Below are 57356 nucleotides of genomic sequence, written 5' to 3'. Positions count from 1 at the left end.
AGAGGGCTTCGACATTGCCTTCGGCGATGATGGTGTTGTCGGCGGAGTTTTCGTAGACCGTATCGGCTTCCAGAACCACGCGTTCATCGGTGGCCTCAGCCGTTGCGCCGGCGTCCGCGGTACCCTGTGCATGGGCCGCCACCGGCAGGACCGCCGAAAAACCGGCGAGCAGGGCATAGTGAGACCATTTCACGACAGACGGCATCCTGAACAACCCGTACACAACGCCCCACCCGGTATCTGGCACCGCGTTTATCCCGAAACCGAGGCTTAGAGAGGAACCGCGGGGGCGTCCAGCCATCCAATTGCCGGGATGTGCATTCGGGCCATTACAGTGTTGTCAGGCCACAGCCAACCCTGACGATTTCCTGACAAATCAATGCCTAGCAGGGGCAAAGGCGGCCGCAACGGGCATATTTCCGGGCTTATCCGGCCGCTTCCGGACATTTCCGGATAGGAATTACACAGCCCGCGCCGCCAAGCCGCCCGGAAAGGTGATCGCCTCACCGGCGAGTTCCAGCTCCATCAGGATGGCACCGACGCGGGCCGCGTGGATGCCCGTGGCGCGGGCGATCTCGTCCAGCGGCATGGCGTGGGGGCTGAGCGCTTCACGCACGCGGGCGGTTTCCGAGGGGGGGATCGGATCGCCGCCGCCATGGACGGGATCATAGAAATCGGCCGGGGGCGCGGAGACCTGCAGCAGGGGGAGGCTGCTCAGCACTTCGAGCACATCACCGGCATGACGCACGAGGGCGGCGCCATTGCGGATAAGGTTGTTCGTGCCCGCCGCACGCGGATCCAGCGGGGAGCCGGGCACGGCCATCACCTCCCGGCCCTGTTCATTCGCCACGCGGGCGGAGATGAGCGAGCCGGAGCGTTCGGCCGCTTCCACCACCACCGTGCCGCGCGCAAGGCCCGTGATGATGCGGTTGCGGCGGGGAAAATCCTGCGCCTTGGCGCGGTGGCCGAAGGGCATTTCGGAGAGGATGAGGCCCTGCTGCGCGATTTCGGCATAGAGCCGGTCATGCTGGGGCGGGTAGACGTGATCGATGCCGCCGCCGAGGACGGCGATGGTGCCGGTGGAGAGGCTGGCGGCGTGGGCCTCCCCGTCAATGCCGAGGGCGAGGCCGGAGACAATGGTGTAGCCTGCCTTGCCGAGCATGGCGGCCATATCCCGCGCGATCTTGCGGCCAGCGGCAGAGGCATTGCGCGCGCCGACGATGGCGCAGGTGGGCTGGGCGGCGAGGGCGGCATTGCCCAGGAGGGTGAGCGCGGGGGGCGGGGGATCAAGCGCGCGCAGGAGCGCGGGAAAGTCCGGCTCGCAACTGGCCACAATGCGGGCGCCGTATTTTGTGGCGGCGTCGATCTCGCGGCGGATAAGGTCCGCAGGCGGAATGGCGACGGATTTGCCGCGCACGGCGCGGGCGGCGATTTCCGGCAGGGCGGCGAGGGCGCGCCCGGCATCGCCGTACCGCCCGATCAGCTGGGCGAAGGTGACCGGGCCGACATTCTGGGTTCGCGCGAGGCGCAGCCAGTCAAGCCGCTCTGCATCCGTGAGGGAACGCGGCAGCGTCATCCCTCGGCAGCGTCTTTCTTCTTGGCGCCGAAGCGGGGCTCTGTGCCATTCAGCAGGCGACCGATATTGGCCCGGTGCGTCCAGAAGACGAGGACGGAGAGGGCGGCGAGGCCGCCGAGGATGACCGGGCTGCGCTCGCCCAGAAGGTACGCCCCCGGAGGAACCGCGACCGCGGCGGTGAGGGCGGAAAGCGAGGAAATGCGCGTCAGCGCGAACATACCGAGCCAGACCGGCGCGCCGACGACGAGCCCGTGCAGCGGCGTGATGAAGAGGAGGAGGCCGGCATAGGTCGCCACGCCCTTGCCGCCCTTGAACTTCAGCCAGATGGGATAGCAATGGCCCAGGAAGGCGGCCGCGCCCGCCACCATGCCTGCCTCCCGGCCCGCAATCAGCGTGAAGGCAAGGGCAACGAGGCCGGCCTTCAGGCTGTCGAGCAGGACGGTGGCGAGGGCCAGATCCTTGCGGCCGGTGCGTAGCACATTGGTGGCGCCGATGCTTTTGGAGCCGATCTCCCGGATGTCTCCGAGGCCGGCAGCCTTCACCAGGACAAGGCCAAACGGGATCGACCCGGCCAGATACCCCGCCATCGCCGCGACTGCGTAGATTGCCCATTCCGGCATGTGTGCTGGTTCCTCGCCCGTCCCTGTTGACGGCAAGGTTTAGGGGGGCGGGGGGAATGGGGCAAGGGGGGTGAGTTGGGCGGTGGTATCCTCCGCTGCGTCGTGGGGAAGGAGAAGGGGGGAGGCGGGCGCGCGCCGACCGCCGCCCACTTGGCCCGATTGAGGGGAGATTGGGCCGGTTTCAGGATTTGCAGGGACGGGGGCGCTGGGTAGGCTGGCGCTTTGCAGGCAGCGGAGGAGGCAGTGTTCATGGCCAGCAGGGCAGGGTTTTCACGCCGTACACTTTTGCAGACGATTGCGCTGAGCGCGCTGGCCGGATGCGCGGGCGGCGCTGGCGCGGGCAGCGGATTGAGCCTGACCAGTAGCGGCATTGTTCCGCCTGTGGCGCCGCGTATCCCGTTTCCTATCGAGCAGCTGGGCCGCACACGGAATGATTATTACCGCTGGATGAAATATATTCCCGAGACGGGCACCCGGGAGATGGCCACGCTGCCCGAGATGATCCGCGCGCATCTGGAGGCGGAGGCGGCCTATGCCGAGGCTGTGCTGGCGCCGGCGCGCAGGCTGCAGCCGGAAATCACGGCGCAGATGCTGGCGCGCGTGCCCGGGAATGATGCGCCGCCGGTGATCCCGTCCGGCCCCTGGGCCTATGCCAGCCATTATCCCGAGGGTAGCGCCCATGCCGTTTATACGCGCGCGCTGCTGGCAGACCCCGGCGCCGCCGAGGTGTTGCTGGATGAGGCGGGGCGGGCAGCGGGCGCCGCCTATTACCGCACGACCGGGCACCAGCCGAGCCCTGACCACAGATATTATGCGTGGGCGGAAGATGTAATCGGGAATGACCGGCACCGGATCTGCGTGAAGGATACGCAGACCGGGGCGACAAGCGTGCTGGTGGGGGAAGATGCGTATGGCTATGGCGGCCTCGTATTCAGCCCATCTTCGCGCTTCCTGTTCTGGATATGGCGCGATGGCCGCAACCGTCCGACGCGGGTTTACCGCACGCCGGTGGGCGGGGGCGCGGCGGAGCTGGTGTATGAGGAGGCCGACCCAGCCATCTTTATGCAGATCAAACGCACCGCGGCAGGCGGATATGTGGCGATCACGATGTCCGGGCCGGATACGTCCGAGGTGTGGCTGGTTTCGGCGGAGGATGAGACCGGGGCGCCGCAGCTAGTATTCCCGCGCCGCGACAAGGTGCGCTATGAGGTGGACGAGTGGGCCGGGCGGCTGGTCATCCTGACGGATGAGGAGGCGCTGGACAACAAGCTGCTGGTGCTGGCGCCGGGCGTGGCGCCAGAAACGCTGGTGGCGCACCGGGCGGGCAGCCAGATCCTGGAGGTGTTTCCTTTCGAGAACGGATTGCTGCGCCTTGAGCGGCAGGATGGCCTGCATCAGCTGATCCTTCTGAGGGCGGATGGAAGCGAGCGCGTTATCGGCTTTGACGAGGCGGCGTATGCGGTGTCTGTGCCCGCCGGGCAGGATTATGCGGCGGCCCGCTGCCGGATCACGTTTCAGTCGCCGCGCCTGCCGGTGCGATGGATGGACGTGGACCTTGAAACGGGCGCGCTCAGCCTTGTGCAGAAGGCCGGGCGGGCGGGGTATGATCCCGGCGATTATGTCGTTGAGCGGATCTTTGCCGCCGCGCCGGACGGGGCGCAGGTGCCGGTGACACTGCTGAGCCGCAGGGGCACGCCGCGCGATGGCGCCCGGCCCTGCCTGCTTTACGGGTATGGCGCTTATGGCATTTCCAGCGAGCCGGAATTTTCCGTGCCCGCGCTCACGCTGGTTGACCGGGGGTGGACCTATGCCATCGTGCATGTGCGCGGCGGATCGGAGCGGGGGCGGCAATGGTTTCTCGACGGGCGCCGCCTCAGCAAGCGCAACAGCTTTACCGATTTTGTGGCGTGCGCGGAGCATCTCTGCGATCTGGGCGTGACGCGCAGGGGCGCGGTGGTGGCCTATGGCCTGTCAGCGGGCGGACTTCTGGTGGCTGGGGCCATGAATGAGGCGCCGGATATGTGGGCGGGCGTGATCGCACAGGTGCCGTTTGTGGACATGCTGAACACGATGAGCGACGCTGACCATCCGCTGGTGCCGCTGTTCCGGCCGGACTGGGGCGATCCGCTGGCCGATCCGGCGGCGTATGATTACATGTTCTCGATCTCGCCTTACGAAAATGTTCAGGCCACGGCTTATCCGCCCCTGCTGTGTACATCCGGGCTCAAGGATGACCGGGTGGGCTATTGGGAGGCGGCGAAGCTGGTGGCGGAGGTGCGTCATACCTCCACCGGCAACGCGCCCGCCATACTGGTTCTGGATGCCGAGGCGGGGCATCAATCCAGCGGCGGGCGCGAGGCGGAGTTCCGCGAGATGTCGCTTTACTGGGCGTTCGCGGAAGTGGCGGTCAGCGGCGGGTTAGGTGGCTGAGCCGATCTCTTCGATCAGCTGACTCACATCGCCGCCATTGTTATCCAGCATGGCCTGGAACTGGGCGCGCTGTTCGATGGCGAACCAGAGGCCCATGGCTTCGATATCGGTGACTTTCCAGCCGTTGTTATCGTTCACGCGCCAGCTGACCATATGTTCCTTGTTGTCGACGCCGCTGACCTTTGTGGTGACGATGGCGTCACCGGGCTTGCGCTCGACGGTCCGCAGGATTTCAACTTCGGCTTCGGAGAAATCCGCGAGGTGTTCCCGCAACTGAACCCGGGCGAAGGAGCGGAAGGCAGTCATGAAGTCTGCCTGCGTGGCCTCATCCATTCCGCGCCAGTGGCGGCCCATGGTGAACTGCGCAACGCGTTCGACATCGATCACTTTGAGAATTTCATCCGCCTCCTGATCGGAGATATGCGAATCCTGCAGCGCCGACAGGGTGCGGTCCACAGCGGTTTCCACGACAGATTCGGGGGTGGCGCCGGAGGCAGCGGCGGGCTGGGCCAGGAGGGCAAGGGAAAGCGCAAGGCCGGTGAGGGCGTGGCGCGTCTTGAGAGCTGGGAGAGACTTCAGGACTTGCATGTGGGGCTCCATCGGTTTGTCGCATCCGGAGGGATTTTGACTTCGCTGATGAACGCCCGGCTGTGGGTATCGGTTCCCGCCCCCGCTGAAGGAGGGGCTAGAGTGTGTGTCTTTCAGGCATCAATGCAGAGCTGTTTCTGGTCGCCAAGGCCTTGTATTCCAAGGGTAACCACGTCTCCGGAGCGGAGATAGCGCGGCGGGGTACGCGAGAGGCCGACGCCGGGCGGTGTGCCCGTGGAGATCACGTCGCCAGGCTGCAGGCTCATGAATTGCGAGAGATAGCTGACGATATGAGGCACGCTGAAAATCATCGTGGAGGTGGAGCCGCGCTGCATGGCTTCCCCGTTTACGTCGAGCCACATGGAGAGGGCGTGGGGATCGGCCACCTCATCGCGCGTGACGAGCCAGGGGCCGATGGGGCCGAACGTGTCGGCGCTTTTGCCTTTGACCCATTGGCCAGTCCCTTCCAGCTGAAAGGCGCGTTCGGAGACATCATGGATGATGCAATAGCCGGCGATATGATCGAGCGCATCTTCCTCGCGGACATATTTCGTCTGTTTACCGATGACGATGCCGAGTTCGACTTCCCAGTCCGTCTTTTCGGAGCGGCGGGGGATTTCCAGATTGTCATTCGGGCCGCAGATGGCGCTGGTGGCCTTGAAGAAGACGACGGGCTCTGCCGGGACGGCCGCGCCGGTTTCGGCGGCGTGATCGGCATAATTCAGCCCGATACAGATGAATTTTCCGACGCCAGCCACGCAGGGGCCCACGCGGCTGGCGGCCGGGAGAATGGGCAGGGAGGCAAGATCAATTTTCCTCAGCTGATCCAGAACCGCATCGGCCAGAGCGGGGCCATCCCAGTCATCTATCAGGGAACTGACATCGCGGATGTGGCCATCGGCATCCAGGATTGCCGGTTTTTCGCGCCCTGCGGGGCCGACTCTCAAGAGTTTCATCTCATCAGCTCCTAATTGGTCCAGCCGCCATCCACGACATGGATGGCGCCTGTGGTGAAGGAAGCCTCATCGGAGGCGAGATAGACGGCCAGATGGGCGATTTCTTCCGCTGTGCCGAGGCGGCCCATGGGCTGGCGGGCGATGAACATCTGGCGGGCTGTGTCATAATCGCCCTGCGCCGACATGCGGCCCTGCAGGGAGGGCGTATCGACCGTGCCCGGACAGATAGCGTTGCAGCGGATGTTGCGCCCGGCATAGTCAGCGGCGATGGCCTTGGTGAGGCCGATCACGCCGGCTTTGGTGGCGCCATAGGCGAAGCGATTGGGGGCCCCTGTAACGCTGGAGGCGACAGAGGACATGTTCAGGATGACGCCGCCGCCACGGGCCAGCATGTTCGGCAGGGCGGCGCGGCAGGTTTCATACATGGAGGTGAGGTTGATCTGGAGGGATCGGTCCCAGTCGGCCCGCTCGCACTGCTCGATGGTACCGTGATGGACCCAGCCGGCAACGTTGAAGAGAATTCCCAGATCGCGATGCGCCGCAAGGAGGCGGGCGATGGCGGCGGGGTCGGTTACATCGAGGATCTGCGTGTCGATGTTGGCAGAATCCTTCAGCTCAGAGAGGGCATCGGCATTAATGTCGGTCGCGATGACGTGAGCGCCTTCGCGCGCGAATGCCTCTGCGCAGGCGCGGCCAATGCCAGCGCCCGCAGCGGTAATCAGCGCTTTTTTGCCTGCCAGACGGCCCATATTATGCTCCTGATCGATTGAGATAGATGCGCCGGGCATTGCCCGCCCAGACGGCGCGTTGATGTTCCGGGAAGAAACGATTTATCAGCCGCGCGCTCTGGGTGGCCCAGCCGGCATAGTCGCCGGCGAGATTGAGGACTGGCCAGTCGCTGCCCCACATTACGCGGGACGGCCCGAAACAGTCTCGGATGTGGGCGGCGATCTCTCCGAGAGCGTCATCACTTGTGCGGACGCCCGCTTCGGTGAGCAGGCCGGAGAGTTTGCAGGCGACGTTGGGGCGCTGGGCGAGGGCGGCGAGATCTGCGCGCCAGGTGGCGAGATTGCCGGTGGCGATCTGGGGTTTTCCGCCATGGTTGAGGACGATCTGCAGGGCAGGGTGGCGGTCTGCGAGACGTGACATCACGGGGATGAGATCGGCGCGGGCATGGCCATCGAAGACGAGGCCGTGGCCGGCCATCGCTTCCAGAAGGGGTGAGAAGGCGGGGCGGAGAATCCATTCCGGGTCCGGAAGGTCTGCGATCATGGGGCGCAGGCCCAGCATGCGGGGATCGGCTGCGCGGCGGGCGATTTCGGCGGCGGCGCCTGCCGCTTCGAAATCCACCCAGCCGACCACACCGGCCACTCTCGCGTCGGCTTCAGCGAGGGAGAGAAGATAGTCTGTTTCCGCGGCGGTGGCGGCGGCCTGGACGAGGATGACGGAGGAGACGCCGGCGGCGCGGGCTGCGGGCCAGGCATCGTCAATTTCGAAGTCGCGATAGATCGCGCCGAGGTCAGGCGTCATCCAGTCATAGTCACCGCGCGCGAGACGCCAGACATGCATATGGCTGTCGATCCGTTCGATCATGGCACTGGCGCCTCTGCAGCGATGAGGCCTCTGTCTTTCAGCGCGGTCCAGAGATCGGGATTGATCTCTTCCGCGATCCAGCCGGCGATTTCGTTTACCTGCCGGGCGGATTGCGCGCCGGGGATGACGGAGATGACTGCCGGATGCGCCTTGCAGAAGTGCAGCGCGGCCGCCGGAAGGGACGCGCCGAATGCCTCGCATACGTTTCGCAACGTGTTGGCTCGCTCGACAGCCCAGCCGGGCGCGGCGGCGTAATTATAGTGGAGCGCGTCACCCGGCGCGGCGGCGAGAAGGCCGGAATTGAAAGCGCCGCCGATGATGACTTTTATGCCCGCGCGGTGGCATTCATCGAGGAAGCCGAGGGAGGCGGTGTGCTCCAGAAGCGTGTAACGCCCGGCGAGCAGCAGCACGTCCAGATCGAAATGGTCCAGAACATCGCGGCAGACATTGATTTCATTGACGCCGAGGCCGATGGCGCGGGTGAGCCCTTCCCATTTCATCGCGGTCATTTCCGGCAGGGCTTCTTCCAGCGCCTGAGCCAGAATTTGCGGATGGGCCGCGCCGTGGGTCATCTCGCCAATATCATGCAGGAGCAAGGCATCAACCGAAGCCACGCCGAGGCGGGCCTGACTGCCTTCAAAGGCCGCGCGGATGCCGTGAGCGGAATAATCGAAGACGGGAACAAAGGGCGCCGGAGTGGCAAAGCCATTGTCCGGAATGGGGCGCCCGTTGGCGGGCTCCAGCCGGCGGCCGACCTTGGTGGAGAGGGATGGCCGGGCGTCTTCGGCCCAGCGATGGGCGCCGACGCGCTGCTCGCTGAGGCCGTGGCCATAGAAGGGGGCGGTGTCGATATAGGTGAGGCCTGCCGCCTGCGCGGCTGCCAGGGTGCGGCTGGCGTCAGCATCCGAAACAGCCGTGTACAGATTTCCGAGCCCCGCTGCGCCGAGGCCGAAATCCGGCAGGGAGAAGGGGGCAGGCGCAGGGGTCATCCAGCGACGGGCTCCTCCGCCCAGACCTTGCCATTCGGGAATTCATGATCGGCCATGCTCTGGGGCCAGAGATCCACCGAATAGCCCGGCGCGAGCGGCGCAAGATAGCGCCCGTCGCGGATTTCGATGGGGTTGCGGAAATGCTGGTGCAGGTGGGCGGCGTGTTCGATGACGCGGCCCTCCATGGTGCCGGAAATGCAGATATAATCGATCATCGACAGGTGCTGCACATATTCGCAGAGGCCAACGCCGCCCGCATGGGGGCAGACGGGGATGCCGGCTTTGTCGGCCATCAGCATCACGGCGATCACCTCATTGACGCCGGCCAGGCGGCAGGAATCAATCTGGCAGAAGCCGATGGCCTCCGCCTGCAGGAATTGTTTGAACATCACCTTGTTATGGGCGTGTTCGCCGGTGGCGAGCTGGATGGGGGCGACCTGGCGGGCGATTTCTTTGTGGCCGAGCACATCATCCGGGCTGGTGGGTTCCTCCACCCAGTAGATGTCGTAAGGGGCGATAGCCTTGATGGCGGCGACGGCCTGATCGATGTTCCAGACCTGGTTGGCGTCGACGCTGAGCTTCACATCCTTGCCGAGGGTTTCGCGGAAGAGGGCGCAGCGGCGCATATCGGTGGCGAGATCGCCGCCCACCTTGATCTTGAAATGGCGCCAGCCTTCGGCATACGCATTTTTCAGGAGGCTGACGATCTGATCATCCGTATAGCCAATCCAACCGGCGGAGGTGGTGTAGGCGGGGTAGCCTTCGCTGAGCAGGCGCTCGATGCGGGCGGCCTTGCCGGGGGCCTGCGCCGTCAGACGGGCGAGGGCTTCTTCCTTGCTGAGGAAGTCTGCAATGTGGCGGAAGTCGATGGCGGAGACGAGCTGCTCCGGCGAAAGATCGGCCACATAGCGCCAAAGCGGCTTGCCCGCGCGCTTTGCCAGGGCATCCCACACGGCATTGTTGAGGGCGGCGGCGGCGAGATGGACCACGCCCTTTTCCGGGCCGAGCCAGCGATACTGGCTATCATTGAGCAGGAGGCGGGAGGCCAGGCCAAGGTCTGCCTCGAACTCGTCCAGGCTGCGGCCAATGAGATGTTTACCGAGGCCATGGATGGCGGCGACGCAGAGATCCGTGCCCCGGCCGATGGTGAAGGTCAGGCCATTTCCATCCGGATCGCCGCCGCGCATTTTCAGCGTGGCATAGGCGCAGGAATAGTCCGGGTCCGGATTCATGGCGTCAGAGCCATGGCTTTCCCGTGACGTGGGGAAGCGAATGTCGCGGGCCTCAATGCTTTCAATCATGCCGAAGGTTCCAATGTGTCAGGGGGTAAGCGGCATGGTCAGCCGGTGGGAGGGGAATGGGGCCGCAAGGCCGGAGCGGGGCGTCATGTTTTCCTCCCTGGATCTTTCTTAGCGGCCGCCTCTTGGCGGGTGGCCTCTGCGGCGATTGTTAGGTAAAGAGTGTTTCATATGCAAGCGGGATGTTTGTATATGAACTTGAAATGACCTCGCGTCAGGGGGCGCGAAGTGGCACCCTGATGTCAGTAGCGCGGGAGGAAACGATGCAGCGTAAGGCGATGATGATCCAGCTGAAGCCGGAAAAGATGTCGGAATACAAGGAGCTGCACGCCAATGCCTGGCCCGCGATCCTGCGGCAGATCACGGCCTGCAATATCCGCAATTACAGCATCTTCCTGCGCGAACCGGAGAATCTGCTGGTGGGCATGTTTGAATACCATGGCAGCGACTACGAGGCCGACATGAAGGCGATGGCGGATGATCCGGAGACCCAGCGCTGGTGGGCGCTGACCGACCCCTGCCAGAGCCCGCTTGCCTCAGCGGCGCCGGGCGAATGGTGGGCGCCGATGGAGGAAGTGTTCCATCACGATTGAGGGCAGACCTTAGCGGGGCGCGTGGCCCAGCGCGGCGGAAATGCGCGCGGCGGCCTCGGCCACCAGATGGGGCGCTTCTTCCAGCGAGACGCGGGCGCGGCGGGTGACCACGAAAGGCACGGTGAGGCTGGCGACGGCGCCGCGGCTGGTGGCATCGAAAATCGGCGCGCCAATATCCGTCACGCCATCGACCATGCGGGAAGGCATGCAGACAAAGCCCTTCGCGCGCACGTCCTTGATCTGTTCATAGAGCGTTTCAAGCTCGTCCGCGCTGGCGCCGGCGGCTTTCAGGTCTTCCGCCATCTTGGTTTCATGGGCGGGCGAGGCGAAGGCGAAGAGAACGAGGCCGGAGGCTGATTTCATGATCGAGCGGCGATGGCCGAGGCGAACGCTGAAGCCGACATCATCGGGACTTTCCGTCCGTGCAATGACGACGATCTGATCGGAGCTGACTACGGCGAGCTGGATCGACTGCATCATGCGCGAAGCAAGGGCCGACATTTCCGGCAGAGCGGCCTCGTGCAGGTCCATCTTGGGCGGGGAACGCATGCCGACTTCGAACAGCCGGTTGGAGAGCTGCAGCTTTTCCGGGTCGTCCGTGCGCTCCACATAGCCGCGCATCTCGAGCACGACCACCATGCGGTAAATCTCGCTGCGCGAGCGGCCGAGATTGCGGGCGATATCCGAGATGGATTGCGGTGTGCGCAGGCTGGCCAGGCATTCGAGAATATCGAGGCCTTTTTCCAGCGCGGGGGCTTTATAGGGCGCTTCCGTCATTGATCGCCAGTGTCCTCAGATTGCTCGGGCTGTTTTATATATGAACCAGAACTGTAAAAATATCCATCCGTAACAGGGGCAAATTTCGCGAAGGGGGCCCTTTCCAGGAAAAGCTTCAGGCGCGCTTTTCCCCGCCGGCGAGCATCTGGCGGGCAGCCTTCTCGGCGAGATCCACAGCGCGCTCGATTTCCTCGGCAAGTTTGAATTTGCCCGGCGCGGTGGCCCATCTTTCATGCGGCAGGATGAGGCACTCTACCAGCAGGGCGGCGGCGAGATCGGCCAGATAGCCGGAGGCGCGATCAAGCTTGAAGTCTGCGGCGATATATTCCGCATAGACATCTTTTTGTCCGTGTTCGTACTGTGTCCAGGCGAAGGCCAGTTCCCGGTCATGGCGCAGATTGTTCCAGAGAGCGGCGTCTGATTGGACGGCGCTGCGGCGGATGGCGGCATAGGCGAGGGCTTCCTCACGGTAGAATTCGAAAAAGCCCTTGCTCGCCCGCGCGGCCCAGGCCCGCTCTCGCAGCGTGTCGACACCTTGCGCAGCGAGGCTGCTGGCGAGGTCATTCTTGGAATTGAAATGCATGAACAGCGTGGTGACGTGAATGTCGGCCGCGTCTGCGATGGTCTGCATCGTGGTGGCGGCAAAGCCGGTCTTGCTGAACTGTTCGAACGCGACGTTGAGAATTTTCTCGCGGGTGCGCCGGCGCCGTTCTGTGCGCCGTGGATACTTGATCTCCGCCGCCGTGGCCGACCCGTCCCCCTGGACGGGCTCCGGCTTTTCGGTTTTTGGAGTTTTGGCCATTGAAAGTCTCTTGTCCAGGATCAGGGTGGTCTATGGGGTATTCTAGGATGGAACGCCGGGGCGTCAAAGTTGTTCGGCCCTTTTGCGCGCCAGTGTTTCAACAGCTCTTTCATGATCTTGCTTTGAAACAGGATAAAAGCTCATGATGACGAGCGCCGCCGAGGTGAAGAGGAAGGTTGCCACTGTCAGTGCCAGTGCCAGATCGTTCACCGTAGAGAGGTCTACGGCGCCCGGTTTAGCGTCATTCGGGAAGCCTACAAGCGTCAGCAGCAGGCCGGAGACAAGGACGCCCATTCCCGACACGGTCTTTCCGATGAAGGTGGCGGCCGAGAAGAGAAGGCCTTCGGATTGCCGGCCGGTTGTCAGTTGAATCTGGTCGGTTGCGTCGGCGATCATTGAGGCCGTCAGGATGGCGGCGGCCACCACCGACATGGCCACCACCGCCTGGAATACAAACAGTGACGGCAGTAGGGCGGGGTTTCCATTCTCCGGGAACAGACCGCCCAGCCTTAGCAGAACGGGAACCACGATGCCCGTCAGCGTGACGGCGAACAGCGCCAGCGTGGTCCATTTCTTGCCGAACGATCTGGACAGAGGAAGCGCAATCACCAGGGCGAGAATGACGCCGAGCAGGCCAGCCGAGGTGAGCACGGCAATCTGGTCGCTCGTCAGTTCCCAGAAATAGGTCTGCATGTAGATGGTGAGCGCCGCGTTCAGGCCGCCGGCCATGGAGCCGAAGATGCTGCCGATGAAGATGGGGGCGTTGACGCGGTGGAACAGCGTCGCAACCATTTCCCTTATGGTTTGCAGGAAAGGCTGGCGCACAGGGGGTGGCGGGCTGATGAGGCTGGATATCCGGCTGTGCGTGCCAAGGCTCGACGCGAAGATGGCGGTGGCCATCAGGGGCGCGGCGATCCAGGCATAGGTGTGATAGCCGGAGCTGTCGAGCAGGCCGCCGGCCGAAGCGGCTTCGGGGGAGAAGATGGACGTGAACACGAAGATGCCCATCAGGATGCCCCCGGCGACGCCGAAGAAATACCTGTAGGAAACGAGTTCCGTGCGCTCATGATAGTTCTGGGTGAACTCTGCCAGTAGCGCCGTGGACGGAATTTCATAGATGCCGATGAAGGTCCGCGTGACGGTGGTCATGATCAGCAGATAGGCGAAGAGAACGGTGTGGGAGGCTTCTGCGGGAGGAAACCAGAGGAGTAGGTAGAAGACCCCCACGGGCAGCACGGACGCATACATGAAGGGATGCCGCCGGCCCCATTTGCTCCGCAGGCTGTCAGACCATTGCCCGACCACGGGATCGAGAATGGCGTCCGCGACCATGGCCATCATGATCGCGGCGCCAACCCAGGCGGCCGGGAGGCCCATCACCTGGTTATAGTAGATCATCAGGAGGGCGTTGAAACCATGGTCCTTGATACCGAACGCAATGGTTCCAACGCCGTAGACGAGTTTCGTCGACCAGGGCAGTTTTCCAGCCTTTTCAGCCATCGACTACTCCCCCGGCCGCCGGATCAGAAGCGCACTTGCAGCTGGACGCCATAGGTGCGCGGCGGGGTGAGGTAAAGCGTGGTGGCCGAGCCGCCAGCGGGGATCGCCGTCAGCGTGCCGGTTGCCCCGTCATAGCCCTGTTCGTCGAACACATTCTTGACGTAGCCAACGACGCGGTAACGGTCTGCCGGGCTTTTCCAGACGCCGATGAGGTCCACCTGATCGAAGGCTTCAGTCTCCGAATACGGACGGTTGAAGACGCCGTGATAGGTGGCGTCCTGCCAGGAATAGTTGCCCGATACCGTCAGATCGCCATTTGCGCCAAGCGGGATGTCATAGCTGACATTGAGGCCCAGCTTGTTGGGGATGGTGCGCGGCAGCATCTGGCCTTTGAGATCCTGGGGCTGGTTGCCATTGGCATCGATCGGGCCGACAGGCTGCGCGTCGGATTGCAGGCCAAGTGGGTCCACGACATCAATGAAACAGCAGGCGCTGCGCACTTCGGAGTCGTTATAGGCATAGCTCGCAAGGATCCGCAGTTGGTCCGTAGGCGTCCACATGGCTTCGAGTTCGACGCCCTGGGCGCGCGAATCTTCAATATTGAAGAAGCGCGTGAGCCGCACACCATTTTCCACCACATCCAGCGGCGCCTGAAGGCCGTCATAGGCATAGTAGAAGTAGCTGGCGTTCAGCTGCAGCTGGTCACCGATGGATTTCTTCATGCCCACTTCGTAGGCGTCAAGGGTTTCCTTATCGGTCAGCGGAAACTGGCTGATGCCGCCGGCATTGAAGCCGCCGGATTTGTAACCACGGCTGTAGCGGGCGTAATAGTTCGTGCTCGCATCCGGTTGCCATTGGATGCCAGCCACGCCCGACAGCGCGTTCCAGTCAGCCGCGAGGCGGCGGCGGGCAAGGCCCGTGGCCGGATCAATCTCTACCGCGCTGGCAACCCCAGGGGCGTCGGCATAGGACACCGTTGCCGCCGTCAGATCGATCACCGGCGCCAGGGCGCCAGAACCGCCGAGCGAGATACCCGGAATGATGCCATAGCCCAGCACGCGCAGCTGTTCGGAGCCATACTTCTCGTCCTGAGAATAGCGCAAACCGCCGGTGAGTGTGATCGTGTCGGTAACCGCATAGTCCGCCTGCCCGAACACCGCGTAGGACTTGGTATTCAGGTCGGAGATCGCGGTGACATAATCGCCGCTGGGATTGGGCGCGGCGCCAAACGGGGCGAGCATCTGGGGCTGGGCGGCGTTGCCGAAGTGCGATTCCTGATGAGCATCTTCATAATAGGCATAGGCGCCCAAAATCCACCACAGGTCCGAATCGGTCGTGGACTGAACAGTCAGCTCGTGGCTGGAATAGGCGCGGTCTTCGATATAGCCGAAGGTGCGGGAGGGGTAGATCGTTGCCGGGGCGCAGATCGGGCCGATATTCTCGATCAGCCAGGCGCAGTTTGGCCCGCCGGTGAAGAGTTCGCCGGCAGCAATGTTCGCCGGGTCCAGCGGGTAGGTGTAGGAGATCATGTCCGTGTTGTCGTCATCACGGATCGAGTTGTAGTCGAAAATGCGGTAGCCGCCCTGATACTTGATATCGACGGTCGGCAGGCTCCAGGTGGCGATGGCGGCAAAGCCGTAATTGCCGTCAACATTGGACTGCGTAGGCGTGTTCGCATTGAATTTGCGGATATCGTCCACGCCCGGATTGGTGGTGGTGGACCCGGCCTGGGTGAAGCCCGGCATGTAATAGCCGAAGGCGTTGCCCGGCGTCAGATAGCCCGGCGGGAAGGGGAAGGGATCATAGGGCGAGGCGAGGTTGGTGCTGCGATTGCGCAGCGAGGCGTCGAGATAATCCGCCTTGAGCCACAAGGAGAAACCTTCTGCCGGGTCCATGTCCAGCTGGAACTCCGCATACGTTGTTTCATTCGCGCCGCCCTCGCTGGGGCCGCCGGCAACGTTCTTGTAATAGCCGTCTTTCTGATCGCGGAACGAGCCGCCAAGCTTGGCGCGGACCTTGTCGGTCAGCGGGCCGGAAATGGCCGCTTCGATTTCATAGGTCTGGTAGTTGGCGATACCGGCGCGAGCCTCGGCGGTGAAAGTCTCTGTCGGCCGTTTGGAGATGACGTTGATGGCCCCGCCGATGGAGTTACGGCCATAGAGCGTGCCCTGCGGGCCGCGCAGGATCTCGACTCGCTCGACGAAGAAGTCACTCTTGCCGACGGCGCTGGTGGAGGAATCATAGATGCCATCGGCGTAGGTCGCCACGCCGGGATCGGAGCCGTTGGTGTTGGTCTGGCGGCCCACGCCGCGGATGAACACGCGGTCGTCGCCTGATGAGAAGGCAAGGCTGGGCGTGAAGCGGGCAAAGTCTGCCAGGCTGTCTAGGGCGAGTTCCTGGCGCGTCTCTTCCGTAAAGGCGGTCACGGAGACAGGCACATCATTGAGGCTCTGCTCACGCTTTACGGCGGTGACGGTGACCTGTTCCAGACGCTTCACTTCGCTGGAGTCGGTGTCTTCCTGGGCGATGGCCTGGCCCGTGGCAACAATGGCCAGCGCGCTTGCGGCTGCCCACAAAGATGGTCTCTTCATTGTCGTATTCCTCCCAATCATCCTGTTTTTGAGTCAGCCGTGGCCTAGATGATTTTCGGCAGGATAAGATCGATTAATCTATTTGCATAGGGTTATCTTGAGTTTCCGTTGCGTTCGGTGCTGGCCGGGCGGCGGGCCGGGGATGCTTGCGCCTGCAGCCTGCCTGCTGTTACCCCTCGGGAAGACCAGAGGGCGGCGAGATAATGAGGAGTGCCGGGTATGAAATATGGGATACTGGGCGCTGGCCTTGGCCTGCTGGTGTTGGCCGGGTGTGGGCCACGGGCGCCGGAACAGGGGCCCGCGCCGGAGGCCGAGGTGCAGACTGATCCGCTCGCCAGCCTGCCCCCGCCGAGGGAGGGCGTAGCGACAGACCGCTTCGCGCGCCTGGCACTTTCCTGCGTTCACAAGGAATATCCCAACAAGATCAGCCATGTGCTGAACTCCGCCGCTGACGCGGCCCCGCCGCGCCAGCTTTATCCGGCCTTCTATGGTTGCTTCGACTGGCACTCCTCGGTGCATGGCCACTGGCTGCTGACGCGCATTCTGAATACGGACCCGCAGACGCCTTATGCCGGCGCCATAAAGGCGGCGCTGGCGCAGAGCTTCACGGCGGAGAATATCGCCGGGGAGGTCGCCTATTTCCAGCAGCCGGACCGGGCCTCCTTCGAGCGCCCTTACGGCACGGCCTGGTTCCTACAGCTGATGACGGAGCTGCGCCAGGCGGAGTTCGCCGAGGCGGCCGGCTGGGCAGAGACACTCGCCCCGCTGGAAACGCTGATCGCGGACTATACCAGCGCCTGGCTGCCGAAGCTCGTTTATCCCATCCGCGCAGGCACGCATAACCAGACCGCCTTTGCTTTTGGCCTGATGATCGACTGGGCGGACGCCACCGGCAACGCAGCCTTCCGTGAACAGATCGCTGCCAAGTCGCTGGAATTCTACAGCGGAGATGTTTCCTGCCCGCTGGCCTATGAGCCTTCAGGGGAGGATTTTCTCTCGCCCTGCCTGATGGAGGCAGACCTGATGCGCCGCGTGATGAGCCGGGAGAACTTTGCTGCCTGGCTCACGGCCTTCCTGCCGCTGATCCCGCAGGATGGGCACGGGGACTGGCTGGCGCCCGGCGTGGTGCTTGACCCGTCCGATGGCAAGCTGGTGCATCTTGATGGGCTGAACCTCTCTCGCGCCTGGGCGATGGAGGGGATTGCGTCGGCCCTGCCGGAGGCCGACCCGCGCCGCGCCGCGCTGCTCGCCTCAGCGGCGGTTCACAAGGAAAGCGGCGTCGCTGCCGTCAGCGAGGAGCATTATGCCGGCAGCCACTGGCTGGCGAGCTTCGCCACCTATCTGGAAACCCGCAGAGGCATTCCCGCCGAATGAAAGCCCGGCTCTCCTTCGGCCCTGGCGCGCTGGTTGCGGCCGCTTTCATTGGTCCGGGTACGGTAACGGCCTGCACGCTGGCGGGCGCCAATTTCGGCTTTGCGCTCGTCTGGGCGCTGGTCTTTGCCACGTTCGCCACGATCATCCTGCAGGAGATGACCGTGCGTCTCGGCATTCTGGGCGGGGCGGGGCTTGGCGAAGCGCTGGTCGCGCCGGGGACGCCAGTGGCGCTGAAATGGGGCGCAATCATCCTTGTGCTGGCCGCGCTGGCACTGGGCAATGCGGCCTATGAGGCGGGCAACATCACGGGCGGCGCGCTGGGGATGCGCGCCATCCTCGGCGAGGGAGACGGCGTGCAGAGAGCTGCTGCGCTCGCCACCGGCCTGATCGCCGCGCTCGTACTCCTGCTTGGGCGGTACAAGACGCTGGAGCGGTTTCTGATCGGCCTCGTCATTCTCATGAGCCTCGCCTTTGCCGCCAGCCTTGTGCTGGTGCGGCCGGATATCGGCGCGATGCTGGCGGGCCTGAGGCCGCAGTTGCCCGATGGCAGCCTGCTGACCGCCATGGCGCTGATCGGCACGACGATTGTGCCGTATAATCTGTTCCTGCATGCCGCCGCCGTGCGCGAGCGCTGGAAGGAGAATGCCGAAGGCGGCCTTGCCGCCGCGATTGCCGATACGCGCGTTTCCGTTGGCCTTGGCGGGCTCATTTCCATCCTTGTGCTGAGCACGGCAGCGGCGAGCCTCTTTGGCGCGGGGCTGGTGATCAGCAGCGGCGCGGATATGGCCTCGGCGCTGGAGCCGGCCTATGGTCCGGCGGCGCGAATTCTTGTCGGCGCAGGCCTCTGCGCGGCGGGGCTTTCTTCCGCCATCACTGCGCCGCTCGCCACCGCCTATGCCGTGTGCGAAGTGACGGGCCGGCCAAAGTCCGGCTGGCTGTTCAAAGGTATCGCGCTGACGATCGTGGCCATTGGGCTCAGCGTTGCGCTGCTGGGCATCCGTCCGGTGCAACTGATCCTTGTGGCGCAGGTGGCCAATGGCCTGCTGTTGCCGATTGTGGCTGTGTTCCTGCTGATCACCATGAACCGGAAATCCGTGCTGGGGGATCATGTCAACGGGCCGGTGCGCAATGCCCTGGGCGGTCTTGTCGTGCTGGTGGCGGCGTTCCTCGGGTTGCGGCTCATCCTGCGCGCGGTGGGCATCTGGCCATGACGCGCAGCATCTGTCTTAACGCCGATATTGGCGAGCTTCCGGGCGAGGCGGGCCGGGCGCTGGACCGGGCGATCCTCCGCCAAGTTTCCCGCTGCAGCATCGCTTGTGGTGGCCATGCGGGCGACACTGAGTCGATGACGCAGACCCTCCAGATGGCGCAGGAGTTTGGCGTGCTGGCGGGCGCGCATCCTTCCTATCCGGACCGGGAGGGATTCGGACGTTCCCGGAACAATGTCTCTGCGGCAGAGCTTGCCACTTCGCTTAAGGATCAGGTGTCAGACCTGCTGCGCATTGCGGCGGCGACCGGTACGCAGTTGCGCCACATCAAACCCCATGGCGCGCTGTATAATGATGCAGCTAAGGATGCCGGGCTTGCTGGCATGGTCGCCGCATTGTGCGCGGAAACCGGCATTCCGGTTCTGATCGGCCCGCCTGCCTCCGAGATGGAGCGCGCCGCCAGGGTGAGCGGCCTTACCTATGTTGCGGAGGGCTTTGCTGACCGCGCCTATGAGGCCGATCTCAGTCTTACCCCGCGCAATCTTCCGGGGGCTGTCTTTCGTGACGCGGAAAGCCAGAACGCCCAGGCGCTTTCCATTGCGCTGCGCCACGAAGTGATTACCCGCACGGGGGAGACCGTTCCTCTCCATGTGCAAACCCTTTGCCTGCATGGCGACACGCCGGGCGCCGCGGAGAATGCCGCGCGGCTGCGCACCGTGCTGGAAGCCCGCGGCGTTACGATACGCCCATGAGCGCGCCGGAAATTTTCTTCGTGGGGGATGATGCGCTCGCCGTGAAGCTGGCTGAGCGCGCAGCGCGTCACGCGCTTGCAGCGGCCTTGCGCGCATCGGGGCAATGGGTGGACGTAGTGCCGGGGAAGGGGGAGGTTACGGTTCAGTTCGATCCGCTGGTTGTTCCGCCCCGACAGGCAGAGGCCTTGTTGCGCCAGCAGGCGGTAGATATTCCGGAAACGGAGGATGTGTCGGTGCAGGCCATTACCCTCCACATGCAGGCCGATGACACAGCGGGGCCGGACCTTGCCCGTATCGCAGCCGAAAATGGCCTGACGGCCGAGGCGTTCCTTGCGCGCATATCTGCCTCGCCCCTGATCGTTGACATGATGGGCTTCACCGCCGGATTTGCCTATGTTTCCGGGCTGGATCCTGCGCTCATCGCGCCGCGTCTCGATACGCCCCGGCAGAGGGTTCCGGCAGGCTCGGTCGGCATGATCTCCGGACAGCTGGGTCTTTATGCGCTTGCCGGCCCGGCAGGCTGGCCGATCATCGGGCGTATCGCCGAGCCGTTGTTTGACGCCCGGCGGGAGGCGCCCTTTACTCTGGAGGCGGGTGTCTCCATCCAGCTGGTGATCGAGCGTTAGGCATGGTGGTGACAGTTCTCACGCCCGGGCCCCTGGCCACCCTTCAGGGCAGCGCTCGCCGCGGCCTGCGCCATCAGGGCATTCCCGCCAGCGGCCCGGCCGATCCGCTCTCCATGGCGCTCGCCAACCGGCTTTGCGGCAATCTGCCGGATGTCACCGCTGTTGAAATCACCTTCGGGGGCGCCGCTTTCGAATTCCGTCAGGATACGGTATTTGCGTTCGCGGGCGCGGCACTTTCGGCTACGCTGTCCGGCGCGCCCGTGCCCGCGCATGAAACCCTTGAGGCAAAGAACGGCGATGTGCTGGCATTTGCCCATCCCGCTGCGGGCGTGCGGACATATCTCGCCATTTCGGGTGGGCTCCGCGCGGAGGCGATGTTCGGGAGCGCGTCCACCTTCCTTCCTGCCGGATTTGGCGGGTTCTTGGGCCGCGTGCTCCGGGCCGGAGATCAGATGGAAGGGGCAGGCGCGGCGAACAAGCCCCCGCCTCTCGCCACGCCTACCCCCCTGCGGCCGCACATGGCGCGCGCCCACAGTCTGAGAGCGGTTCCCGGTCCGGAATTTGCCGCGCTGACGCCTGCGGTCTGGCGGGAAGCCTTCCAGACAACCAACCGGATGGACCGCACGGGGCTCGAACTCACCGGCAACTGGCCGAAGCCGGAAGCTGGTGCGCACCGCCCGAGCGCGGCCCTGTTTACCGGCGCCGTACAGCTGACGCCTTCGGGAAACGCCTTTGTTCTCCTGCCGGACGCGCAGACAACCGGAGGCTATCCGCACATCCTGCAGGTAATCCGGGCAGACAGGCATCTGCTTGGCCAGATCGCGCCGGGGGACCGTGTCAGTTTCCTGACGAGATCCGTAGACGATGCATATCAGGATCTCCGGGCAAAAGCCGGATACCTTGCAGAATGGCTGCCGGAGTTTTGCTTCTAGGGCAGAGGCCCGTCCGTTGGCGAACCATCGGCGCTATAACATCGACTGTCCATTTCCCGCTCGCGAGCATGCGCGGCAACCCACCACGCACCCAGCACGAAGCCGAAACTCGTCCCAACCCAGAACATTACAAGAGAGATAAACCACGTCACAATCCACACCTCCTTGGTGGCCCAAGGCTTAGGAAAATGATCCCCGTGGAACTATCGCGTGGCGGCGTTTTCCAGCGCCTATCCCCAGCTTGTTCGCTGGGTCTGTGGATAGTCCGCTTCTGTTCGCTGATATTTGAATGTCAGTATACGTGGTTATCACAAATTAAGCAATAATTGCGTTACAAGAAAGTCATGACACGGAACATGTATATATCCACATTGTCATGAAGGGCGGCTGAAGCACGCCGCCTGAGCCGAGGGGTGTGCCACCATGAGACGATGCGCCTAGATCTTTGTGGGGGTGGCCGGCGCGCGTCTTCCGAATCGGGTGGGTGGGATAAAGTCGGCTGCCAAACTGACCCGGCCGCTCTCTTCAGGCATGGGGGGCGGCCGTCCTCCGCTGCCCCGGCAACCCCTCCCAGCGGGCGGCCGGGCTGTCCTTGGGGAATGCGGCGCGCGCTCCTGTTTCGGTCACGTGAGTGTGTTCCTGGCTGTAACGCGACCGGAACGGGTAGGCTCTTGACAGAAATAATAGATGGATGTCCAACAAACATCATATGGCCCCAAGAGGCGATAATAAGACATCCTGGGAGGATACATTGTCATTCAAACGTAACGTGCGGCTTCTGGCCGGTACGGCCCTTGTCTGGTGTGCGGCGCTGGAAGGCGCCTGGGCACAGGAAGCCACCACCCCCGCAGAACCTGAAGCGGCCGAGCCCGCCGCGCAGGAAAACGACCGGCGCCTCTCCACCGTCACCGTCACCGCGCAGCGCCGCGAAGAGAGCGTTCAGGACGTGCCGCTGGCCGTGACCGCCGTCACGGGTGAGCAGATGGCCGCCCTGCGCGTGGAGAACATCGAGAATATCAGCCTCATTTCGCCCAGTATCACGTTCAGCAAGACCAACTCCCCGGCCGCCTCGTCGAACATCCAGATCCGCGGCATCGGCACGACCGGCCAGTCACGCGTGTTTGAAGGCGCCGTGGGCGTGTTCATTGACGGCGTTTACAGAACGCGCTCCGGCCAGGCTCTGTCGAGCTTCCTCGACATGGACGGCCTGCAGGTTCTGCGTGGTCCGCAGGGCACGCTGTTTGGCAAGAACACCTCGGCCGGCGCGCTGCTGCTGAACTCGGCTGCGCCCAATCTTGATGAAGTTTCCGGCTTCGTTTCGGCCAGCTATGGCAACTACAATGCGTTCGACGTTTCGGGCGCGGTGAATATTCCGGTTACGGACACGTTTGCGCTGCGCCTTGCCGCCAGCCATTCGGAGCAGGACGGTTTCCTCGAAAGCCCGGCTGGCAAAAGCGAGGGCGACCAGAATATGGATTCGTTCAAGCTCAGCGCCCTGTGGGAGCCAACCGATGCGCTCTCGGTCAAGCTGATCGCCGACTATTCCAAGCAGGATGACGAAGTGGGGTATGCCACCGTCAACGTTGTGGATGGCCCTCTGACGCCGCTGATCAACGCGCTCACCCTGGCAAACGGCCTGGCCGTTCCCTCCAACAACATCAACGACTATCAGGCCAGCATCAATACGCCGACCTCGAACAAAGTCGAAGACAAGGGCATCGCGCTTCTGGTTGACTGGGATGTTGGCCCCGGCACGCTGAAATCGGTCACCGCGCTGCGCGAGTATGATACTGTTCAGAATGCAGACGCAGACTTCACCGGCGCAGACATCCTGAACATCAACGAGCTGTTCAACTCGCAATTCTTTTCGCAGGAATTCACCTATGGCGGCGAGGTTTCCGGCGCGGTGAATGCGAACTATCTGTTCGGCGTCTTCTACTCCGATGAAGAGCTGGACATGGGCCGCAACCTCTCGCACGGCACGCAGGCGCAGGTCTTCTGGAACACGCTGCTCGGCGCGCAGGGTGTGCCCTCGGCCATCATCAATGCGGCCCCTGGCGAGTGGGCGCGCGAAGTGCTCATCGGCACGGCGGAGTCCCTTGCTCTCTTCACGCATTGGGATTTTGCGCTCACGGACCGGGTCAACCTGATCGCGGGCCTGCGCTATTCGGAAGACGACAAGACAGGGTCGTTCTACTACGATCTCTTCCGCGATCCGGTGTTTGATCCCTTCGCCATTGCTGGTTCGGGCCCTGGCCCGGAATACGCCCGCAACTTCTCCGACGAGGCAGTCTCCGGTACGCTCAGCCTGCAATACCGTCTGAACTCGGACGTTATGTATTACGCAAGCTATAACCGCGGCTACAAGGCTGGCGGCGTCAACGTCGACGCCAGCGGCGCCGGCGTTCCGGGCAGCTCGCTCAACCCGCTGGATACCGGCTCGTCAGCGAATCCAGTGTTCGCGCCCGAAACCATCGACGCCTATGAAATCGGCGCCAAAGTGGACTGGATGAACGGCGCGGCCCGCACAAACGTCGCCGTTTTCTATAACGACATTCAGGATCTTCAGGTCGCCCAGTTCCTGGGGCTGATCTTCACCATCCTGAACTCGCCGGAAGCGGAATCCTACGGTGCGGAGTTCGAGCACACCCAGGCGCTCACCGATTATCTGACCTGGAACGCTTCGGCCACCTGGCTGCCGGAAGCGAGCTATGGCGAAGATGCCGGCATTGGCGTCCTCTCCGGCCGCCGCTTCCCCAACGCCCCGGAACTCTCCGCCAACACTTCGCTGAACCTCAATTATGAGCTCTCCGGTGGTAAGGCGCTGACGGGTCTCGTTCAGGTCCAGTATATGGGCGACCGGTTCACCAACACTGCGTCGAACCTGAAGGAAGATGCGGTCACGCTGGTGAACGGCAATATCGGGCTCACATTTGACTCAGGGCTTTCGGTCTCTGCTTTCATCCGCAATGCGTTCGATGAGCGCTATGTGATGCAGCACTTCAATACGCCGATCCAGGATACCGACCGGAACGGCTATGTAGCGGCGCCGCGCACCTTCGGTGTGTCTGTCCGCAAGACCTTCTGATCCAACTTTATCTGCCGCGGCGGGAGAAATCCTGCCCGCCGCGGCCAGCTTTATTACGCAGGCGCACAATGAGGCGCCTTGTTTCCTCCCCGAAACTGGCGCGCTGCACGCGTTGTGCAGCGCCGCATTTTTCAGCGGTCCTGTCATCCATTTGACAGGCTGTTGCAAACACGCATCAATGTTCCCGATGCGTACAAAAAATAATCGGGCAGCACCAAAAAGCTGACCCTGAATCTCGGGGGAGATAATGAAACAACACGAGCGTCGGCAGCAGTCGTCGGATAAACTCATCAATGCCTGTCTGGAGCTTGCCTCTGAGCAAGGCGTCTCGGCACTCACATTTGATAATATCGGTCTGCGGGCCGGATACAGCCGTAATCTGGCGTTCCAGAAGTTCGGGTCCAAGGGTGGCCTCCTGGAAGCCGTCATCAACCATCTGCATGAAGTGATGTCGGAACGCCGCCGCCGTCAGGATCTCGATTCTCTGCCGGGTCTGGACGCGCTGCTGCTCTATTGCGACGTGCATATCGCCGCGCTCGACAAAACATCGGAAATGAAAGCCTATTTCATCCTGATGAGCGAGGCGATTGCGGCCATGTCCGACATGCGTGAACAATTTGTCGGCTCTCACCTGCGCTCGGCCACCGAGCTCATGCGGATCATTCGCCTCGGCCGGGAGGATGGATCCATTCGCAAGGATGTAAATGTCGAAATGGCCGCGCGCCTCATCGGCACTCAGCTGATCGGCATTTCTTCGCAATATCTGATCGAGCCGAGCTTCAATCTGAAAAAGGCCCGCAAGGAACTGCATCAGGTTATTCGCGCGGCCTATGCCGCCGGGCAGCAAGGCGATGCCTCGCGGAAATCTACCGCAGCAGTGTCGGGCAGATAGGTCGTCCGTTCACGGTAGGGAAGGCTGGTGCGCCGGTTGACGGTCATCCGGCGCGCTTATAGCGTCAGGGCCAGCCAGTCACCGGAGAGAAAGATGAAAACCCAGGCAGCCGTCGCCTATACCGGACAGCCCGGTTTCAAGTATGAAACCGTGGAAATCGAGGCGCCACGCCCCGATGAGATTCTGGTTCGCGTGCTCGGTGTGGGCCTTTGCCATACCGATCTGGTGTTCAGCTCCGGCGCGGCGCCTTATCCCTTTCCGGCAGTGTTCGGCCATGAAGGCTCCGGTGTGGTGGAAGCGGTGGGCGCGGACGTCACCAAGGTGAAGCCGGGCGACAGCGTGCTCATCACCTTCCGCTCCTGCGGCGCGTGTGACCGGTGCGAGACGGGCGACGCCGCCTACTGCCGCACCATGCCGCTGCTCAACTATACCGGCCGGCGCACAGATGGCACTTCGGCGATCAGCAACGAAGCCGGTCCTGTCTCGTCAAACTTCTTTGGCCAGTCCACCTTTGCCGGCCATGCCATCACCTATGAACGCAATGTCGTGAAGGTCGACCCCTCCCTCCCGGTAGAGATCATGGGTCCGCTCGGCTGCGGCATCCAGACGGGGGCCGGCGCCGTGATGCGCTCGCTCGCCGCGAAGCAGGGCTCTGCCTTCCTTGTCACCGGGGGCGGATCGGTGGGCCTCAGCGCCGTGATGGGGGCGAAGATCCAGGGCTGCGCCACCATTATTCTGGTGGAGCCGATGGAGTCGCGCCGCCAGCTGGCGAAGGAGTTGGGCGCCACGCATTGCATCGATCCCACCGCCACAGCGGATGTTCCTGCCGCTGTGCGCGCGATTGCGCCGATGGGCGTGGACAACGCGCTGGACACAACCGGCATCCCTGCAGTTCAGGCCGCTGCGCTTGCCTGCCTTGGCTCGAAGGCCACCCTCGGCCTGGTCGGCGTCAGCGCGCCGGGCACGCCGATGCCCGGCGATGTGAATACGGTGATGACGTTTGGTCAGGCCGTAAAAGGCATCATCGAGGGCGATTCGGATCCCGATGAATTCATCCCGGAACTGATCGGACACTTCAAGGCAGGCCGTTTGCCGTTCGACAAGCTGGTGAAGACCTATCGTCTCAGCGAGATCAACGAGGCCATCGCCGCACAGCATCATGGCGAGTGCGTCAAGGCTGTCCTGATTCCCTAAGGACGGCGCACATCGGACTGGCGGATGTCCGCCAGCGTCCGGCAGCCCATCAGCGCCATGGTGATTTCCAGCTCCTCGCGCAGCGTGCGAATGAGGTGCGCCACGCCCAACGCGCCCGCGACGCTAAGCGCCCAGATATAGGGCCGGCCGATCATCACGGCGTCCGCGCCCAGCGCGATGGCCTTGAAGGCGTCGCTGCCGCGCCGAACGCCGCTGTCAAAGAGGATGGGCGTGGTCCCGTTCAGGCGCGCGGCAATTGCGGGCAGGGCGGCAATCGCGGCAGGCGCGCCGTCCAGCACGCGCCCGCCATGATTGGACACCACCACGCCTGCTGCCCCGGCATCCACCGCGCGGGTAGCATCATCCGGGTGCAGAATACCTTTTACGAACACCGGTAGCCGGGTCACCCCTGTCAGCCACGCGATGTCTGCCCAGCCCGGCGCCGCACGCATCATGGCGTCGAACACGGCGCTCTCGCCGGATTTCAGCGCGGGCGGGGCCGTTTCCGGTGGTAGATTGGCGGCCACCATTCCGGGCGGCAGGGCAAAGCCGGCGCGCTGTGCCCGGTTGCGGATGCCGCCGATCGGCGCATCGACCGTTACCAGTAGCGCGCGGCAGCCGGCGGCTTCGGCCCGGCGCACCAGCGCTTCGGTGTCCGCGCGGGCCGGTTGCATGTAAATCTGAAACCAGACCGGTCCGCCTTGTCCGGCGACAGCCTCTATCGTCTCCGTTGCCATGCAGGAAACGGCAAATGGCGTCTGCATCACGGCGCTGGCCTGGGCGCTGGCAAGCTCCCCCTGCGGATGAAACAGCTTCTGCCAACCGACAGGCGCCAGGATGAAGGGATGGGAAAGGGCCTCGCCTGCCAGCGTCAGGCGCGTATGCCCGCCAGCCACATCGGCCAGAACGCGCGGGATCAGTGTCAGCGCTTCCAGCGCCTGGGTATTGGCGCGCAACGTAATCTCGTCGCCCGCTCCGCCGGCCAGATAGGCCAAGATGCGCGGGTCGAGCATTTTCTCCGCATACCGCTCATAATCACCAGCGCTGACGATATCCGGCGGGATGGCCGGGAGAGGGGCAGCGGCGCGGGTCATGCCTCCGCCCATTGGCGCAGGAGGTTATGATAATGGCCGGTCAGTGCCACCACTTCAGGTGCATCGGAAATCTTGCTCCGAAGGGAAAGAATGGTCATGTCCAGCTGGAACAGCATGCCCCGGCGCGCATCATCGCGCACGCGGCTCTGCGTCCAGAGGAAAGAAGCCAGCCGCGCGCCGCGCGTGACAGGCTCCACGCGGTGCAGGCTGGTGGAGGGGTAAAGGATGGCGTCGCCGGCGGGCAGCTTCACCTCATGAACGCCGTAAGTATCTTCAACGATCAGTTCGCCGCCATCATACTCATCGGGGGAATTGAGAAAAACCGTGGTGGAAGCATCCGTGCGTACACTGATGCCGGTATAAGGGTCGGTATGGAGGGCGCTGTCGACATGATTGCCATAATGCCCGCCGCCTTCATAGCGGTTGAAACGCGGCGTCAGCACGGTGTGCGGCAGGGCGGCAGACTGGAACAGCGGATGGCGCAACAACGCCGCCTTTACGATCTCCCCCATCGGCTTTGCCTCGGGCGCATCAGCGGGCAGTTGCAGGTTTTGCTTCACGCGCGCTGCTTGCGCCCCGGCGGTGGCGGCGCCATCGCGCCAGTCCGCCGCCGAGAGCGCGTTGCGGAGTAAGGCCAGCTCCTGTCCGTTCAGAACATCTGGAATATGCAGGAGCATGGCCGTCTTCCTTGCGTCAGAATCGGACGTTCAGCGACAGGTAAGCCGTGAGCGGCTGACCGGGGGTGAGACGCGCGCCGGAATTATTCAGTGTCGAGATATAATCCTCATCGAAGAGGTTATACACGTTGAGCTGAAGGGCCAGCTGCTCGCTGAACTCATACCGGGCCATCGCGTCCACCACCCAGGCTTCCGGGATCACCGGAACGTTTTGGGTCGAGATGTCGGTGGCCGGGTTCACCACGCGCTTCTGTTCACCGGTATAGCGGGCGCCGCCGCCGAAGGTGAAGGCGGGGGTCAGCTTGTAGGTGCTCCAGACGGTGGCAGAGAGATCCGGCGACCAGCGCGCGGCTGCGCCCTGGGTGTTGTTGCCGGTCGTGCCTTCGGTCACTTCGGTATCCATCGTCGTCAGGCCGGCGGAGATCTGCCAGTTCTGCGTCAGCTTGCCGACAGCGGAAAGCTCGATGCCTTCCACCTTGCGTTCGCCCAACTGCTCATAGGTGTTCGATCCCGGATCGAGCACCGCCAGTTCATCCTTGTTCGTGGTCGAATAATAGGCGGCCGATACGGCGAGATGTTCGCCGAAGAGATCCCATTTTGTGCCAACTTCCAGGCTCTCCGTTTCCTGAGGATCGAAGGCCGGATTGTTGATGCTGGATTCCGAAGACGACAGCGAGAAGTTCGCTCCGCCCGGAGGGGTCAGCGCGTTGCCATAGCTGATATAGACGCTGCCATTTTCGCGCGGTTTGTAGAGCGCGGCCAGCTTCCAGCTGACGAGGCTGCCATCTGCGGTGATTGAGGTTGGCACCAGCGTGCCCACCGGCAGAGCTGGGTGCGAGGTGGCGGTGGAAACCGACACGGCATCATAATCGATGTCGTAATTTTCCGCGCGCAGTCCGGCGGTGAAGAACCATTTCTCGTCCAGCTTCACCGTATCGAACAGGAAGGCAGCCAATGTCGTGGTGCTGCCATCGGTTTCTGCGCCGGTTGCGTAGGGAACGGCCAGGCTGACATTGGCAGAGGGATTGTAGAGCGGCGCGGCCGGAATGGTCAGGCCGGTGGTCGAGAAGGAAAGTGACTTCTGGCTTTCATACAGGGCCTCGAGGCCGGTGGAGAAATCATGCACCAGGCGGCCGGTCGTGAAGCTGCCGGTGAGGATGGTCTGGTTGCCGAGGATTTCGTTCGTCTGGTCCACGCGCTGGCGTGAGCGGGAGACGGTCCAGGTGGCGGGATCAGAGGAAGGGGCAGACAGGGCGTTGATGCCCGTCAGCACACGGTCCATCTGTGTCTTACCATAGCGGGACGTATTGGTCAGCGTCAACCCGCCGCCAAGGTCATGGATCACCTTGGCAGTGATCATGTTGGCTTCCACATCTTCATAGTCGGCGCTGCTGCCATAGAAGTTGGAAGGATCAACTGCTGCGCCTGCGCGCAGGTCCGCGTTCGCGTTATAGAAACCTTCAAGGCCAATGGAGGGAATGCCGCCATCGGGCACATTGTCCTGAACGATGTGCTGGCCGAACAGCTGGAACTCCGTACCCGCGCCGATGCCGAAGGCGATGGAGGGCGCGATGCCGTATCCGGTGCTCGTCACTTCGTCCCGGCCCGGCACCGGCATGTCCTGCACCATCACATTGAGGCGCACGCCGGTCGTCTCGCCGAGCATCTTGTTGGCGTCGCCGGTCAGGCGGACGCCGCCCTCAGTGGTGGCCCCGGCATTGAGGGCCGTGAAATCATCCGCACGCGGCGTTTTGGAAACCTGGTTGATATAGCCCGAAGAGGCGCCCCGGCCGATATCGGAGCCGGCTGGCCCCTTGGCCACTTCAATTTGTTCGAGGTTGAAACTGTCGCGCGTCACGGCGCCCAGGTCGCGGATCCCGTCCTGGAAGATCGAGCTTTGCGAGGAGAAGCCCCGCATGGTGAAGGTATCGCCAGAGGAGGTGTTGCCGTTCTCGCCCAGCTGCATCGTGATGCCCGGCGTGTTGCGCAGCGCTTCCATGAGGCTGACGGCGCCCTGGTCGGCAATGAGCTGGCCAGAGATCACGCTGATCGTCTGGGGCGTGTTGACCAGTTCCTGGGTCAGCTTCGGGGAGGAAACGCGCGGCACGATGTAAAGGGTTTCACCCTCCACAACCACCGTCTCTTCGCGTTTCTCCGGGTCGGTGTTGCGGGCGTCGTCGGCTTCCGCATGGGCGGCGAGCGGGCCGCTCAGGGCGGCAATCAGGGCAAGGCTCGTGGTCAGTCCATGTTTGCGACTGCGTATCATTATCGTCTCCAGAATGTGGGGGCGTCCGGGCGGCGCAGGTGCTTGCGCCAGGCGCGGACGAGGTTGGCTGTCAAAATGCCCGCAAAGCGCGGGGATAGGGCAGGCCATGAACGTGCCAGGGAGGTCCGGTGTCCCATGCGGCTCGTTGGGCCGCAGGCGGAAATGGGCAGAACCTCCCGAGAACGGCCATCGGGCCGGATGGAAAACCTCTCCTGTTTCTTTCCTCTTGGGGGGCGCAAAGAAGGCTGATCCCTGCTTCACGCAGCGGACTCAGTGGCTCCAAATCACCCCGGAACAGCGGGTAGGCCTATTGAGAATGGTTTGCAAGATGAATCTTGCAAATGCTTCACATTCTCGTTTGGGTGTGCTGAGGGCGCAGCAAGGAGGCCCGAAGGCGCTTAACCGGCGCTGTCGGGGTCAAAGTGACAGAAATAACGAGCTCCCCAGGAAGTTACCGGACATCTGGATACCTTCCCACAGGCTCACTCTATAGGTCGCCCGCTTAAAATTGATTGGATCAATAGTTTCGCCTGACGCACTCTCTCCGGATAGATTCACACGCGAGGAGAGAAACAATGGACGGCAACGACCTGCCCCCCCAAGACAAATGCCCCGTCATGCACGGCGCCATCACGGTTGCGGGCAATTCCAACACGGCCTGGTGGCCGGAAACGCTGAACCTCGACATTCTTCACCAGCACGACACGAAGGTCAGCCCGCTTGGTAAGGACTTCAACTATCGCGATGCGGTCAAGACGCTCGATTTTGAAGCCCTCAAGAAAGACATGCACGACCTGATGACCAACAGTCAGGAGTGGTGGCCGGCTGACTATGGCCATTATGGCGGTCTCATGATCCGTCTCGCCTGGCACTCCGCCGGGTCCTACCGTCTGGCCGATGGCCGCGGCGGTGGCGGCTCGGGCAACATCCGTTTTGCGCCGCTCAACTCCTGGCCGGATAACGGCAACCTCGACAAGGCTCGCCGCCTGCTTTGGCCGATCAAGAAGAAATACGGCAACAAGATCTCCTGGGCCGACCTGATCCTGCTGTCGGGCACTATCGCGTATGAAAGCATGGGCCTCAAAACCTATGGCTTCTCCTTTGGCCGCGAAGATATCTGGGCGCCGGAGAAAGACGTTTACTGGGGCGCAGAGAAGGAATGGCTCGCGCCGTCTGACTCGCGCTATGAAAATGTCGACCAGCCCGAGACGATGGAAAACCCGCTTGCTGCCGTGCAGATGGGCCTCATCTACGTCAACCCGGAAGGTGTCAACGGCAAGTCCGATCCGCTGAAGACGGCGGCCCAGGTTCGCGAAACCTTTGCCCGCATGGCGATGAATGACGAAGAAACCGCCGCGCTCACCTGCGGTGGTCACACCGTCGGCAAGGCCCATGGCAATGGCGACGCCAGCAAGCTCAGCCCGCCGCCGGAAGGCACGGACCTCGAAGCCCAGGGCTTCGGCTGGCTGAACCCGCATATGGACGGCAAGGCCACGAACGCCATCACGTCGGGCATCGAAGGCGCCTGGACCACCCATCCCACCAAATGGGACATGGGCTACTTCAAGCTGCTGTTCGGTTATGACTGGGAACTGACGAAGTCGCCGGCCGGTGCCAGCCAGTGGCGCCCCATCAACATCAAGGAAGAAGACATGCCGGTCGATCCGACAGATTCTTCCAAGCGCGTCATGCCGATGATGACCGATGCCGATATGGCGATGAAGGTGGACCCGACCTACAACGCCATCTGTCAGAAGTTCATGGCGGATCCGGCCTATTTCGACGACTGCTTCGCTCGCGCCTGGTTCAAGCTGACCCACCGCGACCTCGGCCCCCGCGTCCGCTACATCGGCCCCGACGCGCCGAAGGAAGATCTGATCTGGCAAGACCCGGTTCCCGCCGGCAACACATCCTACGATGTGGCTGCCGTCAAAGCGAAGATCGAAGCCTCTGGCCTGTCGATCTCCGAAATGGTCTCCACCGCCTGGGACAGCGCCCGCACCTTCCGCGGCTCTGACCTTCGCGGCGGCGCCAACGGTGCCCGCATCCGCCTCGCGCCGCAGAAGGATTGGGAAGGCAACGAGCCCGCCCGCCTGCAGAAGGTGCTTTCGGTGCTCGAGCCGATTGCCCGGGAAACAGGCGCCAGCGTGGCAGACGTGATCGTCCTTGCCGGGAATGTTGGTATCGAGAAGGCCATCAAGGCGGCCGGTCTCACTATCGCCGTTCCTTTCGCGCCGGGCCGGGGCGATGCCACGGCAGAACAAACCGACGCAGCGTCCTTCTCCGTTCTGGAGCCCATCGCTGATGGCTTCCGCAACTGGGTGGCGAAGGAATATGCCGTGAAGCCGGAAGAACTGCTGCTCGACCGGGCTCAGCTCCTCGGCCTCACGGGCCCGGAGATGACGGTTCTCCTCGGCGGCCTGCGTGTCCTCGGCGCCAACCATGGCGGTACGGCGCATGGCGTGTTCACCGATAAGGTTGGCGCGCTGACGAATGACTTCTTCGTCCACCTTACCGACATGGGCTATCGCTGGGTGCCGAAAGGCAAGAATGCGTATGACATCGTGGACCGGAAGACCGGCGCCGTGAAGTTCACCGCAACCCGCGCAGACCTGGTGTTCGGTTCGAACTCCATCCTGCGCGCCTATGCCGAAGTCTATGCCCAGGACGACGCGAAAGAGAAGTTCGTGAAGGACTTCGTGGCAGCCTGGACCAAGGTGATGAATGCAGACCGGTTCGATCTGCACTGATCGGCCAGCGAACTGAAAAACAGGAAGGGCGGTTCGTGAGAGCCGCCCTTTTTATTTGCCCGAACGGGGGACGATTATCCCGCCTGCCCATCCAGCGCCAGCTGCACCCAGGCGCGCGTTTCCGCTTCCGGGCTCTCAAGCCCCTGCGCCACGTCTACGCGGTAGTGCGGCGCCACGCGGGCCAGCACCATGGCGTAAAACTTCTGTGCGCGGGCAATGTCGTCCTGCGTATCGCCATCCCACGCCTCGGTGGCTTGCCGCTCCGTCGCCAGCGTGTCCAGCCGCGCCAGCATCTCGCGCACCTCCAGAAGGCGGCAATTGTCCGCCATTTTCTGCAGGCGCTCGGCGTCCGGCATGTCATAAGGGGAAAGCCCCTCATGGGCTGCGGCGGAAAGATAAGGCAGCAGGGAAATCTTGTTCACAGCCGGCCCCTGCCATTCCTCCAGCAGGGCCCCCCAGATTTCCTGTGCCTGATCCGTCCAGAGACGTTCCTCTTCGAGGCTGGCAAAGCCTGAATTGAACGGGTCGTCGGGTTTGTAGCCATTCTGGAACAATTCGTCCCAGCGCCGGATGCGCTCGATCAGCTCGGCGCTGAAGCCAAGGCTTTCCGGATCAATATTGGTATAGGTCTCGTCATCCCATAGCGGCCAGCACTGGTATTCTGGCGCCAGACGCAGGCAGCTCGGCGGTTTGGTGGGGTCATAGTCTGGCCCTTCATCCTCTTCCGGATCAAGAAAGTCCGGATAGTTTTTGCCCTTCCTGCTGGAGGGGCCGCTGCTGGTATTTGTCAGCAGAAAGACGAATGCTGCCGTCAGCGCGCCCATCGCGGCAAGATCAGCCAGCAGGCCGGCAATCCCCGTGCCCAGCCAGATTCGCCATAGGTTCTGCTGCTCCATCATCAGTACCAGGGCAAATACGCCCACATAGATCAACAGCGCGTTGCGCGTCGCTACCCGGCCGCGCCGCTCCGCCTCATCGGTGACGGGACGGTGGCGCGCGGCCCAGAGGAGGTATCCGGCCTGTGCCGCGATGTTCAGGGGGAAGATCACCAGCGCCGCCCGGCTCTGCGCCATCAGCGACAATCCCGATGCCAAGGTCAGCCAGCCGCCAATCGTCAGCAGGCGGGTTGCCGTCTCCTCAACGCGGTCGCGTTTCAGGGTGATGGCGGCAATCGCCTGGTCCAGCAGCCGGTCCATCGCCATGCGCCGGATGAGCACCACCCCGCCAAGCGTGTAGAAAAGACCGATGGCAAAGACAATCCAGGGCAGGGCGGTCAGCATGGCGGTCTGTCAGCTCCGGAAGGGCAGAAGGGGGCTGCTCCACCGTTAGTCAGGATCGCTTGCGCCGCCAGCCCCTGAAACGGGGGAGTTCAGAACGGCGAAATTGCCAGCCGGATGATCTCCGTCAGCCGCTTCTTCAACTTTTCGCGCACCTCTGGATCATCCGTCATGTCGCCGGAAATATGCTGGCTGATCGACGTGCCAAGCAATACTGCGCCAAACAGCTGTGAGCGCTCCTTGGCATGCTCCCCGCCGATCACCTCGGCAAAGGGCCCATGAAACCGTTCGTGGATTGAGGCGCGCACAATCGGGCCGGCAATCGGGGAGTTGCCCGAATGCAGCATGACGAGGATATCCTCCAGAGGCTTGCCGTCATCTTCCGGGTCGAACATCAGCTCGCCCACTCGCTCTGGCAGGCCTTCCAACTCGCTGCCGATCACGTCCACGCCGCGCTCGCCCGAATTCATCACGGCGGCGAAAAGCTCTTCCTTCGATCCGAAATAGCGCGACACCAGCGCCGCATCCGCCCCCGCCAGAGAGGCGATCTCACGGATGCCGACATTCTCGTAGCTGTCGCGTGCAAACAGGGTTCGCGCCGCGCAGAGGATGGCGTTTTTGGTGCTGGCGGCGTCCCGGCGCCGGATTGGCTGACTACATTTCATACGTTTTCCTACCCCACAAAAATTAATTTGTCATCACCTGTTGACTTACGCTTCCCGCGACGTCATATGCGGTCAACAGCTGATGACTTACAGGCGTTTCTCCACCGTTTCGCCTTGTTTATGAAGGAAAAATGAATGCGTTCGCGCCATTTTGCAACCGTTTCCGTTCTGGTAACGGCACTTGTCGTGGGGGCATGCAGCGCGCCCCAGGCACAAGAACAGGGCGGTCCTCCCCCGCCGCAGGTTGATGTTGCCGTCCCCCTTTCTTCCCAGGTTGCTGACTGGAACGGTTATACCGGCCGTTTCGAGTCCGTTGAACGCGTAGATGTACGTGCCCGCGTCAGCGGCTATGTGAAATCGGTGGCGTTTGAAGATGGTGCCCGCGTCAAGGCAGGGGACCTGCTGTTCACCCTCGATGACCGTCCGTTCCGCGCGACGCTCGCCCAGGCCGAAGCGCAGCTCGCTCAAGCCAAGGCGCAGCTCGGCCAGGCCCAGTCGGATCTGGAACGCTCCGAAAAGCTGGCTGAATCCGGCGCCGTGTCGGTCGAGGAACTCGAACGCAACCGCACCAGCCTGGCCAGCGCGCAGGCCAGCGTTGCCGCCGCGGAAGCCGGGGTAGAGGCCGCCCGCCTCGATCTCAGCTTCACGCGCGTCACAGCCCCCATCGATGGCCGCGTCTCGGCCCGCAATGTTGACCCCGGCAACCTCGTCGCTGGTGGCAACTCGGCCGGCGACATTCTCACCACCATCGTGCGCGACGAAGAACTCTACTTCACTTTCAACGTCTCCGAGGCCGACTATCTCCGCTACATGCGCGCCGAACAGTCCGAAGGCGCCGTGAAGGCAGAGGCCCGCCTGCAGGATGAGGCCACCTTCACGCGCCCGGGCGAAGTCATCTTTGCGGACAACCGCATGGGCGACACCACCGGCTCGATCCGTGTGCGCGCGCTGGTCGAGAATGAAGACGGGCTCATCCGCCCCGGCATGACCGGCGAAGTGCGTATCAACGGCTCGGCCCCTTACGCCGCGCTGATGGTGCCGCAAGCGGCCGTCCAGACCGATGGCACACGCCGAACACTGTTCCTGGTCAATGAGCGCAACGAGGTTGAGGCTGTTCCGGTCCAGCTGGGTCCGCTCAGCGGCAACATGCAGGTCATCACTGGGGGTATCCAGGCGAATGATCGCGTGATCGTCAACGGCCTGCTGCGTGCCCGTCCGGGCGCGACAGTCAACCCCGTTTCGGTTCAGCTTGACTATGAGACCGCGCCCGAAGGCCCGGTCACCGTCCAGAGCCGTCCGGCCATGACGGCCCGCCGCATCGCAAACTGACACGCGGCGGCCTGCTGGCCGTCAGCCTATTCCATTCTCTTCCTCCCAGAGAGACGAACCCATGCGCCTGTCCCATTTTTTCATCAAGCGGCCCATTTTTGCGGCCGTTATCTCGATTGTGATCACCCTGCTCGGCGCATTCGCGTTCCCGCGTCTTCCGCTTGCTCAGTATCCTGAAATTGCCCCGCCCACCGTGGTTGTCAGCGCGTCCTATCCCGGCGCATCGGCCGAAGACGTGGCTAACCAGGTTGCCGCGCCGCTGGAGCAGGAAATCAACGGCGTGGAGGGCATGATTTATATGACCTCCTCGTCCACAGCCGACGGTATGGTCATGCTGACCATTACCTTCGAGCCGGGAACCGATCTCGATACCGCTCAGGTTCAGGTCCAGAACCGCGTCTCCCGCGCGGAGCCGCGCTTGCCCGAACAGGTGCGTCAGACAGGCGTTTCCGTCAACCAGCAGGCATCCGGTTTCCTTCTGCTCGTTGCGCTCGTCTCGCCGGGCGGCCAGCTCGATCAGGATTACGTGGCCAATTATGCCGCCTCCACCATCAAGGACCGCTTGCTGCGGATCAACGGGGTTGGCGGCATCGAAGTGTTCGGCGGCGGTAACTATTCCATGCGCGTCTGGATCAATCCGGAACGCGCCGCCGCGCTGAACCTCACCTCCAGCGACATTGTCGCCGCCCTCCGTGCCCAGAACATCCAGGCTGCTGGCGGTACGCTCGGCCAGGCGCCCTTTGCCGAAACGGGCGCGCCCGAGTTCCAGATCCCGGTTCAGATACGCGGCCGCCTGATCGAGCCGGATGAGTTCGGGGATGTTGTCATTCGGCGGGATGCGGATGGTTCTGTCGTGCGCCTGCGCGATGTGGCCCGTGTCGATATCGGCGCTGAAACCTATCTGATGCGTTCTTATTTCGACGGGAAACCCGGCCTTGGCCTGGCTGTCAGCCAGCTTCCCGGTTCCAACGCGCTGGATACCGCAGAGCATGTGCTGGCGGAAATGGAACTGGCGAGCCAGGAATTCCCCGAAGGCCTGGAATACATGATCCCCTATAACCCGACAGAGTTCGTTGAGGCCTCTGTGTCGGCGGTGGAACATGCGCTGATCGAAGCGGTGTTCCTGGTGATGATCGTCATCCTCGTCTTCCTGCAAACCTGGCGTGCGGCGCTGATCCCGATCCTCGCGATCCCGGTCTCCATCATCGGCGTGTTCGCCGTGCAGCTGGCGCTCGGCTATTCGATCAACTCGCTGTCCCTGTTCGCGCTGGTGCTTGCCGTGGGTATCGTAGTGGATGACGCCATCGTCGTGGTGGAGAATGTCGAGCGCTCGATCCGCGAAGGCAAAAGCCCCATGCAGGCGGCCATTTCCTCGATGAACGAGGTGGGCGGCGCGCTGATTGCCATGAACCTCGTGCTAGTTTCGGTGTTCGTGCCCACCCTGTTCATGGGCGGCATTCCGGGCATCTTCTACGAGCAATTCGCAGTCGCCATCGCTTCGGCGGCGGTCATCTCGCTGCTGGTGTCGCTCACCCTGTCGCCGGCCCTCTGCGCGCTGCTTCTGAAGCCGCACGAAGAACACGGCCACAAGAAGGGCAACCCCATCCTCGCCCCTCTGCGCTTTGCCGGCAACGCTTTTAACAACGGTTTTGACTGGCTGTCGAACGCATATGGGTCGTTCGTCGCCAAACTCGTCCGTATGCTGGTGATCGTGATGATCGTGTATGCCGCACTTCTGGCAACTACCGGCTGGCGTCTCACGGCAACGCCCACGGGCTTCATTCCGGAGCAGGATCAGGGCTTCCTGATCGGCGTTGTCCAGCTGCCCGCCGGCGCGTCGCTGGAGCGCACCGACACCGTGATGCGGCGTGTCGTTGAAGAACTGCGCGCAACCGAAGGCGTCCAGGGCGTTGCCGCCATGGTCGGCATGGACGGCTCCAGCTTCTCGGCGGCGTCCAATGCAGGCACGATGTTCATCCGCCTGGCAGACTTTGAAGAGCGCAAAGGCCGCGACGATCTCTCCGCCGTTGCCATCTCCCAGCGCCTCACCGGCCATTTCATGGCGGCGCTTCCCGAAGGCAACGCCTTCATCATTGCCCCGCCAGCTGTGCAGGGCATGGGGCAGGGCGGCGGCTTCAAGATGATGATCCAGGACCGCGCCGGTGTCGGCACCGCAGCGCTCCAGCAGGCAACCTATGCCATGATGGGCGCCGCTGCGCAGGATCCGCGGGTTACCAGCGTCTACACAACCTTCGACACCAACTCCCCCACCGTTCGGGTGGAGGTGGACCGCGACCGCGCCCAACTCCTGGGCGTGGAACCGGGGGACGTCTATTCAACCCTCGGCACCAATCTCGGCTCCACCTATGTGAACGACTTCAACTTCGTCGGGCGCACATTCCGCGTCACCGCGCAGGCAGATGCCCCGTTCCGCGAAACGGCCGCCAGCATCGGCCAGTTCCAGGTGCGCTCGTCCACCGGTGAAATGGTGCCGATCTCTGCTGTGGCTCAGATCATCGATGGCTCCGGCCCGGTCCGCATGGTGCGCCACAACATCTTCCCGGCCATCGAACTCAACGGCCAGACTCCGGCTGGCGTCTCCACCGGTGAATCCCTGAAAGCGATGGAAGAGATCGCCGCTCACGTTCTTCCCGAAGGCGTCAGCTATGAGTGGACCGAGATGGCCTATCAGGAGAAGGCGGTCGGCAATTCCAGCACGATGATCTTCGTGATGGCCGTTATCTTCGTCTTCCTCGTCCTGGCCGCCCAGTATGAAGCCTTCACGCTTCCCTTCGCGGTTATCTTCATCGTCCCGATGTGTATCCTTGCCGCCACCATCGGCATCAACATCGCCGGCATGGCCAACGACATTCTCGCCCAGGTCGGTCTCATCGTCCTTGTCGCGCTTGCGGCCAAGAACGCGATCCTTCTGGTCGAGTTTGCCAAGCAGCAGGAAGAAAACCACGGCCTCACACCGCGGGAAGCCGCCGTCTCCGGTGCCCGGATGCGTCTGCGCCCCATCCTGATGACGTCCTTCGCCTTCATCTTCGGCGTTATGCCCCTGGCGTTCGCCACCGGGGCAGGGGCCGAGATGCGCCAGTCGATCGGTATCACCGTGTTCTCCGGCATGATCGGGGTGACAGTGTTCGGTCTGATCTTCACCCCGGCCTTCTATGTCATTGGACGGATGATCTCGAAAATTCTCCCCGGCTCAAACCGCAGCCATGACGATCACACACCCACGCCGGTCGAAGGAGGCCAGGCATGACACATTTCAAACTCACCACCCTGACCAGTGTTGCCGCGCTCGCCCTGGCGGCCTGCGCTACGGCCCCGGCCGCCCCTGACAGCACTGTCACCCCCCGCGTCGAAGGCGCGTTGATCTCGGCGGAGAATGCCGGGGTCACCGATGCGGCTGTGCCGAAAGACTGGTGGCGCCTCTACAACAGCCCGGAACTGGACAGCCTCGTCCAGACGGCGCTTGCCAACAACCGCACCCTGGCCGGCGCGGCGGCAAATCTGGAGCAGGTGCGCGCAGGTCTCACCGAGGCGCGCTCCGCCCTCCTTCCGTCCACCACCGCCACCGCCAGTGGTCAGTATGCGCGCGATCCGAGTTTTGCCCCGGGCGATGTGGAGACCGATGTTTATTCCCTCGGCTTCCAGACCAATTATGAGGTCGACATCTTCGGCCGGGTAAGCGCCAGCATTGATGCGGCCCGCCAGGATGCCGCCGCTGCGGAGGCGGCCTATCAAGCGGCCTCGCTGATGGTGGCCGGTGAAACCGCCCGCGCATGGATCGATTATTGCGCCGGCAATATCCAGCTTGAAACAGCCGAGTCGAACTATGGCCTGCAGGAAGAGACCCTGGGTCTCACGCGCACGCTGTTCGATGCCGGCCGCGGCATCCGCCTGGATGTCGTGCAGGCCGAGGCCGCGCTGCGCCGCGCCGAAGCCGATATTCCGTCCGTGCGCGCTGCACGTGACGCCGCCTTGTTCCGCCTGGCCCGCCTGACTGGCCAGACCCCGCGCGAGATGAGTCAAGCGGTCCCCGCGTGCGAGAGCATGCCGCAGCTCGTCTCGCTCCTCCCCACCGGGGAAAGCGCAGCCCTCCTTGCGCGCCGTCCGGATGTGCGCCAGGCGGAACTTCAGCTTGCCGGCGCGGCGGCCCGTGTGGGCATCGCCACGGCAAATCTCTATCCCTCGGTCAGCATCGGCGGCTCGGTCAGCACCGCGTCGCTGGGCGGGACAGGTGACCTCTTCAAGGAAGACGGCCTCAGCTTCGGCATCGGCCCGCTGATCAGCTGGAACTTCCCGAACGTGGCCGCTTCCCGCGCGCGCCTGAAATCGGCAGAGGCCGGCGTGGACATCGCCCTCGCCAATTTCGACGAAACCTTCCTCACGGCGCTGGAAGAGGCCGAAGTCGCCCTCACCAACTATGCTGCCGAGAAAGAGCGCTATACCGCCCTGGAAGCTTCTGCCGCAGCGTCCGAAGAAGCCGCCCAGCTTGCCCGCACCCGTTACCGCGCCGGCTCGGCCAACTTCCTCAGCGTCCTCGATGCAGAGCGCACCTTCATCGAAACCCGCACTTCGCTGGTCCAATCGGAAGCGGCAAAGGCTAGCGCGGAGATCAACGTCTTTATGGCCATGGGTGGCGGCTGGGCTGACTAGCTCTGGCTCCACCAGTGGCCCAGCACGGCGCGGGATGGCACCAGCTGTCCCGCGCCGTGTCCGTTTGTGTCCGGATTTGTCCGGTTCCTGTTGGAGTTTTTTTGGAGGTTTCCGGAAAAAACTCCAACGCCGCAGACCTCACCTTCCACGCCCTCTGGGAGAGGGGGGGGACCCTCGGCATTTCCCAGGTAAAAATCTGGGACCTTCTCTCCGACCTTCCCCAAAACCGGCCGCGCCCCCGCGCGTTCCGGCCCTTGCTGCTGCGCGCTACTCTGCCCGCTTGCGATCGGGGAGCGGTTCGTCCGGCGAAATCAGGATGCGCGCGGCGGCGCCGTCTGGATCATCAAACTGGCCCGAGCGGACCGCCCAGAGAAAGCCGACAAGGCCCATCGCGCCCATCATCAGGGCAATCGGAATGAGGAACACTAGGCCGCTCATGCCTGTTTCTCCGTGTTCAGAGTAAGCCGCAATGCGTTGAGGCACACGATAATGGAAGAGCCCGACATGGCAATCGCCGCCACCAGCGGGGTCGCATGCCCCATGATGGCAATCGGCACCGCCACGACATTGTAAATGGCCGCAAAACCGAAATTCTGCAGCATTACCGCTTTGGCTGCCCGCGCGGTTTTCACCAGGCCGGGCAGGGGCGAAAGGCCGCCGGAATAGACCGTATCAGAGGCTGACTGGCTCACATCCAGCGCGCCGCCCGGCGCAGCCGAAGCATGGGCCAGCGCCAGCGCGCCGGCATCATTCAGGCCATCGCCGATCATCAGCACCTTGCGGCCTTCCGCCTGCAGGGCTTCCAGCCGGGCCACTTTGTCCTGCGGACTGGCACTTGCCGTCCACTGATCAATGCCCAGAGAGCGGGAAACTTCCGCCACCGCTTCGGCCCGGTCGCCGGATACGATTTCCATCGTCATCCCCATCGCCCGCAGCTTTGCCAGCGTGCCGGCCGCATTCGCCTGAATGTCGTCCTCAAAGCGCAGCTCCACCGGCATTTCCTGCCCGCGCGCAAAGAACAGCGTGGCGCCGGTATGGCCGGTGGCCTTGGCGCCAGTCCATTCGGCAGAGCCGAGCCGGCAGGTCACCCCGTGCACCTCGCCTTCAAGGCCAAGGCCGGGATATTCCTTCACATTCTTCGCCAGCGGTCCGGCCCCGGCAGCGGCGGTGAGCGCCCGCGACAGCGGATGCCGGCTCGCCCGCGCCAGCTGCGCAGCTTCCGCCAGAAGGCTTGCCGGAATGCCGGTCGAAACAAGCCGCGGCGTGCCAAGGGTCAGCGTGCCGGTTTTGTCGAAGATGATGTGATCGCAGGCGGCAATCCGTTCCAGCGCGTCGCCGGATTTAAGGTATGCCCCGCCCTTGAACAGGCGCCCTGCGGCAACGACCTGCACCACCGGCGCGGCCAGCGCCAGCGCGCAGGGGCAGGTGATGATCAGCGTAGAGACGGCAATGAGGATCGCCTCGCGCAGGCCAATGCCCCCGATCAGCCACCAGCCAAGGAAGGTCAAGAGCGCGGTGGAATGAACCACCGGCACGTAAAGGGAGACGGCCTTGTCCGCTATCTGCCGGTAGGTGGAGCGTTTCTGCTCACCCGCCGTCAGCATCTGGCTGATCTCGGAGAGCAGCGAGTCGGCTGCTGCCGCTGTTGCCCGCCCGGTCAGCGGTTGAGAGAGGTTGATCGAGCCGGCCATCAGCTTCATGCCCGCCCCGGTCCAGCGCGGCAGGCTCTCGCCGGTGACGAGGCTTTCGTCCACCTCGGATTCGCCGCCCTCGATCACCATATCCACCACGGCCCGCTCGCCTGGCGCCAGGAGGATGCGGTCACCCGGCTTCACCTCTTCGGAGCGCACCGATTGGGGCGTTCCGTCTGCGGAAATCCGCGTCACCGTCCGGCTCGCCAGCGCGGCCAGATCCCGCGCGGCTGACCAAGCCCGGCGGCGCACGCGCGCGTCCAGGAACCGCCCGATCAGCAGGAAGAACAGCAGCATGCAAGCGGCATCGAAATACGCATGTTCGCCGCCCCGGATCGTCTCAGCCACGCTGACGGAGAAGGCCAGGATCAGCGCCAGAGAAATCGGCACATCCATATTGGTGCGCTTCTTTTTCAGCACATTCCAGGCGGATTTGAAGAAAGGGCGGCCCGAATAGATCAGGGTCGGCAGCGCAATCACGCCGGAGAGCGCATGCAGGCCCTGGCGGGTGGCCTCGCCCATCTCGCCATGCCCGCCCCAGACCGAGACCGACAGAAGCATGATGTTGGCCGTGGCAAATCCGGCCACGCCCATGGCGAGCAGAAGCGACTGCTCCTCCTTCTTGTGGGCATCGTCATTCGTGCTCGTATCAAGCGGGGCTACGCCATACCCCAGGTTGCTCACCGCTTCGCTTATCCGCCGGGGTTCAAGATTGCCGGACCAGGCTATGTCCAGCTTCCCATTGGAAAGGTTCAGCCTTGCGCTCTCAACCCCCGGCAATGCGGTCACAGCCGCCTCGATGCGCGAGAGGCAGCCGCCACATTTTGCACCGCGCACGGTCAGCGACAGGCGGCTCTGCCTGCCGACCTTGCGGACGAAAGCGGTGGGGTCAGACGTGTCCGAACCGCTCGGCGGGGCCAGTCCGCTGGGGCATCCGTTGGCGTCGAGGGGAAAGTCAGTCATGGCACGATGATTTCACGGCTAGCGCGGAATTCGAATCCATCCGTTTCCGGATCGACATCGGCGGCAATATTGATGCTCCAGGCGCCGGCATGCAGATCGCCGAGTTCCGCCACATACTCACCGCCCCCGGCGGGGGTCAGGGTGATCATCCGGTCGAATGCCCGGTCGCTGGGATGGCGCAGCTGTGCCTGCGTGCCGAAGACGGGCAGGGCGTTGCCATCGCGCGTCAGCAGGCGGGTGGTGAGCAGGAAGCCCGAATTGGTGCCGCTGATGCCGATTTCGGCGTTCCAGCCAGCCGCCTCCTGATGTGCCCGCCGGGCCAGTTCCTGATTGTAGTCCAGGCCGGTGAGATAGGACTTTTCAACATCCTCGCCGGGAAAGCTTGTGATCGCAGCCCAGAGGAAGATGCCGTTCACGACAAACATGAAGCCGAAAAATCCGAGGAACCAGAGCAGGGCATGCCAGCCCTTCATCTTGCCTTTGCCGGAATTCTCGAGAGACAGGGAAGCAGCCATTATTGGTCTCCTGTTGTGAACGGCGCGTCCGCTTCGGCGATTTCGCCGGTGGCAACGTCCTTGATCTGTACCGTGAGGGTTGTGCGGCGTGGCAAGCTTTCCGGGGAAGCTGTCACCAGAAGGCGGTAGCGGGCCACACCATGAGCATCCGTGGTGACCTGCAGGCTGCCGCCATCGGGCGCCGAGCCGAGGCCGATGATCTCGAAATCTGCTTCGGGCAGGCCCTCTACAGAGATATCAACGGCGCGCACATCTGTAGACTTGTTGACGAGTTTCAGCGTGTATCCGTTGCGGATGCGGCCATCCGACAGGCGGATGAAGGGCGGGGAGCGATCTTTCAGCACGTTGAATTCATAGGTGGATTTCGAGGTGTAGCCCCACACCATCAGCAGGCTGATGGCAGCGATCAGGATGGCATAGAGCACTGTGCGCGTGCGCAGCAGCTTGTAGCGCGGTTTTTCCCCGCAGGCGCGGGCGGCCACAGCGACATCGGTGTCATAGGCAATCAGTCCCGTGGGGCGATCAACCTTCTTCATAATGTCGTCGCAGGCATCAATGCAGAGGGCGCAATGGATGCATTCGAGTTGCGCGCCGTCGCGAATGTCGATGCCCATCGGGCAGACCTGGATACACTGTTTGCAGTCGATACAGTCGCCCCGGCCTTCCCAGCTTTGGTCTTTTCGGTGGGGGCCGCGTGGTTCGCCGCGATCATAGCGGTAGGTGACGTTGAGGGCGTGTTCATCGGTCAGGGCACCCTGAATGCGCGGCCAGGGGCAGAGATAGGTGCAGACCTGCTCGCGCATCGTGCCGGCGAGGGCGTAGGTGGTGAAAGTGAGGATGCCGGCAAAGAAGTAGGCCGTAAGCGGCGCTTCGCCGGTGAAGAAGGTGCGGGCAATTGTGGGCGCGTCATGCCAGTAGAGGATGAAGGCGCCGCCCGTGAGAAAGGCGATCAGCAGCCAGACGATATGTTTGCCGATCTTGCGCCAGGCCTTGTTGAAGCTCATTGGCTGGTGATCGAGCCGCATACGGGCGGCGCGGTCGCCTTCGAAAGCGCGCTCTACCCATATGTAAAGGTCAGTCCATACCGTTTGCGGGCAGGTATAGCCACACCATACGCGGCCGAAAAGGGAGGTGACCAGGAACAGGGCCAGCGCCGCCAGGATCAGTAGGCCGCCGAGATAATAGATTTCCTGCGGCCAGATTTGGAGGAAGAAAAAATAGAATTTTTCTCCTGCAAAATCAGCCAGAACGGCCTGATCCGGGATGCCCTCGCCGCGCGGCCAGCGGATCCATGGGATCAGGTAATAGATGCCCAGCGTGACCGCCATCACAAGCCATTTGAACGACCGGAACTTGCCGTGCGCGAGCTTGGGATAGATCTGGTTGCGCTTTTCATAAAGTGAGGGAGGATGCTCCGGCTTTTGCCCCGGAGCATCCCTTCCGCCCGCCTTGATGAGCGTGACTTTAGTCACTTCTCACCCCCGCCGAGCGAGTGAACATAGACTGCCAGCGCCTTGATGGTCGGATCATCGAGGCGGCCCTGCCAGGCGGGCATGTGCGCGTTCCGGGCACTGTAGATCGTCTGCTGAATGTCGCGCGGCTCGCCGCCAAACAGCCATTCATGATCGGTCAGGTCAGGCGCGCCCAGCTGGCGATTGCCCTTGCCATCGGCGCCGTGGCAGGTGACGCATTGCGTGGCGAAAACCGGCGCGGCGCGGTCAACGGCGGCCCTGTTGGCTTCGCGACCTGACAAGTTCAGCACATACTGCACCAGGTCGTCGATCTCTCTGGGGGTCAGCATCCCGTCCCGCCCGAAAGCCGGCATGGTGTTGCGGCGCGTATCGGGATCTTCGGTATGGCGGATGCCGTGGCGGAGCGTTGTTTCGATCCCCTCCAGCGTGCCATCCCAGAGCCAGATATCATCAGCGAGCATCGGATAGCCCTTGGCGCCGCGGCCGCCGGCGCCGTGGCAGGTGGCACAGTTGTCCCCGAAGGCGCTCTCCCCCATGGCGAGGGCAAACTGTTGCAGCGACATGTCGTTTTCGATCTCGCTCAGCGATGCGGTGACGAGACGGCTGGCAGCGGCGGCACGCTCCGTATGCAGCTCTTCCACTTTCCGGGCGACTTCGGCACGGTCCGAGTGACCAGCGATACCCGGCGTGTTGTTCATGCCCAAGCCCGGAAGCGCGGGAATGGCGGGCATGACGATCATGTAGCCGATGGCCCACACGATCGTGCCATAAAAGACGTACAGCCACCAGCGCGGGAGAGGATTGTTGAGTTCCTTGATCCCGTCCCAGCTGTGCCCCGTCGTCTCAACGCCGGAGACTTCATCAATATCCCGTTTATGGTCAGTCATCTGACGGGTCCTTGTCGATCAGAGGTTGATGTGCGGCCGCGCGGAATTTTTCGCCATTGCTTGGCCAGAGGGCATAAACGACGGCCACGAGGAACATCAGCACGAAGAAGCCGAGACCCCAGGTCTGCGCGAAGCTTGAAAGTGTTTCATACATCTTGCCTGCTCCTAGCGCCGGTTGCTGAGGTCGTTGGCCTCATAGGTGGAGAAGTCGACCAGGGTGCCTGTCATCTGCAGATATGCGATGAGGGCATCCATTTCGGTGACGGCCTGCGGGTTATGATCGAAGTCGGAGATCTTCACCGTGCCTTCGCGTCCTGATGCTTCGGTATAACGGGCAACCAGGGCATCTTCGGCGTCGAAGTCTGCGTTGGGCGAAGCCTGGGCGACGAGATCGGCCTTGGCATTGGCGATCATGTCGTCCGTATAGGGTACACCCGCCAGACGCAGGGCTTTCAGGTGATCTTCGATGTCGTCATATTTCAGCCTTTTCTTTGCAAGGAAAGCGTAGGGCGGCATGATCGAGTCCGGAACGACCGATTTGGGATCTTTCAGGTGGTCGAGGTGCCACTCGTCCGAATATTTGCCGCCAACGCGGGCAAGGTCGGGTCCGGTTCGCTTGGAACCCCACTGGAAGGGGTGGTCGTACATGCTTTCGGCCGCCAGCGAGTAGTGGCCGTAGCGCTCTACTTCATCCCTCAGAGGACGCACCATCTGCGAGTGGCAGGTATAGCAGCCCTCGCGGATGTAGATGTTGCGGCCTTTCAGCTCCAGCGGCGTGTAGGGACGCATCCCCTGTACCTTCTCGATGGTGTTCTCGAGATAGAACAGGGGCGCGATCTCCACGAGGCCGCCGATAGCGACAACCACAAGGATGCCGACGGTGAGAAGCAGCGAGTGGCGCTCAAGCTTTTGGTGTTTGTCCATGATAGCCATGTTCAGTGCTCCTTATTCGGCAGGCTGAAGCGCGGGGGTTGCAGTCTTGGGCGCATCGGGTGCGGCGGCCTCGCCGGCGGCGCCATGACCCAGGGCAGTGCGCACCAGGTTGTAGGCCATCAGCAGGGCGCCGGTCAGGTAGAGCAGGCCGCCCGCCACGCGGATCATGTACATGATGTGTTTGGCTTTGACCGTTTCGATGAAGGCATACTCAAGGAAGCCGAACTCGTTATAGGCGCGCCACATGAGGCCCTCAGTGATGCCGGCCACATACATCGCCACGATGTAGAAGAGGATGCCGAGCGTCGCGAGCCAGAAGTGCCATTCCACGAGGGCTTTGGAGTAGAGCGCCTTGCGTTTCCACAGCCAGGGCGTGACGCAGTAGAGCGCGCCGAAGCTGATGAAGCCGACCCAACCCATCGAGCCGGAGTGGACGTGGGCAATGCCCCATTCGGTGTAGTGGGAAAGGGCGTTGACGGCGCGCACGCTCATCAGCGGGCCTTCAAAGGTCGACATGCCATAGAAGGCGAGCGCCACGATCATCATACGGACGATGGGATCTGTGCGCAGCTTGTCCCAGGCGCCCGATAGGGTCATCACGCCGTTGATCATGCCGCCCCAGCTGGGCATCCACAGCATCACCGAGAACACCATGCCGAGGGTTTGCGCCCATTGCGGCAGGGCGGTGTAGTGCAGGTGGTGCGGGCCGGCCCAGATATAGATGAAGATCAGCGACCAGAAGTGAACGATCGACAGGCGGTAGGAATAGACCGGGCGGTTCACCTGCTTGGGGATGAAGTAATACATGATTGCGAGGAAGCCGGTGGTCAGGAAGAAGCCCACGGCATTGTGGCCATACCACCACTGCGTCAGCGCGTCCTGAACGCCGGCGAACAGCTGATAGCTCTTGGAACCCGTCAGGCTGACGGGGATCGCCAGATTGTTGACGATGTGCAGCATCGCGATGGTGACGATGAAAGACAGGTAGAACCAGTTGGCCACATAGATGTGCGGCTCTTTCCGCTTCCACAGGGTGCCCAGGAAGACGAGCAGATAGGCGACCCAGACGATGGTGAGCCAAAGGTCGGCATACCATTCGGGTTCGGCATACTCCTTCGACTGAGTAACGCCGAGCAGGTAGCCCGTGCCGGCAACCACGATGAAGAGGTTGTAGCCCCAGAAGACGAACCAGGGCCACATGCCGCCGGCAAGGCGTGTGCGGCAGGTGCGCTGGACGACATAGAAGCTCGTCGCAATCAGCACGTTGCCGCCGAAGGCAAAGATCACGGCGGACGTGTGCAGAGGGCGGAGGCGGCCGAAATTCGTCCATCCCAAATCCGGGAAGTAGAAGATGTTCGGGAAGGTCAGCTGCAGAGCGATGATAACGCCGACCAGGAAGCCGGCGATGCCCCAGAACATGGAAGCGGCCACACCGAACTTGACGATGGTGTCTTCATAGATCGCCGGGTCAAACGGGTTGCGACCGTTCAGGCTGCCCGCCCAGAGCCCGGTTATCAGCAGGCCCAGGACGGTAAGGAAGAAGAAGGTCCAGGCATGGGCGGCCATCATCGGATCGGCAGCATTGCCGGCGATGATCAGGACACCGAGTGCAACAAGACCGGTCAGGGTACTGACTGTGCCTATGCTGAGCCCCGGCCCTGCGCCTCTGGATATGTCAGCGCGTGTATTCATTGGGATAGCCCCCTCCAGTGCTGAATCGCAGTGATCGATACTGGTGCGTAACTGCCGGAGGGGCGGGCCAAACTGTATAAGGGGAAGTACGGATGGGCCTGCCTGTCGCACCGGAGGTAATCGGATAGGACAGCAAAGGAGAGAGCTCATGTGGAAGACGGCAGCTCTGGGCACCGCCCTGACCGCGACTGGCGCGGTCAAATTCACCAATCATCTCGGCGAGATGGGGCGTCAGGCGACGCTGCAGGACTATCTGGCCATGCGCTGCGGAGGCGGGGCGCCGCTGCCTGCGCCCGGCGCAGAAACCAATGAAATCATGGCTTTGGCGGCGATGCACTGCTGGGGCTGCTATGCCATGGCGGCGGGCGTCGCGATGCTGGCCTATGCCCTCTGGCAGGCCGCTCAGCCGCGGCTGAAGGCGCTGCGCCGCCGCGGATAAAAGACGCCGCCTTGCGCCGCACAGCGGCAGAGGGCAGTGAAGGGGGGCATTGCCGGATGGATCTTGACGGATGAGCGACACGCCGAAAACGACGCAGACGCCTGTGAACCTGCTGGACGGGGAGACCCTCCAGCTGCACCTCGCCTCGATCCTTGCTTCTGTTCCGGACGGTATGGTGGTGACCGACGAGTCCGGGAAAATCATGGCTTTCAGCCGGGCCGCAGAGGCCCTCTTCGGCTTCAGGGCCGAAGAGGTTATCGGCCAGCCGGTCAACATGCTGATGGCTGGCCGCGACAAGGCGAACCACGACAATTACATCGGCAATTACCTGCGCACCGGCGAACGTCAGATCATCGGCAAGGGCAGGGTGGTGATTGCGTCACGCGCTGACGGCACGCAATTCCCGATCGACTTGAAAATCGGGGAGGCGCGAATCGGGGATCATTTCCTCTTCACCGCGTTCATCCGTGACCTGACAGAGCAGCAGAGATCCGAGCTGCGGATGCAGGAAATGCAGTCGGAACTGGTCCATTTCTCCCGCCTCAGCGCCGTGGGCACGATGGCCTCTGCACTGGCACATGAACTCAACCAGCCGCTGACAGCTGTGGCAAATTATCTCGAAGCCAGCCGTGACCTGATTGATTCGCCCGACCCCGAGACGCAGGAGATCCTGCGGGAGGCGCTCACCGAAGCGGCCCGGCAGGCTGTCCGGGCCGGTGAAATCGTTCGCAAGCTGCGGTCCTATGTCTCGCGCGGCGAGGTCGATGCCCGACCGCTCAGCCTCAGCCCTCTCCTGGCAGACGCCATTGCGCTTTCCAAGCTCTCGCGGGATCTGGCGGATATACCGATCAAGCTTGAACAGGATGAGGACGCCGACCTGGTGATGGGCGATCCCATCCAGATCCAGCAGGTGGTTATCAATCTCATACGCAATGCGATGGACGCCCTGTCCAACACCCAGGACGCCCGCATCACAGTCCGTGTCTTTCTTGCCGACGAGCCGGGTTTTGTGGCGGTGGAAGTGTGCGACAACGGCCCCGGGCTCACCCAGGAACTGCGCGAGAACATCTTCAAGCCCTTCGCCACGACCAAATCCCAGGGCATGGGGCTCGGCCTGTCGATCTGTCAGACCATCGTGGAGGCGCATGGCGGGACCATCCGCGCCATTACGCCGCCCGAAGGGGGCACCTGTTTTCGGTTCACACTGAGAAAAGATGCTGCTAAATCAGTATCATGACAGATACTCGCCTTATCCATCTTGTCGATGATGATGAAGCCATCCGCCATTCGGCGAGCTTCATGCTGCGTCATGCCGGATTCCGCGTGAAAACCTATGTCGATGGCGTCACCTTCCTTGACCAGGTTGAGGAGGCCGAGAAGGGCTGCATCCTGCTGGACGTGCAGATGCCCAAGATGGACGGGCTGCAGGTGCAGGAAGTTCTCAATGAGCGCGGTGTGGCGATGCCGGTGATCGTCCTGACCGGGCATGGCGATGTCGCCGTGGCCGTTCGCGCGATGAAGGCCGGCGCTGTAGACTTCGTTGAAAAGCCTTATGCCAAGCAGACGCTGGTCGAGGCCCTGACCCGCGCTTTCGAGCGTCTGGAGGCGCGCCGCAAGGAAGAGGTGCTGGCCGACGAGGCCCGGGGCCTGATCGAACATCTCACGGCGCGCGAGAAGGAAGTCCTGCTGGGTCTGGTCGATGGCCAGACCAATAAGGAGATTGCCATCTCGCTGGATATTTCACCGCGTACGGTTGAGATTCACCGGGCGAATGTGATGGAAAAGATGGGCGCGTCTAATCTTTCAACCGTTCTGCGAATCGCCTTCGCTGCGGGCTTCGGCATTGAATAAACAGCAGCTTTTAGGGGCTTCTACCTACAGACTGCTGAGGGAATTCCGTGCAGGTTCCAAGCTCCCGGAGTGCCGGAGAGTGATGTGAGCGCCACCGCAAAGTCTTTGCCAGTTCATCCCCCCCGCCGCATCGCCGTTGTCGATGACAGCCCTGCGGTGCGTCAGTCCCTGCGCCTGCTTCTGGGCGCGCGGGGCTTCTCCGTGGACACGTTCAACGGGGCAGACGAGTTGCTGGTGGATGTAAAGCCGGGCGATTTTGACTGTTTCGTGATCGACCTGAAGCTTGATGGCATGGATGGGTTTGCCCTGCTCTCCGCCTTGCGGGAGAAGGGCATCGATACACCCGCCATCATGATTTCCGGCTGGGAGCTTCCCACGCTGGAAGCCTCCGCCCACCGGGCTGGCTTTATTGCGCTCGTCCGTAAACCGATGATGGACACGTCCCTCGTCCGCGTCCTGCGCGACATCCTTCCAGGGTGAGGCGCGGTTCAGCCAAGCTCGTCAAATGGGATCGACATCAACGCGCCGCCCATCTGGCGCAGCGAGGTCTCGTATTCATCCTCGCTCAGCCGGCGGATTTCGCACAGGCACCATATCTCCCCGCCAGAGCAGATGTGCGGCGTATCCATGCCGCGGAAGTAAACCGGGCCGGAGGGGGTGACGATCCGGTTCAGGGACACCGTCATGGCGAGTTCGCCTGAGAAAATTCCTGAACGCTCCCAGGCGAATACCTGCTCGTCAGCCTCCTCGCCGAACTGGCCGTAGAGGCTTTTGCCCTTCAGCAGCTTTTCCACCGAAACTTCGGCAGGGACCCTGCGGCTCATCTCGAGAAGAATGGCGCCCTGCCGCAACAAGGTGGATGGCCAGTCCGACATCTGCACCCGGAGTTTTGCGAGAGTATCAAGTTTATTGGCAGGATTTTGACGCATCATGTCACGCATCCGGCGGCGCAGCTTTGCGCTGGGAAGCCCGGCGCCGCGCTCCCAGCGTGACACGCTTGTCTGGTCAACTTCCAGAAGATTTGCCAGCGCCCGCTGGGATAATCCCTGACTGCGGCGCAGATTGATGATCATTCCGGCCCAACCGGTCTGCTGAAGCCTCTCCATCGGTCACCCCGGCCAGATATATTCACGCGGTTCCAGTCAGACGACATTATCCGCTCCCGTAATCATTTTTGTGACGGTCAGGTGATTTGAGGCGCCGCGATTATGGATTGTTCACGCAAATGCAAAATCACCGTCGCGCCGCCCCTGTAATCGGCACCTCAGAAATTCAGCTTCTGGGGTGTCAACCATGTCTGCCTTTTCCTTCCGAACATCGCTTCTGTGCGCCTTGTCTGTTTCAACCCTGTCTCACGGCCTCGCCTGGGCCCAGGAGGAGGAGGCGCTGAAAATGGAACAGGTTATCGTTTCATCTTCCCGCTCTGCAGTTCCTGTCAGTCAGATGGGCGACGCCATCAGCATTCTCGATGCCGCCGAGATCGAGTTGCAGCAGCTGGCAACGCTTGACGAGGCGCTGGAGCGTATTCCCGGCGTTGCGATCACCCGCTCGGGCGGGGTGGGGCAAAACACGCAGGTCCGGATGCGGGGCTTCACCACCAAGCATGTACTTGTGCTGATTGATGGCGTGAAGGTCAACAATCCCTCCGAAGCGGACAACCAGTTCGGTATCGACCACCTTTTCCTGGACAATGTCGAGCGCGTGGAAGTTCTGCGCGGGCCGCAATCGGGCGTCTACGGGGCCGATGCTGTGGCCGGTGTCATCAACGTAATCACCAAACGTCCGAATGGGCCTCTGGAAGTGCGTGGCTCTGCGATGGTTGGCGACAACAGCACCTATGAGCTGACCGCTGGCGCCCAGCAGGGCAACGACACATACGGCGTGTCCGGCAGCCTTTCCTATTATGACACGGCAGGTATCTCGCTCTCCAGCCGCCCGCCGGGCAATGTCGAGCGTGATGGCTATGAGAACTTCACAGCGCAACTGCGCGGAGAAGTGCGGCCAACCACGAATACCGAGCTGAGCGCATGGGTGCGTTATACCGATGCGATGAACGAGATCGACGCCAATTATCTGCCGGCGAACAATCCTTTGGGGCTGCCGGCATATCTTTTCCAGGACAGCGAAGGGCAGAATGAAAGCCAACAACTCTTCGGCGCGGTCAAGGGCGTCTGGAAGACCTTTGACGGTAAGCTGGATCACACGGCGCAGGTATCCATTGTCGATCTGCAGGATGTCTACACCGCGCCGGGTACGGAGCAGGAAAGCGAAGGCCGCACCGTTGAGGGCATCTACTACGCCACCTGGCGGCCGGCCGAGCGCATGACCTTCGTCGGTGGGGCCGAGTACCGCGATGAACAGGCCGTGTTCGAACAACCCGTCGGCGCGGGCTATGCGCTGATCGATGATGGCATCTCCAACACGGCAGCCTTTGCCGAGGTGAATTTTGAAGTTCTCAAGGGCCTCTTCCTTTCCGGCGCGGCGCGCTATGACGACAATGAGAAATTCGGGGGTGAATTCACCCACCGCCTGACGGCCGCCTACAATCTGCCGGATGCGTTTGACCTTCCCGGCATCGATACGAAACTGCGCGCGTCATATGGTGAAGGGGCCGAAGCGCCCGGCCTGCGCCAGCTGCTCGGCTCGTCAGCGACCTATGAAGGCAACCCGGACCTCCAGCCGGAGTCCAGCTGGATGGCGGACATCGGCATTGATCAGCGCCTGGAGAGCGGTCTGGCAGGCTGGAGCGTTACCTATTTCGACGGTGTTGCCGATGATGGCATCTTCTCTATCTTCAACCCGCTGACGGGAAAGTCTTCCCCGCAGAATATTCAGAGCCCTGTCGATATGTCTGGCGTCGAGCTTGATCTGCGTGTGTCGCCTGCGTCCTGGATCGATCTGCGCGGCGCCTATACCTATCTGGATGTCTCACAGCGTTCCGTGGGTACACAGCTTTTTGGCCGCCCCAAACATGAAGCCAGTGCTGCTGTCACTGTCCGTCCCATGAGCAAGCTGGCGCTTACTGTGGATGGCTACTGGCGCGACGAATTTTTCAGCGATTATCCGAGCAGCTATGTCATGCCCGGCTATTCGCTCTATAGCGTTTCTGCCGTTTGGGATGTGACCGACCGGGTGAGTCTGGCTGCGAAGATCCACAATATTACCGACAAGTTCTATGAGGAGAAACTGGGCGACTCGACCTATGGCCGCACCGCTCAGCTTCGCCTTTCGGTCCGCTATTGAGGGAATGATCATGTTCAGGAACAGCCTTCTTCTGGCCAGCGCCAGCCTGCTTGCCGCCTGCGTCAGCGCCCCGGATGCGCCTGAGGCGCCGGCCGGAGCAGTGTCCTTCCCGCTGGTATCGGCGGCGGGCGATATGCCCGGCTTCTTCGATTGCCTACGGGAGAACGACGCGGTGATTATCAGCGGCCATCGGGGCGGTCCGGTGCCGGGCTATCCCGAGAATGCGCTGGAAACCTTTGCCCACACCGTTTCGGAAGTGCCTGCGCTGCTGGAGGTAGACGTCCAGAAAAGCGCCGATGGCGTCCTCGTCCTGATGCATGATGACACCCTCGCGCGGACCACCGACGGAGAGGGCGAGGTGCGCGGCATGACATTCGAGCGGCTGCGCGAACTTTTTCTCGTGGACAATGACGGAACCCTCACGCAGTTCCGGATTCCGACGCTGGCGGAGACGCTAAGCTGGAGCGAAGGGCGTGCCATGCTTGCGCTCGATCGCAAGGCGGAAACAACCTATGAGGATCTGGTTGATGCGGTGAGGACGCAGAATGCGTTTGGCCGCGTCGTCTTCGCCACTTACTCGCTGGAGGACGCAGCCCTTGTCTATCGGCTCGCGCCCGAAGCAATGATCGTAACGCCGATAGAGAAGCTTGAAGACCTCACCACCCTGCGCGAAGCCGGTGTCGATCTCTTCCACATCCTCTCCTGGGGCGGTACGGAAGTTCCGAACCCGGATTTCTATGCGGCGCTGGCGGACGAGGGCGTTGAGTCCGCTTTTGCGCCGCTTGGCTGGTGGACGGGATCCTGGGACAGCCGGATCCGGATGCTGGGCGACGACACGCTTTATCGCCGCATCACGCAGGGCGTGCAACTTGTTGCAACGGACCGTGTTCGGGAAGTGGCGGCTGTCCTGCCGGGGGTTGCGCGCGCCAAGGCTTGCGTGACGCCCTAATCGTCCTGAAAGCGGTAGAGTGAGATGCCGCGAGCGCGTTCGTCGAAGACCAGCTTGCGGCTTAGCGGGGCATGGGCGCGTGAGGCGCAGTTCTGCCGCTCGCAGAGGTAACAGTTGACGCCGATGGGGGTCGGCTCGGCTTTTTCCAAATTATGGTCGGCAGCGTAGACGAGGCGCTTAGCATAGGCGATGTCACAGCCAAGCCCGATGGCCAGCTTCGGCCCCGGCTTGTCATAGAAGCCATCGGTGCGGGTGATCGTGCGGGCGATGGAGAAATAAGTCGTATCATCCGGCATCTGGATGATCTGGGTACGGATACGGCCTGGCGATTCGAAGCATTCATGAATGTTCCAGAGCGGGCAGGCGCCGCCAAACTTCGAAAAATGGAACCGCCCCGCGCTGAAGCGTTTGGAAACATTCCCCGCCGTGTCGATACGCACGAAGAAGAAGGGAATGCCGCGGGCATCCGGCTTCTGCAGCGTCGTCAGGCGGTGGGCCGTCTGCTCGAAGCTCGTATTGAAACGGTGGCTGAGCAGTTGCACATCATATTTCGTCTTCTCCGCTTCGCGCAGGAAGGAATGATAGGGCATCAGCACGGCGGCGGCGAAATAGTTGGCCAGGCTGACGCGGGCCAGACCGATGGCGTCCCGGTCTGTAAAGCCGGCCTTCATCACATAGGAATCGATGAGCTCCCCGAATTCCAGCATCCCGAGCTGGAAGGCAAGCTGGAACCGCCGGCCCGACTGGGGCAACAGTTCGGAAAGATCAATCCCGCGCTTGTGCCGGTCATAATAGCGCAGCGTGTTGGGCATGATGTCATACGGAACCACTCGCACGCGCAGCCCATGCTGACCCTTCAGCTGCTGGATCATCGCTGCATACGGATCTTCATGTATGGTCGATAGCTCCGCCGAAAAGGCTTCCGCTGCCTCGTCCAGCTCCGGGAAATAGTTCCGGTAGTCCTGTAACATCTGGCGCACGGATTCCACGCTGCGTGCAGACTCTTCCAGAAGCTCCACCTTCTCCCGGTCCGTTAGTGGATTATTGTCCGAATAGGTGCGCAGCGCCAGTTCGCGGTATTTGTCATAGAGATGTACAAAGGCGCGCGCGATGTCCGGGCTCGCATTGACGATATCCTCGACATCATTCTTGCCGACCTGGCCAGCCTCCAGCACCGGATCGCGGATGACCTCCATCAGCTCCGATACGAGCCGCGCATCGCCCATCCCGCCCACATCGGAAATGTCAAAATCGTAAACCCGCGCCAGAGTTAACAGGAGGTTGGCGCTGATCGGGCGCTGGTTGCCCTCGATCAGGTTGATGTAACTTGCCGACACGCCAAGGTCTTCGGCCATCTGCGCCTGGGTGATGCCCAGCGTGCGCCGCAGCCGCCGAATACGCGGGCCGATAAGGGTTTTTTCCTTGCGCTCGGCCATCAGGCACTCCGGCTAAGTTTACAAAAGTTACAAGTGACACAGGGTTCTTGTTACAACGTAAACATAAAAACCCAATGGAAACAGAAAGGTACTCGATCCTTCGGCGATCTGTAAATATGGTTGTGTCAAGAATTAAGACACCCAGGGAGAACCGGCCATGTCCATCGCTGCCACACTTGA

General features: G+C 62.6%; 49 protein-coding genes (2 of these 49 running past the window's edge). 21 read left to right on the top strand and 28 right to left on the bottom strand.

Going from position 1 to position 57356, the window contains the following annotated elements:
- The 3 genes from BBF93_RS12075 to plsY form a co-directional block, all read right to left on the bottom strand.
- Window positions 1-193 carry the 5' end (the start) of an LPS-assembly protein LptD gene (locus BBF93_RS12075; RefSeq protein WP_162786540.1) on the bottom strand. The gene continues 1988 nt to the left of window position 1, outside the view, so the window shows 193 of its 2181 coding nt (coding positions 1-193); it begins with the start codon at window positions 191-193; its stop codon lies off the left edge, out of view.
- Window positions 194-460: 267 nt separating this feature from the next.
- Entirely contained in the window at window positions 461-1576 is a 1116-nt protein-coding gene (dprA, locus tag BBF93_RS12070) for a DNA-processing protein DprA (protein ID WP_114106068.1), read from the bottom strand.
- Window positions 1573-2196, bottom strand: coding sequence for a glycerol-3-phosphate 1-O-acyltransferase PlsY (gene plsY, locus BBF93_RS12065; protein ID WP_114106067.1), 624 nt, complete (start codon window positions 2194-2196; stop codon window positions 1573-1575). The genes dprA and plsY overlap by 4 nt, the downstream gene beginning before the upstream one ends.
- Before the next feature lie 249 nt (window positions 2197-2445).
- Here plsY and BBF93_RS12060 point away from each other — a divergent pair, with 249 nt between their 5' ends.
- Complete coding sequence (locus BBF93_RS12060; RefSeq protein ID WP_114106066.1) at window positions 2446-4626, top strand: S9 family peptidase; 2181 nt, start codon at window positions 2446-2448, stop codon at window positions 4624-4626.
- Here the strand turns inward: BBF93_RS12060 and BBF93_RS12055 are convergent.
- The 6 genes from BBF93_RS12055 to BBF93_RS12030 form a co-directional block, all read right to left on the bottom strand.
- Entirely contained in the window at window positions 4615-5214 is a 600-nt protein-coding gene (locus BBF93_RS12055) for a phospholipid-binding protein MlaC (RefSeq protein WP_162786539.1), read from the bottom strand. The two genes, BBF93_RS12060 and BBF93_RS12055, sit on opposite strands and share 12 nt — an antisense overlap.
- 113 nt (window positions 5215-5327) lie before the next feature.
- Window positions 5328-6170 (bottom strand): fumarylacetoacetate hydrolase family protein, encoded by an 843-nt coding sequence (locus tag BBF93_RS12050; RefSeq protein ID WP_114106064.1) that lies wholly within the window; start codon window positions 6168-6170, stop codon window positions 5328-5330.
- An 11-nt stretch (window positions 6171-6181) separates the two neighbouring features.
- Window positions 6182-6919 carry an SDR family oxidoreductase gene (locus tag BBF93_RS12045; RefSeq protein WP_035596351.1) on the bottom strand — a complete coding sequence of 246 codons (738 nt, stop codon included), beginning with the start codon at window positions 6917-6919 and terminating at the stop codon, window positions 6182-6184.
- Between the two features lies 1 nt (window position 6920).
- The gene (locus BBF93_RS12040; RefSeq protein ID WP_114107074.1) at window positions 6921-7760 is read right to left on the bottom strand and encodes an amidohydrolase; all 840 of its coding nucleotides are present in this window, start codon (window positions 7758-7760) and stop codon (window positions 6921-6923) included.
- Window positions 7760-8752, bottom strand: coding sequence for an aldo/keto reductase (locus tag BBF93_RS12035; protein ID WP_114106063.1), 993 nt, complete (start codon window positions 8750-8752; stop codon window positions 7760-7762). The genes BBF93_RS12040 and BBF93_RS12035 overlap by 1 nt, the downstream gene beginning before the upstream one ends.
- Window positions 8749-10053, bottom strand: coding sequence for an enolase C-terminal domain-like protein (locus BBF93_RS12030; RefSeq protein ID WP_114106062.1), 1305 nt, complete (start codon window positions 10051-10053; stop codon window positions 8749-8751). Before BBF93_RS12030 ends, BBF93_RS12035 begins: the two co-directional genes overlap by 4 nt.
- Window positions 10054-10313: 260 nt before the next feature.
- Between BBF93_RS12030 and BBF93_RS12025 the strand changes: the two genes are divergently transcribed.
- Window positions 10314-10643, top strand: a complete 330-nt coding sequence (locus BBF93_RS12025) for an L-rhamnose mutarotase (protein WP_114107073.1) — start codon at window positions 10314-10316, stop codon at window positions 10641-10643.
- Between the two features lie 9 nt (window positions 10644-10652).
- Here the strand turns inward: BBF93_RS12025 and BBF93_RS12020 are convergent, their stop codons facing one another.
- The 4 genes from BBF93_RS12020 to BBF93_RS12005 form a co-directional block, all read right to left on the bottom strand.
- Window positions 10653-11420: an IclR family transcriptional regulator gene (locus BBF93_RS12020; RefSeq protein WP_114106061.1), complete on the bottom strand. Its 768-nt coding sequence runs from the start codon at window positions 11418-11420 to the stop codon at window positions 10653-10655.
- 115 nt (window positions 11421-11535) lie between these two features.
- Entirely contained in the window at window positions 11536-12222 is a 687-nt protein-coding gene (locus BBF93_RS12015) for a TetR/AcrR family transcriptional regulator (protein WP_114106060.1), read from the bottom strand.
- A gap of 63 nt (window positions 12223-12285) precedes the next feature.
- Complete coding sequence (locus BBF93_RS12010) at window positions 12286-13722, bottom strand: MFS transporter (RefSeq protein WP_114106059.1); 1437 nt, start codon at window positions 13720-13722, stop codon at window positions 12286-12288.
- A 23-nt stretch (window positions 13723-13745) separates the two neighbouring features.
- Window positions 13746-16313 (bottom strand): TonB-dependent receptor, encoded by a 2568-nt coding sequence (locus BBF93_RS12005; RefSeq protein ID WP_114106058.1) that lies wholly within the window; start codon window positions 16311-16313, stop codon window positions 13746-13748.
- A gap of 219 nt (window positions 16314-16532) precedes the next feature.
- On the opposite strand from BBF93_RS12005, the gene BBF93_RS12000 reads away from it, so the two are divergent.
- The 8 genes from BBF93_RS12000 (at window position 16533) to BBF93_RS11965 (ending at window position 26379) form a co-directional block, all read left to right on the top strand.
- Window positions 16533-17687 (top strand): DUF2891 domain-containing protein, encoded by a 1155-nt coding sequence (locus BBF93_RS12000; RefSeq protein WP_233349108.1) that lies wholly within the window; start codon window positions 16533-16535, stop codon window positions 17685-17687.
- On the top strand, window positions 17684-18898 hold the full coding sequence (locus BBF93_RS11995) for an Nramp family divalent metal transporter (protein WP_114106057.1): 1215 nt from the start codon (window positions 17684-17686) through the stop codon (window positions 18896-18898). Before BBF93_RS12000 ends, BBF93_RS11995 begins: the two co-directional genes overlap by 4 nt.
- Window positions 18895-19647 (top strand): 5-oxoprolinase subunit PxpA, encoded by a 753-nt coding sequence (gene pxpA / locus BBF93_RS11990; protein ID WP_114106056.1) that lies wholly within the window; start codon window positions 18895-18897, stop codon window positions 19645-19647. The genes BBF93_RS11995 and pxpA overlap by 4 nt, the downstream gene beginning before the upstream one ends.
- The gene (locus BBF93_RS11985) at window positions 19644-20273 is read left to right on the top strand and encodes an allophanate hydrolase subunit 1 (protein ID WP_114106055.1); all 630 of its coding nucleotides are present in this window, start codon (window positions 19644-19646) and stop codon (window positions 20271-20273) included. The genes pxpA and BBF93_RS11985 overlap by 4 nt, the downstream gene beginning before the upstream one ends.
- Before the next feature lie 2 nt (window positions 20274-20275).
- Window positions 20276-21205, top strand: coding sequence for a biotin-dependent carboxyltransferase family protein (locus BBF93_RS11980; protein WP_114106054.1), 930 nt, complete (start codon window positions 20276-20278; stop codon window positions 21203-21205).
- Window positions 21206-21956: 751 nt separating this feature from the next.
- Window positions 21957-24293: a TonB-dependent receptor gene (locus BBF93_RS11975; protein ID WP_051612398.1), complete on the top strand. Its 2337-nt coding sequence runs from the start codon at window positions 21957-21959 to the stop codon at window positions 24291-24293.
- Between the two features lie 247 nt (window positions 24294-24540).
- Window positions 24541-25185 carry a TetR/AcrR family transcriptional regulator gene (locus BBF93_RS11970; protein WP_051612397.1) on the top strand — a complete coding sequence of 215 codons (645 nt, stop codon included), beginning with the start codon at window positions 24541-24543 and terminating at the stop codon, window positions 25183-25185.
- Window positions 25186-25278: 93 nt separating this feature from the next.
- The gene (locus tag BBF93_RS11965) at window positions 25279-26379 is read left to right on the top strand and encodes an NAD(P)-dependent alcohol dehydrogenase (RefSeq protein WP_114106053.1); all 1101 of its coding nucleotides are present in this window, start codon (window positions 25279-25281) and stop codon (window positions 26377-26379) included.
- Here the strand turns inward: BBF93_RS11965 and BBF93_RS11960 are convergent.
- From BBF93_RS11960 to BBF93_RS11950, 3 genes are read right to left on the bottom strand one after another with little or no spacing between them, the layout of a single operon-like run.
- Window positions 26376-27473 (bottom strand): alpha-hydroxy acid oxidase, encoded by a 1098-nt coding sequence (locus BBF93_RS11960; RefSeq protein ID WP_114106052.1) that lies wholly within the window; start codon window positions 27471-27473, stop codon window positions 26376-26378. The two genes, BBF93_RS11965 and BBF93_RS11960, sit on opposite strands and share 4 nt — an antisense overlap.
- Window positions 27470-28150 (bottom strand): Fe2+-dependent dioxygenase, encoded by a 681-nt coding sequence (locus BBF93_RS11955; RefSeq protein WP_114106051.1) that lies wholly within the window; start codon window positions 28148-28150, stop codon window positions 27470-27472. The genes BBF93_RS11960 and BBF93_RS11955 overlap by 4 nt, the downstream gene beginning before the upstream one ends.
- Before the next feature lie 16 nt (window positions 28151-28166).
- On the bottom strand, window positions 28167-30416 hold the full coding sequence (locus BBF93_RS11950) for a catecholate siderophore receptor Fiu (RefSeq protein WP_114106050.1): 2250 nt from the start codon (window positions 30414-30416) through the stop codon (window positions 28167-28169).
- A gap of 575 nt (window positions 30417-30991) precedes the next feature.
- On the opposite strand from BBF93_RS11950, the gene katG reads away from it, so the two are divergent.
- Window positions 30992-33166 (top strand): catalase/peroxidase HPI, encoded by a 2175-nt coding sequence (gene katG, locus BBF93_RS11945; protein WP_114106049.1) that lies wholly within the window; start codon window positions 30992-30994, stop codon window positions 33164-33166.
- Window positions 33167-33240: 74 nt separating this feature from the next.
- Here katG and BBF93_RS11940 read toward each other — a convergent pair whose 3' ends face one another.
- Window positions 33241-34446, bottom strand: a complete 1206-nt coding sequence (locus BBF93_RS11940) for a hypothetical protein (RefSeq protein ID WP_114106048.1) — start codon at window positions 34444-34446, stop codon at window positions 33241-33243.
- 89 nt (window positions 34447-34535) lie between these two features.
- The gene (locus tag BBF93_RS11935; RefSeq protein ID WP_035596313.1) at window positions 34536-35108 is read right to left on the bottom strand and encodes a TetR/AcrR family transcriptional regulator; all 573 of its coding nucleotides are present in this window, start codon (window positions 35106-35108) and stop codon (window positions 34536-34538) included.
- Window positions 35109-35243: 135 nt separating this feature from the next.
- Between BBF93_RS11935 and BBF93_RS11930 the strand changes: the two genes are divergently transcribed.
- The 3 genes from BBF93_RS11930 to BBF93_RS11920 all read left to right on the top strand — a co-directional run bounded on the left by BBF93_RS11930 (window position 35244) and on the right by BBF93_RS11920 (window position 41105).
- The gene (locus BBF93_RS11930) at window positions 35244-36437 is read left to right on the top strand and encodes an efflux RND transporter periplasmic adaptor subunit (RefSeq protein WP_035596311.1); all 1194 of its coding nucleotides are present in this window, start codon (window positions 35244-35246) and stop codon (window positions 36435-36437) included.
- Between the two features lie 61 nt (window positions 36438-36498).
- Window positions 36499-39705 (top strand): efflux RND transporter permease subunit, encoded by a 3207-nt coding sequence (locus tag BBF93_RS11925; protein WP_114106047.1) that lies wholly within the window; start codon window positions 36499-36501, stop codon window positions 39703-39705.
- Window positions 39702-41105: a TolC family protein gene (locus tag BBF93_RS11920; RefSeq protein WP_114106046.1), complete on the top strand. Its 1404-nt coding sequence runs from the start codon at window positions 39702-39704 to the stop codon at window positions 41103-41105. The genes BBF93_RS11925 and BBF93_RS11920 overlap by 4 nt, the downstream gene beginning before the upstream one ends.
- Window positions 41106-41372: 267 nt before the next feature.
- Here BBF93_RS11920 and ccoS read toward each other — a convergent pair whose 3' ends face one another.
- From ccoS to ccoN, 8 genes are read right to left on the bottom strand one after another with little or no spacing between them, the layout of a single operon-like run.
- Window positions 41373-41543 (bottom strand): cbb3-type cytochrome oxidase assembly protein CcoS, encoded by a 171-nt coding sequence (ccoS, locus tag BBF93_RS11915; RefSeq protein WP_035601526.1) that lies wholly within the window; start codon window positions 41541-41543, stop codon window positions 41373-41375.
- Window positions 41540-43759: a heavy metal translocating P-type ATPase gene (locus tag BBF93_RS11910; protein WP_114106045.1), complete on the bottom strand. Its 2220-nt coding sequence runs from the start codon at window positions 43757-43759 to the stop codon at window positions 41540-41542. Before BBF93_RS11910 ends, ccoS begins: the two co-directional genes overlap by 4 nt.
- Window positions 43756-44274 carry a FixH family protein gene (locus BBF93_RS11905; protein WP_114106044.1) on the bottom strand — a complete coding sequence of 173 codons (519 nt, stop codon included), beginning with the start codon at window positions 44272-44274 and terminating at the stop codon, window positions 43756-43758. The genes BBF93_RS11910 and BBF93_RS11905 overlap by 4 nt, the downstream gene beginning before the upstream one ends.
- Entirely contained in the window at window positions 44274-45746 is a 1473-nt protein-coding gene (gene ccoG, locus BBF93_RS11900; RefSeq protein ID WP_035601519.1) for a cytochrome c oxidase accessory protein CcoG, read from the bottom strand. Before ccoG ends, BBF93_RS11905 begins: the two co-directional genes overlap by 1 nt.
- Window positions 45743-46633: a cytochrome-c oxidase, cbb3-type subunit III gene (gene ccoP / locus BBF93_RS11895; RefSeq protein ID WP_114106043.1), complete on the bottom strand. Its 891-nt coding sequence runs from the start codon at window positions 46631-46633 to the stop codon at window positions 45743-45745. Before ccoP ends, ccoG begins: the two co-directional genes overlap by 4 nt.
- Complete coding sequence (locus BBF93_RS11890) at window positions 46626-46787, bottom strand: cbb3-type cytochrome c oxidase subunit 3 (RefSeq protein ID WP_035601513.1); 162 nt, start codon at window positions 46785-46787, stop codon at window positions 46626-46628. Before BBF93_RS11890 ends, ccoP begins: the two co-directional genes overlap by 8 nt.
- Before the next feature lie 11 nt (window positions 46788-46798).
- Window positions 46799-47566, bottom strand: a complete 768-nt coding sequence (gene ccoO / locus BBF93_RS11885) for a cytochrome-c oxidase, cbb3-type subunit II (RefSeq protein ID WP_114106042.1) — start codon at window positions 47564-47566, stop codon at window positions 46799-46801.
- A gap of 12 nt (window positions 47567-47578) precedes the next feature.
- The gene (gene ccoN, locus BBF93_RS11880; protein WP_035601506.1) at window positions 47579-49258 is read right to left on the bottom strand and encodes a cytochrome-c oxidase, cbb3-type subunit I; all 1680 of its coding nucleotides are present in this window, start codon (window positions 49256-49258) and stop codon (window positions 47579-47581) included.
- A gap of 148 nt (window positions 49259-49406) precedes the next feature.
- On the opposite strand from ccoN, the gene BBF93_RS11875 reads away from it, so the two are divergent.
- From BBF93_RS11875 to BBF93_RS11860, 4 genes are all read left to right on the top strand, one after another.
- Entirely contained in the window at window positions 49407-49697 is a 291-nt protein-coding gene (locus tag BBF93_RS11875; RefSeq protein WP_035601494.1) for a hypothetical protein, read from the top strand.
- A 70-nt stretch (window positions 49698-49767) separates the two neighbouring features.
- Window positions 49768-50934, top strand: coding sequence for a PAS domain-containing sensor histidine kinase (locus BBF93_RS11870; protein WP_035601492.1), 1167 nt, complete (start codon window positions 49768-49770; stop codon window positions 50932-50934).
- The gene (locus BBF93_RS11865; protein ID WP_035601490.1) at window positions 50931-51548 is read left to right on the top strand and encodes a response regulator transcription factor; all 618 of its coding nucleotides are present in this window, start codon (window positions 50931-50933) and stop codon (window positions 51546-51548) included. The genes BBF93_RS11870 and BBF93_RS11865 overlap by 4 nt, the downstream gene beginning before the upstream one ends.
- Window positions 51549-51632: 84 nt before the next feature.
- Window positions 51633-52028: a response regulator gene (locus BBF93_RS11860; protein WP_051612750.1), complete on the top strand. Its 396-nt coding sequence runs from the start codon at window positions 51633-51635 to the stop codon at window positions 52026-52028.
- A gap of 8 nt (window positions 52029-52036) precedes the next feature.
- On the opposite strand, the gene BBF93_RS11855 is transcribed toward BBF93_RS11860, so the two are convergent.
- Entirely contained in the window at window positions 52037-52621 is a 585-nt protein-coding gene (locus tag BBF93_RS11855; protein ID WP_035601487.1) for a helix-turn-helix domain-containing protein, read from the bottom strand.
- A 319-nt stretch (window positions 52622-52940) separates the two neighbouring features.
- On the opposite strand from BBF93_RS11855, the gene BBF93_RS11850 reads away from it, so the two are divergent.
- Both BBF93_RS11850 and BBF93_RS11845 read left to right on the top strand, forming a co-directional pair.
- Window positions 52941-54791: a TonB-dependent siderophore receptor gene (locus BBF93_RS11850; protein ID WP_035601484.1), complete on the top strand. Its 1851-nt coding sequence runs from the start codon at window positions 52941-52943 to the stop codon at window positions 54789-54791.
- A 10-nt stretch (window positions 54792-54801) separates the two neighbouring features.
- Window positions 54802-55740 (top strand): glycerophosphodiester phosphodiesterase family protein, encoded by a 939-nt coding sequence (locus tag BBF93_RS11845; RefSeq protein ID WP_162786538.1) that lies wholly within the window; start codon window positions 54802-54804, stop codon window positions 55738-55740.
- On the opposite strand, the gene BBF93_RS11840 is transcribed toward BBF93_RS11845, so the two are convergent.
- Complete coding sequence (locus tag BBF93_RS11840) at window positions 55737-57176, bottom strand: short-chain fatty acyl-CoA regulator family protein (protein WP_114106039.1); 1440 nt, start codon at window positions 57174-57176, stop codon at window positions 55737-55739. The genes BBF93_RS11845 and BBF93_RS11840 overlap by 4 nt on opposite strands.
- Before the next feature lie 157 nt (window positions 57177-57333).
- On the opposite strand from BBF93_RS11840, the gene aceB reads away from it, so the two are divergent.
- Window positions 57334-57356, top strand: partial view of a malate synthase A gene (gene aceB, locus BBF93_RS11835; protein ID WP_114106038.1) — the 5' end (the start) only. The gene runs 1615 nt beyond the window's last position; only the first 23 of its 1638 coding nucleotides appear in the window; it begins with the start codon at window positions 57334-57336; its stop codon lies off the right edge, out of view.

It is taken from the genome of Hyphomonas sp. CACIAM 19H1 (assembly GCF_003325995.1).
GTDB lineage: Bacteria > Pseudomonadota > Alphaproteobacteria > Caulobacterales > Hyphomonadaceae > Hyphomonas > Hyphomonas polymorpha.
Note: the sequence above shows the minus strand (reverse complement) of the source record. Positions and strands in the feature narration are given on the sequence as shown.

What these genes read in the sequence shown, in the direction of transcription:
- dprA (WP_114106068.1), bottom strand. Translation starts at nt 1,576, where the DNA reads ATGACGCTGCCGCGTTCCCTCACGGATGCAGAGCGGCTTGACTGGCTG.
- plsY (WP_114106067.1), bottom strand. Translation starts at nt 2,196, where the DNA reads ATGCCGGAATGGGCAATCTACGCAGTCGCGGCGATGGCGGGGTATCTG.
- BBF93_RS12060 (WP_114106066.1), top strand. Translation starts at nt 2,446, where the DNA reads ATGGCCAGCAGGGCAGGGTTTTCACGCCGTACACTTTTGCAGACGATT.
- BBF93_RS12055 (WP_162786539.1), bottom strand. Translation starts at nt 5,214, where the DNA reads ATGCAAGTCCTGAAGTCTCTCCCAGCTCTCAAGACGCGCCACGCCCTC.
- BBF93_RS12050 (WP_114106064.1), bottom strand. Translation starts at nt 6,170, where the DNA reads ATGAAACTCTTGAGAGTCGGCCCCGCAGGGCGCGAAAAACCGGCAATC.
- BBF93_RS12045 (WP_035596351.1), bottom strand. Translation starts at nt 6,919, where the DNA reads ATGGGCCGTCTGGCAGGCAAAAAAGCGCTGATTACCGCTGCGGGCGCT.
- BBF93_RS12035 (WP_114106063.1), bottom strand. Translation starts at nt 8,752, where the DNA reads ATGACCCCTGCGCCTGCCCCCTTCTCCCTGCCGGATTTCGGCCTCGGC.
- BBF93_RS12030 (WP_114106062.1), bottom strand. Translation starts at nt 10,053, where the DNA reads ATGATTGAAAGCATTGAGGCCCGCGACATTCGCTTCCCCACGTCACGG.
- BBF93_RS12025 (WP_114107073.1), top strand. Translation starts at nt 10,314, where the DNA reads ATGCAGCGTAAGGCGATGATGATCCAGCTGAAGCCGGAAAAGATGTCG.
- BBF93_RS12020 (WP_114106061.1), bottom strand. Translation starts at nt 11,420, where the DNA reads ATGACGGAAGCGCCCTATAAAGCCCCCGCGCTGGAAAAAGGCCTCGAT.
- BBF93_RS12015 (WP_114106060.1), bottom strand. Translation starts at nt 12,222, where the DNA reads ATGGCCAAAACTCCAAAAACCGAAAAGCCGGAGCCCGTCCAGGGGGAC.
- BBF93_RS12010 (WP_114106059.1), bottom strand. Translation starts at nt 13,722, where the DNA reads ATGGCTGAAAAGGCTGGAAAACTGCCCTGGTCGACGAAACTCGTCTAC.
- BBF93_RS12005 (WP_114106058.1), bottom strand. Translation starts at nt 16,313, where the DNA reads ATGAAGAGACCATCTTTGTGGGCAGCCGCAAGCGCGCTGGCCATTGTT.
- BBF93_RS12000 (WP_233349108.1), top strand. Translation starts at nt 16,533, where the DNA reads ATGAAATATGGGATACTGGGCGCTGGCCTTGGCCTGCTGGTGTTGGCC.
- BBF93_RS11995 (WP_114106057.1), top strand. Translation starts at nt 17,684, where the DNA reads ATGAAAGCCCGGCTCTCCTTCGGCCCTGGCGCGCTGGTTGCGGCCGCT.
- pxpA (WP_114106056.1), top strand. Translation starts at nt 18,895, where the DNA reads ATGACGCGCAGCATCTGTCTTAACGCCGATATTGGCGAGCTTCCGGGC.
- BBF93_RS11985 (WP_114106055.1), top strand. Translation starts at nt 19,644, where the DNA reads ATGAGCGCGCCGGAAATTTTCTTCGTGGGGGATGATGCGCTCGCCGTG.
- BBF93_RS11980 (WP_114106054.1), top strand. Translation starts at nt 20,276, where the DNA reads ATGGTGGTGACAGTTCTCACGCCCGGGCCCCTGGCCACCCTTCAGGGC.
- BBF93_RS11970 (WP_051612397.1), top strand. Translation starts at nt 24,541, where the DNA reads ATGAAACAACACGAGCGTCGGCAGCAGTCGTCGGATAAACTCATCAAT.
- BBF93_RS11965 (WP_114106053.1), top strand. Translation starts at nt 25,279, where the DNA reads ATGAAAACCCAGGCAGCCGTCGCCTATACCGGACAGCCCGGTTTCAAG.
- BBF93_RS11960 (WP_114106052.1), bottom strand. Translation starts at nt 27,473, where the DNA reads ATGACCCGCGCCGCTGCCCCTCTCCCGGCCATCCCGCCGGATATCGTC.
- BBF93_RS11955 (WP_114106051.1), bottom strand. Translation starts at nt 28,150, where the DNA reads ATGCTCCTGCATATTCCAGATGTTCTGAACGGACAGGAGCTGGCCTTA.
- BBF93_RS11950 (WP_114106050.1), bottom strand. Translation starts at nt 30,416, where the DNA reads ATGATACGCAGTCGCAAACATGGACTGACCACGAGCCTTGCCCTGATT.
- katG (WP_114106049.1), top strand. Translation starts at nt 30,992, where the DNA reads ATGGACGGCAACGACCTGCCCCCCCAAGACAAATGCCCCGTCATGCAC.
- BBF93_RS11940 (WP_114106048.1), bottom strand. Translation starts at nt 34,446, where the DNA reads ATGCTGACCGCCCTGCCCTGGATTGTCTTTGCCATCGGTCTTTTCTAC.
- BBF93_RS11935 (WP_035596313.1), bottom strand. Translation starts at nt 35,108, where the DNA reads ATGAAATGTAGTCAGCCAATCCGGCGCCGGGACGCCGCCAGCACCAAA.
- BBF93_RS11930 (WP_035596311.1), top strand. Translation starts at nt 35,244, where the DNA reads ATGCGTTCGCGCCATTTTGCAACCGTTTCCGTTCTGGTAACGGCACTT.
- BBF93_RS11925 (WP_114106047.1), top strand. Translation starts at nt 36,499, where the DNA reads ATGCGCCTGTCCCATTTTTTCATCAAGCGGCCCATTTTTGCGGCCGTT.
- BBF93_RS11920 (WP_114106046.1), top strand. Translation starts at nt 39,702, where the DNA reads ATGACACATTTCAAACTCACCACCCTGACCAGTGTTGCCGCGCTCGCC.
- ccoS (WP_035601526.1), bottom strand. Translation starts at nt 41,543, where the DNA reads ATGAGCGGCCTAGTGTTCCTCATTCCGATTGCCCTGATGATGGGCGCG.
- BBF93_RS11910 (WP_114106045.1), bottom strand. Translation starts at nt 43,759, where the DNA reads ATGACTGACTTTCCCCTCGACGCCAACGGATGCCCCAGCGGACTGGCC.
- BBF93_RS11905 (WP_114106044.1), bottom strand. Translation starts at nt 44,274, where the DNA reads ATGGCTGCTTCCCTGTCTCTCGAGAATTCCGGCAAAGGCAAGATGAAG.
- ccoP (WP_114106043.1), bottom strand. Translation starts at nt 46,633, where the DNA reads ATGACTGACCATAAACGGGATATTGATGAAGTCTCCGGCGTTGAGACG.
- BBF93_RS11890 (WP_035601513.1), bottom strand. Translation starts at nt 46,787, where the DNA reads ATGTATGAAACACTTTCAAGCTTCGCGCAGACCTGGGGTCTCGGCTTC.
- ccoO (WP_114106042.1), bottom strand. Translation starts at nt 47,566, where the DNA reads ATGGCTATCATGGACAAACACCAAAAGCTTGAGCGCCACTCGCTGCTT.
- ccoN (WP_035601506.1), bottom strand. Translation starts at nt 49,258, where the DNA reads ATGAATACACGCGCTGACATATCCAGAGGCGCAGGGCCGGGGCTCAGC.
- BBF93_RS11875 (WP_035601494.1), top strand. Translation starts at nt 49,407, where the DNA reads ATGTGGAAGACGGCAGCTCTGGGCACCGCCCTGACCGCGACTGGCGCG.
- BBF93_RS11870 (WP_035601492.1), top strand. Translation starts at nt 49,768, where the DNA reads ATGAGCGACACGCCGAAAACGACGCAGACGCCTGTGAACCTGCTGGAC.
- BBF93_RS11865 (WP_035601490.1), top strand. Translation starts at nt 50,931, where the DNA reads ATGACAGATACTCGCCTTATCCATCTTGTCGATGATGATGAAGCCATC.
- BBF93_RS11855 (WP_035601487.1), bottom strand. Translation starts at nt 52,621, where the DNA reads ATGATCATCAATCTGCGCCGCAGTCAGGGATTATCCCAGCGGGCGCTG.
- BBF93_RS11850 (WP_035601484.1), top strand. Translation starts at nt 52,941, where the DNA reads ATGGAACAGGTTATCGTTTCATCTTCCCGCTCTGCAGTTCCTGTCAGT.
- BBF93_RS11845 (WP_162786538.1), top strand. Translation starts at nt 54,802, where the DNA reads ATGTTCAGGAACAGCCTTCTTCTGGCCAGCGCCAGCCTGCTTGCCGCC.
- BBF93_RS11840 (WP_114106039.1), bottom strand. Translation starts at nt 57,176, where the DNA reads ATGGCCGAGCGCAAGGAAAAAACCCTTATCGGCCCGCGTATTCGGCGG.